Here is a 44,883-nt window from a genome sequence, read left to right as displayed (position 1 = left end):
GTCCGTGAACGCGTAGTAGGGCGCGGCGAGTTCCTCCAGCCAGAAGCCGGTCTTGCGGCCGGTGTCGCCGAGGCGGTCGTGCGAGGTCAGGACGATCAGGATCTTCATCGGGGGTCTCCGGGGTTGAAAGGGGTTGGCTCGGCCGGTCGCCGGGTTTCAGCGGTCTCGACCGGTCGACGATTGTGCGGGCTGGCGCGTCAGTTCCGATCCGACGACAGCCGGGCATCGGTGCGCTCGGCGGCCGCGGCGCGTGCCGGTGCGGCGTCGGCCCGCCAGGGCGCCGCATCCGCACGGCGGATCGTCTCCGGGCCGGCCATGCGGACGGCGCCGATCGCCTCCAGGGTGATGCGCTCCTCGGCCGAGGCGGCGGAGCCGCCGAACAGGGCCGCTCCAAGTTCGGCGAGTAGCAGGTAGGGGGCAACGGAATGTGCGGATCGTGGTGCCATGATCGGTCTCCTCAGGCTTTAAGTAGACTGGTCGTCTAGAGAGTCGCCCGGCCTGGACCGGGCAGCGCCGGTTGCCTGCGGGGTCAGGCGCGTCGTGGGTTCAGCATGCGCCGCGTCGTCGTCATCGCAGCCTCGAACGGCGCGTCGCTGCGCTCGATCTTGGCCATGAGGCTCGCGCCGAGCCAGAGTTGGTAGAGCGTCTCGGCGGTGGCCCGCGGCTCGCCTTCGACGGCCAGCGAGCCCTCGGCGAGGCCCGCCGCGATGGCGCCGGTCACACGGTCGAGGATCCCGGCGGTGCCCCGCTTCAGCGTCAGGCGCATGGGCTCGGACAGGTCCGAGACTTCTGCGGCCAGCTTCACGGCGAGGCATTTGCGCTGATAGTCGATGCTGCCCTGTGTGGCCTGCCACTTCCGCCAGTACGTCATCAGGCGCTCGGCATGGCTCAGCCCAGGCTCGGCCAGCGTGGCGTCGATGTCGGCGAGATACGCCTCGAAATAATCGGCCAGTAGCGCCTCGCCGAAAGCCTCCTTCGAGCCGAAATAGTGGTAGAACGATCCCTTCGGAACCCCGGCAGCGGCCAGGATCTCGTTGAGGCCGACGCCCGAGAACCCCTTGGCGCCCACGATGCGGTGGGCGGTGTCGAGGATGCCTTGCCGGGTGTCGGTGTTGCCGCTGACCTGTACCATGAGGTCGATATAGGCTGGATTAGACCGGTCGTCTAGCGGGTCGGCGGAAAAATGGCGGCGGTCGGTGGCCCCGGCTGCGGCGACCGTGTCCGAAGCCCTCCGCGCCGACCTGGGGCGCCGCTCCTCCTCGGATCGGATGCGCCCGACCACCCGCATCGGCCCGTGCCCTCGGGCCGCCTGCCGAGACCTTAAAAAATCGATGGGGTCGCTGGAACCTCCATGGGATCGCCGCGTTACGTGCGCGCGAGGCCCGGTCGGGCTCGCTGATGGGCATCGGTCCGGGTGTCCGGTGCTCCCCGTCATCACGTTGCTCCGAGGAGGATGTGGTCATGAGGACCTACGACTTCGCCCCGCTGTATCGGTCCACCGTCGGCTTCGATCGCCTGTTCTCGATGCTGGATCAGGCCGCGCGGATCGAGCCGTCGACACAGTGGCCGCCCTACGACATCGAGAAGGTCGCGGACGACGCCTACCGCATCACGATGGCGGTCGCCGGTTTTTCCCAGGACGAGATCGAGCTGACCCAGCACGACACCGCCCTCATCGTCACGGGTCAGAAGAAGGGCCAGGAGGGCGAGCGCGCCTACCTGCACCGCGGCATCGCGGGGCGGGCCTTCCGCCAGAGCTTCAACCTCGCCGACCACGTGCGAGTCATGGGCGCGAGCCTGCAGAACGGCCTGCTCTCCGTCGACCTCAGGCGCGAGGTGCCGGAGGCGATGAAGCCGCGCCGGATCGCCATCGGCGGCACGCAGGCCGCCCTCGGGCAGGACAACGCGCCGGCCCAGGTCGAGGACCGGGCCGCGGCCGCCTGATCCCGGCGAACGGGACCGGACCGACGGTGCCCCGGGGGCGCTGGCCCCCGGGGACGGCCCCTTTTCGTGCAACGCCCCGCACCATCTGGGAGGATGACCCATGTCGACGATGGAGACGCATCTCAACCATTCCGGCCCGGTGACCCCGGCCGCCGCCCCGCCCAGCGCGTTCTCGGCCTGGCAGGCGCTCGTCGCGCCCGGCGACGTGTTCCGGCACCCGCGGCAGGTCCTGGCGCACCCCCACCTGTCCCGCACGGAGAAGCGCGCGATCCTGGCCTCCTGGGCCTCGGATGCCTGCGCCCTCGAGAACGCGCCAGGCCTGCGCTGCCTCGTGGGCAGCAAGGCCGAACCGGTTTCGGTGGATTCCGTGCTCGATGCCCTGGCCCAGCTCGACCGCGACACCGGCGCGCCGCCGAGGCGGGAGCCTTTGCGCAAGCGGCTGCGCGGCCTTTCGGGCCTGCGCCGGTCCCTGCGCAGAGGCCGCCGGGACGACGACGACGATCCGCCGCCGTGCCCGGCCGCGGCGATGCCCCGGCCGCGGACGCCGGCGGGTGCCGCGGCCCTCGCCCTGCCCGCATAGGCGAGCGCCCGGATCGGGACGGCCGCCTCAAGCCGCGGCCCCTCAGGCGCTCAGCCGCGCGGCCGTCGAGGCCTCCTGGGGGGCGGCGTGGGCAAGGCGTCCGCCGTGGTCCGGAACAGTTCCGAGAGCCATTCGGCGTCGTCCCAGGCGTCGCCCGATATCCTGAGATGAGGCTTCGCGCCCGGATAGGGCGCGGCTTCGACGATTTCGCGAAGCAGGGCGCGTCCGGCGGCCGTCGGCTTCAGGAAGAGCTGCTCGTCGCACACGAGCGCGACGACCTTGCCGTCGCAATAGAGTGCGTACTCGCCGAACATCTTGCGCGCGGACACGCGTCCGGCGCCGCCGGCTTGCTCGAGAATCACGTCGACGGTGGTCTGCCGGGTCGCCACGGATGCCCTCCTTCCTCGCGGTTCGCGCGCCCTGCAACGCGCACCGACCGGCTCGAATCGGTCGGGGGTTCGGCGCCCGGCGGTCCGATGCGGCAGCCGATGGCGTCTGCCCTGTGCGCCGCCCGCGCGCCCGTCGCGGCCGCGATCGGCGGGGGCTCGCGCCGGGACGCGGCCTAGCCCATCGCGGTCGGCCGGGCCAGCGCGGCGCCTCGGCGCGAGACCGCATTCAGGACGGCCCGGTGCCCTCGCGCTGTCCCACCGGGCGGCGGATGCTCGGCACCGCGCAAGGATCCGGGACATGCCGAACGACGCCTTGATCGTGCAACTCCTCGAATGGATCGGAGACGGGCCGCGCGGCTACGTGGAGACGATGGAGGGATGGCGGACCTCCTGCCCGCGGCTGAGCATCTTCGAGGACGCGATGAGTGCGGGCCTGATCGAGCGCATCTCGGCCGGACGGCTGGCAGATACGCAGGTTCGCGTCACCGAATCTGGACGGCGGTTCCTGCGGTCGCCCGAGCTGATCGCCTGAGGCTCGCCGGCTGCGACAGGAGGGTGTCGTCGTCCGGTCCATCGTCGCGGGATGGATCGGTTACCGGTGGATCCGCCTCCCGGACCGAGGCCGACGCCCGCAGTGTTGGCATCGGGGCGCCCGGATCCGGCTTCGGAGCGCTCCCCTCCAGCCGGATCGTCCGCCGCCCTAGGCGACCCGGCGGCCGATGATGGCCTTGGGTCGGAAGCTGCCGCCGCTGAGGGCGCCGATCACGGCGCTTTCGACGCTGCCGTCCAGAACGTTCAGGTCGGCGAGGCCCCGCGCCAGCAGATGGGTCCGGTAAGCCGTGTGGTTCGCGATGTCGGCCAGAACCAGCACGCCGCCCGGCCGCAGGACGCGCAGCATCTCGTCCAGCGCGCGGGCGCGTTCGGACGGATCGGTCAGGTTGTGGACGACCCAGTGCGAGAGCACGGCGTCGAAGCTCGCATCGCCGAACGACAGGGCGCGGGCATCGGCGGTCGCGACGCGAACTCGGTCGGCCACGCCGTCGTGCCGCGCATTCGCCAAGGGTGCATCGGGCCTGTTCGCGGTCTGGTCCTCGGCCCGCAGAGGTCGACGCCCACGGCCACACCCGTCGTCAGCCTCCGGGCCGCGCCCACCAGCATGAGGCCCGGCCGCAGCCGACGTCGAGAATCGCCTCGCGCCCGGTCCACGCAGAGAGGCCCTCGGCCAAGTCGAGCAGGGGCTCGCGGTTGCGCCGTTTCCCGATCCGGCTGCCGTAGGTCATGTAGGCCGCCATGCCGAGGCCGTAGACGGAGGCCAGCGCGGCGACCGCCGCATCCCCATCCGGCGACCGCGGCTGCCGGGCCGGGGCTGGAGGCCGCCACGGCGGCCGCGCCGAGGGCCAGCGCGGCGCCGCCGATGCGAACCCGCAGCATGCCCCGCCGGACGCCGGGTGCATCGATGTAGTAATTGGGTCGGTCAGGCGTCGAAAGGCGCGTCATGAGGGAAAGGGGCCCCCGGTCAACCGGACACATGGCGCGGGACCGCGCGCGCCCGATCTTCCTGCGCTCCGCCGGCCTCCGGCATCCAGGGTTCGCACATGGCACACGTCCTCGTCATCGGCGCCAGCCAGGGCATCGGCTTGGAGACGCTCAAGGCGGCCCTCGCCGCGGGGCATCGCGTGCGAGCCTTCGCCCGCTCGGCCAGCACGATCGCGCTGTCCGCCCCGAATCTTGAGCGCTATCCCGGTGATGCGCTGAACGGACGGGATATTGAGTCGGCCCTTGACGGCGTCGACGCCGTGGTCCAGGCGCTCGGCGTGCCCGCCCGCGCCCTGCTCGGGCCGGTCCGCCTGTTCTCGGACGCGACGGGCATCCTCGTCCCCGCCATGGAGAAGGCCGGTGTCCGACGCCTCGTGGCGGTCACAGGGTTCGGTGCGGGCGACAGCCGCGACGCGATCAGCCCGTTGCAGCGGCTGCCGTTCCGTCTGGTCTTCGGACGCGCCTACGACGACAAGGACGCTCAGGAGATGCGCATCCGCCGGAGCAGCCTGGACTGGACGCTGGTCCGCCCCGGGGTGCTGACCGGCGGGACGGCGACCGGTCGCTACCGTGTTCTCGACACGCCCGCATCGTGGCGCAACGGCCTGATCGCGCGGGCGGACGTGGCCCACTTCATCGTCGCGCAGATCGCGGAGCCGGACCGGATCGGCCGGGCCGTCGTCCTGATCGACCGCGCGCTGCCGCTGTGATGCCGGGCCGCCCCGGCTTCGACGCGGCATCCCCTTCGGCGAACGGCAGTCTGGATTGAGGCCATGTCGAACCCCCTCGCCCTGACCCGCGCCGCCGGCCTCGAAGCCCTGGCCGCGTTCCTCGCCGGCCCCGGCGCGGATTACGCCGCCAACCGGAACACGGATCGCGGGCCCGGCGCCCATCCGACCACCTCGGCGCTGTCGCCCTATCTGCGCCGTCACCTGCTGACCGAGGAGGAGGTTGCCCGTGCCGCCCTGCACCGGTTCGGCGGGCAGGGCGCGGCGGCATTCGTCGCGGAGGTGTTCTGGCGGACCTATTTCAAGGGCCATCTCGAGACCCACCCGGAGGCCTGGAGCCTCTACCGAGCCGGGCTGGCCGCCGCGCAGGCGCGCCTCGCGGCCGAGCCGGGCCTGCGCCGAACCTACGAGGCCGCCGTCGCGGGGCGCACCGGCCTCGACGGCTTCGACCCCTGGGCGGCGCAGCTCGCCCAGGACGGCTGGCTGCACAACCATGCCCGGATGTGGTTCGCCTCGATCTGGATCTTCAGCCTGCGCCTGCCCTGGGAACTCGGCGCGGATCTCTTCCTGCGGTACCTCCTCGATGGCGATCCGGCGAGCAACACGCTGTCCTGGCGCTGGGTCGCCGGCCTGCATACCCTGGGCAAGCACTACCTTGCGCGGCGCGACAACATCCGGCGCTACACCGAGAACCGGCACGACCCGCAGGGCCTCGACGAGGGAGCCGGCCCGCTCGAGGAGGCGGTGCCGCCGCGGGAGGTGCCGCTGCCGCCCGCTGATGCCCCGCCGGACGGGCCGGTCGCTCTGCTCCTGCACCTCGACGACCTGCATCCCGAGAGCCTGCCGCTCGGGCAGGCCGCCGTGATTCGGGTCGGCGGCCTCATCGCGCACGCCGCGGATGCGAGCGAGCGCGTCCGCGGCGCCGACGCGGCGGCGATGGCGGACGCGCTGTCGCGGGCCGCATCGCATTTCGGGTGTCCGGCCGAGCCGGCCGGCGCGGGTTGGGCCGGGGACCTGCCGGTGGTGACCGCCTGGGCCCCGGTGGGGCCGTCCGCCGAGGCGCTGCCGCCAGGGTGCCTGCGCCTGCGGCGGGCCTGGGACGAGCGGGCATGGCCGCTCTCGACCCGCGGCTTCTTCCGGCTCCGGAAAGCGATACCGGAACTGCTCGAGGCCTGACGCGGTGCGCCGTCCGCGGGCGGCGGACCGCGCCCTGCAACCATCCCCCGTCTCGAACTGGTCGCGGCACCCATGGATAAGTTCATTTATTACCTGATCACGCTGATCGAGTCGGTGCTCGGGATCTTCGGTGTGCGGGCCCTCTACGAGCAGCCTCCCTACGCCATCGTCCAGCGCCTGGACCGCGGCGTCGAGATCCGATTCTACGAGCCGCGGCTGGCGGTGGAGACCGACGCGCGCGGACAGGGCGACGGAGAGACGTTCGGGCGGCTGTTCCGCTACATCACCGGCGCGAACCGGGCCGCCGGCCGCATCGCTATGACGGCGCCCGTCGAGACCGGCGGCCAGCGCGTGGCGATGACGGTTCCGGTCGAGCAGGGGGCCGGCGGGTCGATGCGCTTCTTCCTGCCGCGCACGGTCGCCGAGGCCGGGGCGCCCGAGCCCACCGAGGCCGGGGTCCGGCTCGTTCCCGTGCCGGCGGAGCGCATCGCGGCGCTTCGCTTCTCCGGCCGGGTCACGCCCGAGCTGCGGGCGGAGCAGGAGGCTATCCTCCTCCGGGTGCTGGCCGCGGCGGGGCTCACGGCGACCGAGGCGCCGGTGTTCCTGGGCTACGACCCGCCCTTCGCCATCCCGTTCCTGCGCCGGAACGAGGTCGCGGTCCGTCTCGGCCGGTGATGAACCGGGGCGCCCCGGCCTCGCTGCCGTCCGGTCTGCCCTGCCGCATCCTGTGATCACAGGCGGCTCTCGTCCGCGGTCGACCCTGCCCCGCGCGTCACGCGCGACGCGGACGGTCTGACGCTGTGCCGGGGCCGGGCCGACAGCGTGCCGGATCCCCGCGCCCTCGATAACCCGGAGGAGCGCCGGGACGGCGGCGTCCTCACTCCTCGCGGAGCGCGCCGGCGGACGCCGGTGTTCCGGCCCTGAGGCTGAGGATGTAGTCGACGACCGCGTCCCTCTCGTCGCGGTCGAGACGCAGGCTCGGCATCCGCTCGTGATGGCTCTGCAGGAAGACGGCGAGGGCGGGCCCCGTGGTCGAGGACATCTGCGCGACCCGCAGAAAGGGCGGGCCGGCGAATGCGCCGGGCTGCGCCGTAAGGCCGATGACGTGGCACTGGCTGCAGAGCTGCGAGGCGATGGTCCAGCCCCGGACGCGATGGTCCTCGGCGGGATCGCCGTTGGCGGGCACGTCGGCCGCGGCCGCAAGCAACCCGCTTAGCGCGATCATGCGCGCCCGCCGAAGGGAGAGGGTCATCATGATGTCCTCGCCGTCCCGAGATGGCCTCGGCCGGCTCGCACCCGCGCGGCATCGGGGACGGGCCATCGCTCCCGGGCGCCATCGGGCCGCAGCCCCGTGGTCCGGAGATCCTCGGTGACGGGGATGTCCGCCATCGCTGCCTCCCGGCGCTCCGGAGGGCCGATGCCGTCAGGGAACGGCAGGAGACCGGCGGCCGCGTTGATCTGGATCATGTCGGCAGGGCCTCGGGGCGTGGCGGGTGCCGCGAAGGCCTTGAGGCAGGTCAATGAGGCGTCCGCCGCGGGCGGGCACGATCCGTCGTGCCTCCCTTCGCGGACCGAAGCCATGCCCGTCGTCCTGGTCACCAGCGTCGTGCTCGTGGCCGGCACCATCCTGGTGCTCTACGAGACCCTGCGCCTCACCTCGGAGCATCTCGCCGAATTGCCGGTGCCGCCGCGGTGGCGCATCGTCGCCGTGGTGCTCGCCGCCTTCGTCGGGCACACGGTCGCGGTCTGGATCTACGCCGCCGCCTATTGGCTGCTCGTCTTGAAGCTGGGTCTCGGCGCCTTCTCGGGCGTACCGGTCGAAACCTTCGAGGATTGTCTCTTCGTCTCCGTGGTCGCCTATTCCTCGCTGGGCTACGGCGACCACGCGCCCCTCGGCCATGCCCGGCTGCTGACCGGCGTCGAGGCGCTGAACGGCCTGCTCCTGATCGGCTGGTCGGCCTCGTTCACCTACCTCGCCATGGAGCGGTACTGGCCGCTGCACGGCAAAGCCCACGCCCACCGCGCCGCGAAGGTCGCCGGCCCGGCGGACGGGGAGGCCGGCCGCGAACGCCTCTTCCCGCCGGCCACCGGCCCCTGAACGGGCCGACGCCCCTGCGCAGGCCCACCGTCGTCGCCCGCCTCAGGGGCGACACCGAGGCTGTCCCCGCGAGCCGACATGCCTCACGCCGAGGGACCGCGTCGCTATCCCCATCCTCGTCCCGGACAGGGCCGGCCACGACCGGCCTGCGCCGCAATGGCCGCTCGGCACTACCGGCCGCTCGGACGTGACCGCCTCCCGTTGCTGTCCGGGCCGCCCGCGGATCTGCCCGGTGCCGATCGCGGCCGGGGCGGACCTTGCGCTGGATCAATGCCAGATTGCCTGCCGCTCCTAGCGTCGGCGTCCATCGGGCAGGGCCTGGGCCTCATGAGGAGACCGACCATGGGCGACACGCTGATCCGCCAGAACATCATCGACGAACTCGACTTCGACCCGAGCATCGACGCCGCCCATATCGGCGTCGCCGTGGAGAACGGCATCGTCACGCTGACCGGTCATGCCGGCAGTTACGCGGAGCGCGTCGCCGCCGAGAAGGCGGCCCAGAAGGTGCGCGGCGTGCGCAGGGTTGTCGAGGCGATCCAAGTCCGCTTCGGCGGCGAGACGCCGCCGCGCGACGCGGACATCGCCCGGCGCGCGCTGCAGATGCTCGATTGGTCGGCAACCGTGCCGAGGAACGCCGTGCAGGTGACGGTCCGGAACGGCTGGGTGACGCTCTCCGGCACAGTGGACTGGCAGTACCAGAAGGAAGAGGCCTACCGGTCGATCCGGCGCCTCGCGGGCATTGCGGGCATCGAGAACACCATCGCGGTGACTCCGAAGGCGAGCGCCTCCGACGTGCGCGCGAAGATCATGGCGGCGCTCAAGCGCAACGCCGAGCTCGAGGCGGACGCCATCGCGGTGACGGTGAAGGATGCCAAGGTCGTCCTGGAGGGTAAGGTGAACGCTTGGTACGAGCGCGAGCTTGCCGAGAACGCCGCATGGTCGGCCCCGGGCGTGCGCGCCGTCGAGGATCGCCTCGCGCTGGGCTGAGCCCCACCGGATGGAAGCGGCAGCCGCGCCCATCCGGCTCATGGGCGCGGCTGCCGGACCCCTCCGCCGAGCCCCTCCACGTTCCGCTGCCCTCCGACCCGGAGACGTCCCGTGACCTTTGCCAGCATCATGGTGGCGATGGACCTGACGCCGGAAGCGCGCGAGCGCGTGCGCCTGGCCGGCCACCTCGCCGACGACTTCCGAGCCCGCCTGATCGGCGTGGCTGCGGAAACCCCGTCCTACGCCGTCCCCCCGACAGGGCCGACGCCGGCCAGCGCCTACGCGCTGAGCGCCGCGAACGAGACCGTCCTGACCGACCTCAGGCAGGCCCGTGCCGCCTTCGAGCAGGCGGCGGGCCATCGCAGTCGCGTCGCGTGGCGCTCGACCATCGAGCGTCCTCTGCCCTTCCTCGTCGCGCAGGCGGCCGCCGCCGACCTCCTGGTGGTCGGGCGCAGGACCGCGTCCGGGCCCATGATGGCCTCGGTCGATCCGGGAGATCTCGTCCTGCATCTCGGGCGGCCCGTCCTGGTCGTGCCGCCCGGGGTCGATCACCTCGACGGAAAGCGCGTCGGGATCGGATGGAAGAACACCCGCGAGGCGCGCCGTGCCGTGCGGGACGCGCTGCCGTTCCTGAAGCGGGCCTCCGAGGTCGTCGTGATCTCGGTCGACGACGGGGAGGGCGCGGTCGACCCGCGGGACGTCCTCGAGTTCCTGCAGGCCCACGACGTCGCCACCGCGTCCGTTCGGGTGGATGCCGGCGGCGCCGAGGCATCCGAGATCCTCGTAGAGGCCGTGTGCGAGCAGGCCGCCGACCTCATCGTCACGGGCGCCTACGGCCACGGCCGCCTGCGCGAGCGGGTCTTCGGCGGCGTCACCCGCGGCCTCCTGGCCCGCGCGCCCGTCTGCTGCCTGATGAGCCACTGATGCCGGGCGCCCACCGGAGCCTCCACCGGAGCGTCGCGGCACGCGCCGCACTCCTGACCGTCGCCGCATCGGCCGCGGGCGTGTCGGCGACCTGCGCGCAACCCGTGGCCGGCGCGCCCGACATGCGAGGAACCTTCGTCGAGCCGTCGCGGACGCCCCATCGGCACTGCTCGGGGGCCTGCCTGAAGAGCGGCACCCTGCGGTGGTTCTGCAGGCCACGCCAGACCTGCAGCTTGGACTGCGGCGTGGCGCCGCCACACGCGCATTGCCACGACCCGCGGCCCTGACGGCAGGCGGCGGCAAGGCGCGCCGCCAGGGCCGGCGCATCCCGGAAGGTCGCGCCGAGGTGCAGGCCGGCATGCGGGCCGCCGTGCAGGAACCAGGTCGGGCACCCGACGGCGAGGGGCCACGCGGGGATGGCGAGGGCCCTCGGGCTGTGGCAAGATGGAATTCCTGTCCCGTGCCGGTCCCGCGCAACGCTGGTCCCGTGGCGCTGCCCGTGAAGCGGCACCCTCGCTGGCCCGAGGCTCCCGCCCGTCAATGCGCCATGAGGACGGGGATGCGCGCGTGCTCGACCACGTGCCGCGTGACGCCGCCGAGCAGGAACTCGCGGACACGGCTGTGGGTGTAGGCGCCCAGCGCCAGCATCGAGGCGTTCCGTCGCTCGGCCTCGCTCACGACGGCCGCGCCGACCGAGGCCCCGTCCCCGACATCCAGGGTGGCTGCGTCCGCCACGATGCCGTGCCACCGGAGATACGCGCACAGGTCGGCCGCCCGCGCCTCCTCGAAGCGCTCGGTCCGGGCGTGCACGACGGTGACCCGGGCGGCCTCGTGCAGCAGCGTGATCGATTGACCGATCAGGCGCGTCGCCTCCAGGCTGCCGTTCCAGGCGACGACGACGTGGTCGAGCAGATCGTAGGGCACGCTCTCGCCGATCATCAGCGTCGGGCGACCGACCGAGAACAGGGCGGTGTCGAGCGCGCGGCCCGTGAAGGGCTCGGCGGCGGAGGGGCGGTCGACGATGATCAGGTCGTTGACCCGCCCGGCGAGCGTCAGGAGCGGTTCGACCTCTCCCGACAGCTCGGTCCAGGTCGCGAAGGTGGCGTCGAGTCGCCCGTTGCCCGCCATGAACGGAACCTCCTCGCGCTCGCACCAAGCCTGAAGAGCGGCCTTGCCCTCGGCCGCGGCCGCGCGCACGCCCTCCGCGATCGCCGCGATGGTCGCCCGATCCAGCGGGACCAGGCTCGCCACGCTGGCCAGGACGTGCTCGGGTCCCGGCGCCATGAAGGCGATTCCGATATGTGCGCGCAGGCGCCGTCCCAGCCGAAGGGCGGCGTCCAGCCGGCGCGTGGCGTCGAGGCCGGGCGCGGTCGGGATGAGAAGGCAGCGCAGGTACATCGGGACCCTCCTCGCTCAGCGCTCCAGGGATTTCAGGTAGGCGATCAGATCCTCGGCCTGGTCCGGGTCGAACCGGAACTCGGGCATGCTGGGGTGGCCGGTGCGGATGCCTTCGGTGAGCGCCTCGCCGAGATCCTCGACGGGGTAGCGCGTGTGCAATACGCGGAAGGGCGGCGCCTCCCGCAGCGGGCTCTCGCCGGCCCGGCCGACCGCATGGCACCGCGCGCAGGTGGTCCGGGCCAGGATCTCGCCCTGGCGCACATGCCGGTCCCAGGCCGCGGCAGGCGCGGCGAGGACGGTGGGCATCAGCGCGAGGGCGCCGACGAATGTGGTGACCGCGCTGCGCATCAGTGGCTCATGAGGCAGCAGACCGGCGTGGTCTGCAGGATGTCGCGGGTGGCGCCGCCGAAGATCCACTCGCGCACGCGGCTGTGGCCGTAGGCGCCCATCACGATGAGGTCGGCGTCCTCGCGCTGGGCGAAGCGCAGCACCTCGTCGGCCGGGCCGATGGTCGGGCTCGGCAGCAGGTGCGCGGTGGCCTTGATGCCGTGCCCAGCCAAGTACTCGGCCGCGCCTTCCGCGCCCTCGTGATGCGCATCCGGACCCACGGCGACGACGCAGGTGCGCTCGGGATGGCCCAGGAACGGCAGCGCATCGTGGAGGGCACGGCGCGCCTCGCGGGTGTCCTTCCAGGCCACCACGACGCGCTTGGCCGCGAGACGCTCGATGCCGGGCGGCACCACGAGCACGGGCCGGCCGATTTCCATCAGGAGCGCCCCCGTCGGCACCCCCATGAGGCCCGCATTGCCGTCCGCCGGACCCTGCCGGCCGACGACCACGAGGTCGGCGCCGCGCCCCTGCCTGACGAGGTGGGCCAGCGGGTCGATGAGCGCGGAGCGCCACGTCGTCCTCGGCGCCGCGGCGGCTTCGCGCGCGAAGAGGCCTTGCGCGGCCGCAAGTTGCTCCTCGGCCATGCGCGCCTCGGCCTCCCAGAAGCGCTCGACCTCCAGCATGTCGCCGACGGGCATCGGCGCCAGGACCGGGCGCGCGGCGACCCCGGTCAGCCTCGCCCGGAGCCGCTCGGCCAACCCGGCGGCAAGCTGGACGCGGTCCGCGGTCGCGGCCCCGAGATCGACCGTGACCATGAGGGTCGAGATCTTCATGTCCACCTCCCTCGGTCGGGACGATCGACCGGGGCGTATTCTCGCCCCAGCGCGCGGCCCGGACCTTGATCCATCGCAACAGCACTTGCTCGACAGCACTCGCGGATGCCGGATCTCGACCCGGCCGCGTCTCGGGCGCGGGCGGGGCGCCGCCCTGGCGCAGCCCTATCGCCAGCACCGGCGACGCTCGGCAGGCGACGCTCAGCACGCGAGGGTCAGGCGGTCCTCGACGGCGCGTACGCCCGGGGCCGACCACGCGGCCCGTTCGGCGAGCTCGCGCTCGCGCCAGACGTCGACGCAGCCGTCGAGGGTCACCGTATCGCCGGCCACCTGCACCCGGATGGTGTCCGGATCCTTCGCACTGCGCATCAGGGCCGCGCGGATGCGTGCCTCGACCTCGGCGGCCTGGACCGGCGGCTTCACGGCGATGAGGTTGACGATGTCGGTCACGCCCGCCAGCCGGCGCAGCGCCTTATCGACGGCCGCCTTCTGATGGTAGTACGGCACGCAGCCCTGGAGCGTGACGCAGCCCCTCTCGACCTTGAGCGAGACCGAGCGCTCCGGAATCTGGACGTGCCACTCCAGCACTCGGGCGCAGCGCTCGGCCAGCGCCGCGTCGCCGATGCGGGGAGTCTCAGGGTCGCGGACCTCGATCTGCTCGGCCACGGCGCGCACGCCGCGGACCCGGAGCGCCGCCCGTTCGGCAATCGCCTTCTCGGCGTAGCTCCGGACATGCCCTGTGAGCGTCACGACTCCGTTCTCGACCGTGACGCCGACCTGCGCCGCGTCGATCATCGGGGCGTATTCCAGCTCCTCGAGCACCTGCCGGCGCACGGTGATGTCGTCCATCGCCCGTCTCCTCGGTTCGGGTGGGGGGGCTCACACGGCCAGCCAGAGAAGCGCGGGTGTCACCAGGGCGGCGCCGACGGCCAGGGCGAGCGCCTGCAGGCTGCCGATGGTCCGGTAGCGCGCGCCATCCGTGACGAGCCGGGGGCCGGCGTCGTTCAATGGAGCCAATCCCACCGGAACCCGCGCGTAGAGGATCGTGGAGACGAAGGTGGATCGAAGTACCAGGACCATCGTGCGCTCCCGTCTTTGCTGACGGAGCCATCCTGCCGGCCCGTTTCGGGCACGCCTTGATCCACCTCAACGCCGCAGGCCGCGGCCACCGGCATCGTCGCTCCGGCTACCCGCTCCTCCTCCGAGGGTCCGACATGGATGCGACGCACGAGCCGAAGGGCTGCTCCGGTGAACACCCCGATGGCGGCCGGACCCTGGCCTTCGTGCCCGGACCGCTCGGACCCGACGGCCTCCGGCGGATCGACGCCTACTGGCGTGCGGCGAACTACCTGTCGGTCGGGCAGATCTACCTGATGGCCAATCCGCTGCTGCGCGAGCCGCTGCAACCCGAGCACGTGAAGCCGCGCCTCCTCGGCCACTGGGGCACGACGCCGGGGCTCAACTTCATCTACGCGCACCTCAACCGCGTCATTCGCGAGCGTGACCTCGACATGCTGGCGGTCTGGGGGCCGGGCCACGGCGCGCCCGGCCTCGTCGCCAACGCCTACTTGGAGGGCACCTACAGCGAGATCTACCCGGACGTGGCGCGGGACGTCGACGGCCTGGCCCGACTGTTCCGGCAATTCTCGTTCCCGGGCGGAATCCCGAGCCATGCCTCGCCCGAGCTGCCGGGCTCGATCCACGAGGGGGGCGAGCTCGGCTATTGCTTGGCGCACGCCTTCGGCGCGGCCCTCGACAATTCCGGCCTGACGGTCGCCTGCGTGGTGGGCGACGGCGAGGCCGAGACCGGACCGCTGGCCGCATCGTGGCACGCCAACAAGTTCCTCGACCCGAGGTCGGATGGCACGGTCCTGCCGATCCTGCACCTCAACGGCTACAAGATCGCCAACCCGACCGTTCTCGCCCGCATTCCCCGGGAGGAGTTGCGCAGCCTGCTCGTCGGCTACGGCTACGAGCCCACCTTCGTCGAGGGCGACGAGCCGGGTCCCATGCACCAGGCCATGGCGGCCGCGCTGGACGCGGCCTTCGACGCCATCGCGCAGATCCGCGCGAGCGCGCGTGGCGGCGAGGCCGGGCGACCGCGCTGGCCCATGCTCGTGCTGCGCACCCCGAAGGGCTGGACGGGACCCAAAAGCGTGGATGGCAGCGTGGTCGAGGGCACCTGGCGCTCGCATCAGGTGCCGGTCGCGGCGACGCGGGAGAACCCGGACCACCGCGCCATCCTCGAAGCCTGGATGCGGTCCTACCGCCCGGAGGATCTGTTCACGGAGAGCGGCGCGCTCGTGCCCGACCTCGCCGCGCTGCCGCCGAAGGGGCCGCGGCGCCTGTCGGCGAACCCGCACACCAACGCACATGCGAGCCACCCGCTGAGGCTGCCCGACGTTCGATCCCACGCCGTCGCGATGCCCGAACGCGGCCGGTCCAAGATGGAGGCCACCCGGGCGCTCGGGGCGTACCTGCGGGAGGTCCTCGCCCTCAACGCCGAGGCCCGCAACTTCCGGATCATGGGACCCGACGAGACGGCTTCGAACCGGCTGGACGCCGTCTTCGCGGTGACGAACCGGGCCTGGCAGGAGGCGATCCGGCCCGGTGACGACCATCTCGCGCGCGACGGCCGGGTCATGGAGGTGCTGAGCGAGCATCTCTGCGAGGGCTGGCTGGAGGGCTACGTGCTGACCGGGCGGCACGGCCTGTTCGCGACCTACGAGGCCTTCGCGCACGTGATCGACTCGATGGTGAACCAGCACGCCAAGTGGCTGAAATCCGCGCGCGCGCTCCCCTGGCGCCGACCGGTGCCCTCGCTCAACATCCTGCTGTCGTCCCATGTCTGGCGGCAGGACCACAACGGCTTCAGCCATCAGGATCCCGGCTTCATCGACTTCGTGGCCAACAAGCGCGGCGACACGGCGCGGATCTACCTGCCGCCGGACGCCAATACCTTGCTCTGCGTCACGGACCATTGCCTGCGCACCTACGACCGCATCAACGTGGTCGTGGCCGGCAAGCAGCCCGCCCTTCAGTGGCTCGGCCCGGACGAGGCGGCGCGGCACTGCGCGGCCGGCGCCGGCATCTGGGACTGGGCTTCGACCGAGGGCGAGGACGAGCCCGACGTGGTGATGGCCTGCGCCGGCGACGTGCCGACCCAGGAGACGCTCGCGGCGGTCGACTGGCTGCGCCGTCACGTCCCGGAGCTGCGTGTCCGGGTGGTCAACGTCGTCGACCTGATGACGCTGGCCCCGCGCGACACGCACCCGCACGGCCTGGACACCCCGACCTTCGACGGCCTCTTCACCCGCGACCGGCCGGTCGTGTTCGCCTATCACGGCTATCCCTGGCTCATCCACCGGCTGACCTACAGGCGGACCAACCACGCGAACCTCCACGTGCACGGCTTCATCGAGGAGGGCACGACGACGACGCCTTTCGACATGTGCGTGCTGAACCGGCTCGACCGCTTTCATCTCGCTCTGGCCGCCCTGCGAGCCGGTGACCGGCCGGGGCCTCGCGCCGAGCACGCCGAGCACGCTCTGCGCGACGCCCTGGCCCGCCATCGCGAGCATGTCTGCCAGACCGGCGACGACCTGCCCGAGGTGCGCGACTGGGCCTGGCCGGAGAGGCGGGAACACGACGGCCCCGGCCGCCGCATCGCGGGCGACGCCATGCCGTGCGGCCCGGCCGGTGCCGGCACGGAAGAGCCCCGACCCGAGGGGATCGTGGACGCCCGGACGATCCTCGCCTGAGGCCGAGCGATGATCCTCGTCCTCAACGCCGGCTCATCGAGCCTGCGCTGCGCCCTGTTCCGGCCCGGTGCGGACGCGCCGGGCTGGCGCGCCCACGTCGCCGGGATCGGCCAGGAGCCGCGTCTCTCGGTGGACGGCGTCGCCGTGGCGGGCGAGAGCCTGCCGCAAGGCGGCCACGTCGCCGTCGCCCGCTGGCTCCTCGGGCGATTTCCGGCGACGCCGATGGCGGCCGGTCACCGCATCGTCCACGGCGGCCTGCGCTACGCGGCGCCGCTCCTCCTCGATGACGAGGTCGTCGGGGTGTTGGACGGGCTCGCGACGCTCGCACCGGCGCACCAGCCGCAGGCGCTCGCCTGCATCCGGGCGGTCGGGGAGGTCTGGCCGGGCCTGCCGCAGGTCGGGTGCTTCGACACGGCCTTTCATCGGACGCAGGACAGGCTCGCCCAGCTCTACCCGCTACCGCGTGCCCTCATCGACGCGGGATTGGTGCGGTTCGGCTTCCACGGCCTGTCCTATGCCCATATCGCCCGGATCTGCCCGCAGGGCCGGGTGCTCGCGGCCCATCTCGGGCACGGGGCGAGCCTGTGCGCCATGCGTGACGGGCACAGCGTCGCCACCACGATGGGGTTCACCACCCTCGACGGCCTGATGATGGGCACGCGCAGCGGGGCAATCGACCCGGGCCTCGTGCTACACCTGATCCGCGAGCGCGGCCTCACCGCCGACGCGGTGGCCGAACTTCTGAACGCGCGTTCGGGACTGCTTGGCGTCTCGGGCCTCAGCGACGACGTGCGGGCTCTGGAGGCCCACGGGACGCCGGAGGCGCGCGAGGCCCTTGACCTGTTCGTCTATCGCGCCGTCCGCGAGGCCGGCTCGCTCGTCGCGGCGCTCGGCGGCCTCGACACCCTCGTCTTCACCGGCGGCATCGGCGAGCACGGCGCACGGATCCGGGCCGGCATCTGCCGCGGGCTCGCCTTCGCGGGCGTCGTCCTCGACGCCGCCGCGAACGCCCAGGGCCAAGCGAGAATTGGCGCGCCGACCTCCCGGGTATCGGTCCGCATCGTTCCCGCGAACGAGGAGCGGGAGATCGCGGTCTCGGTCGCCGGCCTCCTCGGCGAGGCCGGCGACACAGTCGATCGGGGTCGGTGACGCCGCCCGACCGCCGGCCGTGTCGACCCGGTCCCGGCGCCGAGGCGCCGACCGGAACGCGAGCGCCCTAGACGGGGCGGCCTCGATCCAGCGCGAGCCCGATGCGCTGCTCGGCCCGGGCGATAGCGGCACACCGCTCCATCTCCTCGCGCAGGGTGGGCAGCGTCTCTTCGATGCCCGCCGCGTCGAGGTTGGCCTGCAGTGTCGCGACGATCAGCTCGTCGGCCTCGCGCATGCCCCGGGCGGTGAAGGCCGCGACGAAGCGTGCACTCGCCGCCTTCCCCAATCCTATCCTCTCGCAGGCCCACATTGCCAGAAGCCGGTTGCGCCGATTGCGGGCACGGACGCGCAGCGCCTCGTCCTGCACGAAGCGGCGCTCGAAGGCCCGCTCGCGGTGGTCGACCGGCGTCAGATTCGGCTCCCCGTCATGTGGCCCGGGGCGATGCCCGATCCGACGGGCATTCCCGAATCGGCGGCGACCGAGACCGGGTGGCCGATCGACGACCGGACGGTCGCCCGGGCTCGCGCCCCCGGATCGGAGCACCCAGGGTTTCACGGCCTCGGTCGCCGCGAGGTAGGCGACTGTGATCAGCCCGATGCCGAGCAGGATCGACAGCGACGGCATCTGGAAGCCGAACCACGCGCCCCATGGAGCGAAGGGAAGGACCAGCGCGACGGCGAGAGCGGCCAGCGAGGAAGTGGCAAGCGCCGCACTCGGCCGGTCCACCCAGGCGCGCTGGTGCGTGCGGATGACGAAGATCACCAGGATCTGCGTCGCCATCGATTCGAGGAACCAGGCCGTGCGGAACGCCTCGGCCGAGGCACCGAAGCCGAGGATTAGCACCCCGAACGTCAGCAGGTCGAACAGCGAGGACAGTGGACCCATCACGCGCGCGAATCGGAGGATGCCGGCCATGTCCCAGATTTGCGGCCGGGACGTCGCGGACGGATCGACTCGATCGAAGGGGATGCCGATCTCCGAGAGGTCGTAGAGCAGGTTGTTGAGGAGGATCTGGGCCGGCAGCATCGGCAGGATCGGCAGCGCCATCGAGGCGACCGCCATCGACAGCATGTTGCCGAAGTTCGAACTCGCGCCCATGCGGACATATTTCAGGATGTTGGCAAAAGTCCTGCGCCCCTCCTCGACGCCGTCGGCGACGAAGTTGAGGTCGGAGGCGAGCAGGATCATGTCGGCGGCCGCCTGCGCCACCCCGGTCGCGCCCGCGACGGAGAGTCCGACATCGGCCTGCGCGAGGCCCGGCGCGTCGTTGATGCCGTCGCCCAGGAAGCCGACGACCGCACCCTCGGCCTGGAGCGCCCGGACGACGCGCGCTTTCTGGTCGGGCGTCAGCCGCCCGAAGGCATCGACCGTCCGAACCCGGACAGCCAGGGCCGCGTCGCTCAGGGCCGCGACCTCGGGGCCCGAGAGGACCGTGCGGGCGTGAAGCCCGACGAGCCCGGCGAGCCGGCGCACGACCACCGGGTCGTCGCCGGACAGGATCTTCAGGCGGACCCCGCCCCGTGCGAGCCGCGCGATGGCAGCCTCCGCCGTCGGCTTCGGCGGGTCGGCGAAGGCGCAGAAGCCCTCGAAGACGAGGTCGCCATCGTCCCCCGGCTCGAGGGGACGCAGGGGATCCACCCAGGCGCGCGAGGCCACCGCGATGCTGCGCAGGCCCTCCTCGGCCAGGGTCCGGACCTGCCGCAGGGCCTCGTCGCGGGAGGCCGGACCCATCGGTTCCGTGCGCCCGCCCATGCGTCGCGCGATGCACAGCGGCAGGACCGCCTCGGGCGCGCCCTTCAGGATCAGCATCGCCTCCTCCGGTCCCCGCGCGAGGACCGAACCGGTGCGGCGCCCGTAGTCGAACGCCCGCTGGCCGGCGAGGTCCCAGCCCCGCCCGGCCTCCGGATGGGCGTGTGCCAGGGCGGCGTCGAGCGAGCCGCGGTCGCCGCCGAGGTCGGCCGCGACCGCCGCGAGCCAAGCCGGCCGCTCGTCCTCCCGGCCCGCCGAGTCGAGGCTGCGCGCCAACACGATCTCCGCGGAGGTCAGCGTGCCGGTCTTGTCCGCGCAGAGCACGGTCATCGCGCCGAGATCGTGGATGGCGGCGAGCCGCTTCACGATCACCCTGCGCGCCGCCATGCGTAGCGCTCCGCGCGAGAGCGTCGCCGTGGTGACCATCGGCAGCAACTCCGGCGTCAGCCCGACCGCCAGCGCGACGGCGAACAGGAGCGAGTCGAGCAGCGGTCGGCCGAGGACCACGCGGATTGTCAGGACGGCGATCACCAGGCCGAGGGTGAGTCGTGCGACGATGAGGCCGAACGCGTGCAGGTCGCGCTGGAAGGGGGAGGGGGCCTGAGCCTCGGCGAGCGCCGAGGCCGCCGCGCCGAACATCGTGGCGGAACCCGTGGCCACGACGAGGGCGATTGCTTCGCCCGTCTGGGCGACCGCGCCGCGGAACAGTGCGTTCGAGGCCTCGGCCGGCTCGAGCGAGGCTACGCGGCCCGCCCGCTTCTCGACCGGATAGGGCTCGCCGGTGAGTGCTGCCTCTGCGGCAGTGAAGGCGGCGCTCTCGATGACGAGGGCGTCGGCTGGGACGATGTCGCCGGCCCGGACGCGCAGGATGTCGCCGGGAACGACCTGTTCGACCGGAACAGTGACGTAGCGGCCGTCCCGCCTGACCTCGGCCTTCAGCGCCACCGTGTGGCGCAGCGCCTCGGCCGCTCGCGTGGCGTGGCCCTCCTGCACGGTGTCGAGCCCGATCGACAGGCCGAGGATGGCGACGATGATGGCACCCCCGACCACGTCCCCGGTCATCGCCGAGACGAGCCCGGCCACGAGCAGAATCAGGGCGAGCGGTTCGAGCAGGCGGCGCAGCACGGCCCGCACGAGCCCGGCCGCAGCGGTCCCGGCATCGCCGTTGGGGCCGTAGCGTGCGAGCCGGCTGGCGGCGTCCGCCGATCGGAGGCCGTCGAGCCCGCATTCGAGCTCGGCGCGGAGCGCTTCGGTCCCGCGCGTCCAGAAAGCCTCGGCGGGCACGGGCGAACGCTCTGCCGGACGCGCCAGGGCGGCAGGTGCCGTTGGGGCCGAGGCCGCCGTCATATCCATGGGATGGGTTCGCCACAGCGCCGATCGTGGCGGCACGACACCACCGGTCGGGCCTTCGTTCGTTGCGTTGGATCAACCCGGCGGCCCTCTGGACTGCGCCCGGAATCGCAGCAGCCTGTGTCCCGCGCTCGGCCCCCGGAGCCGAAGGCCATGCGCTCCGCGGCAGGGACCGTCGAACCGAGGATCGACCGAACCGGCAACGCCGCGCTGGCCGGGATGGCCGAGCGCGGTTGTCAGCCTCGAATCGGCAGGGTTGATCTGGATCAAGGCCACCGGAGGCGCGGCGATCTTCGATGGCCGCCATGCCATGACAGGAATATCGCCATGCCGTCCGAGCACGCGAGGCCGCTCCCGGCCTCACCCCCCGCCGATTCCGCGGAGGCCATCACGTCCGCCATGGGCGCGTGGCGCGCCCTCGCCATCGACGTGCCCCTGCGCATCGCCACGGAGACGATGCGGTTCACAGGCCGCCGCTTCCAGGCCCAGGCGGACCACCTCGCGGCCCTGGCCGTTTGCGGCTCGCTGAAGGAGGCCGCCGAGATCCAGGCTGCCTTCCTGAGCAACGGCTTCGCCGATTACCGGACGGAGGCGGCGAGCTTGGCGCACGACGTTGCCGAGGTAGCCCTCGCCAAGGGAGCCTGACGCCTCGGCGCCGGGCTCATCCGTGGGTCCGGCGCCTCGGGTGCCCCAATCTCCGATACGAGCCACGCCAGGATGGGCCCGATGCCGGCCAATCGACCGTCGCCGACCATCTACCGGGTGTTCCAGCACCGGTTCGAACCCGGCGTCTGCTGCGCCGTACGCGACACCATGGTACTTCCGTCCTTCGTCCGACCCGGGTCATGGGACTTCGGCGCGAACCTGCGCGAGGGCGAGAGCCTGCCGTTCGGCTTCCAGCCCGCCCCGGCACGGCAGGCCACCGCTTCCCTCGGCTACTACCTCTTCCACCACCCCTGCGAGACGCTGGCGTCCAGACATTCCCGGCGCTGGTCCTGAACGGCTTCGTTCGACTTGAGCGAGATCAAGGCCGCGCGGCGGGTGGACCGCCAGATTCCTTCCCCAGCCGGACCGGGGAAAGCGCACGTCGTGCCCCTCACGAAGCGTCCTGGGCCGATCCGCGTGAGCCGCCGCGCCCGCGAAGTCCCGCGGCGGGCTATCCGTCGCGGCCGACGGGTGACGCCGCTGGCGGCCCGGAGGCCGGCGACCGTGACGGGCAGCGCATCGTTCGCGAGCGGCCTCTCGACCACGTGGGCACCCGCGGCGTGGATGCGCCGTCGGGTCGCCTGGAGCGGGATGAGCGGTGGTGGGGCCGATCGGATCGCGGGCTTGGATGTCTCGCGGCCCGGTGCGCAGCTCCGGGCCTTCCACCCCTAGCCTGAGAGGCGCGCGACAGGGCCGGGCCGGACATGGCCGCCGGGGCCTGTCCCTCGCGGAAGCCATGCGTTCGGTCGGTCCGACGCCGATGCCGTGCAGGCTGCACCGGCGCGTTTGCCTCGGCCTGCCTCCAACCCGCGTCACGCCATGCCGGCCAGCACAGACCAGCGCACGAGTTCCTGCAGGTTCGAAGCCTGCGTCTTGCTCATGAGCTTAGCCCGGTAGATCTCGACGGTGCGCGGGCTGATCTCGAGCGCGCGCCCGATCTCCTTGCTGCCGCCGCCATCGATCAGGCGGTCCAGCACCTGCCGCTCGCGCGGGCTCAGGGTGCCGACCCGGCGCACGAACTCACGCAGCGTCGGATCGGCCGCTCGCGCGTCTCCGCTGTCCAGCGCGGTGCGCAGCGCCCGGAGCAGGGCCTCGTCGTCGAACGGCTTCTCGATGAAGTCGCAGGCCCCGGATTTCATCGCTTCCACGGCCAGCGGCACGTCCCCGTGCCCGGTCATCATCACCACTGGCAGCGTCTGACCCACCTCCCGCAAGCGACGCAGCAGCGCCAAGCCGTCGATCCCGGGCATGCGGAGGTCGGTCAGGATGCAGCCCGCGATCGGCTTCGGGAGCCGGCCAAGCAGGTCGGCGCCGTCTTCGTAGAGTCGCGCCTCAAACCCGGCCGTGCCGAGGAGAAATGCGAGCGCGTCCCGCATGGCCGGGTCGTCATCCACCACGTGCACGAGGTCAGCCGTCATGGCGCAGGTCTCCTGCGGGCAGGGCCGGCAGCGTCGACCGCCCGGTTGCCCCGCCGGTCCCGTCGCGCTCGGCCCCTAAGCGGACGCCCCGCGCCTCGATGCTGCGGATCGAGGGCCCGACGCCCATACGGCTCCACTCGGGGAGGACGGAGGGCCTGCACAGCCGGTCCGCCACCGGCACGAAGACCGCCAAGCAGCCAGCGTGGTCAACGGATCACCTGGGGCGCCGACGAGGCGCGTGCAAGTCGGTCGGACCCTCCGGCGGCCGGTCGGAATGCCCGGCGACCGGATGCAGACGCCGACCCCGCCGCTGGTCTGTATGGGGCCGTGATGGCCGGCGCATCGTCGCGGTCGCGAAAGGTGCTCGCCCATGGGAAGAGCGTCGGTCCTCGTTCACCCACCTGGATGACCGATCCCATGCAGTCCTGCCACGGCCATTGTCGCGAGCGGCCCGTGAGGCCAGCGCGCCGGGGTCGGAATCCGTTCTCTCTGAAGCGGTTCTCCGATACGGCCTGGCATCCTGCCGTCCCGCCTGCGCAGCACCGTCAGCGATCCGGAGCGTGAACGGCCGTCGGCCTCCGCCCGCCCTTGAGGTGGATCAAGGTCGCTCCCGCGAAACGCGGCGAACTTCAGGGGCAGGAACCGGAGGGGCCCATGTCCAAGCTCACCTCATCCCCACTCGCAGGGATCCGCGACGTCCTGGTCGGCACCGCCCTCGAGAGCGAATGCGAGGACGCTTCGTCCGCCATCGGGTACGGCCTGACGCTGGCGAAGGCTGCGCGCGCCCACCTCACCGTGCAGTCGGCCTCCTGGCGCCTCTCGGGCGACGATGCGTGGCTCGGCGCCTTCGACTGCGAGGGCGTCGCCGTCGTCGACGACCGCCTCGACGTGCTCGCGCGCTCGATCGCGGAGAGCGCGGCGGGAGACGCGGCGCAGGCCGGCGTGATCTGCACGACGGAAGCGGCGAGCCTACCCTACCCGGACCTGGTGGCCCGGCTCGCCGACAGGGCACGGCTGCACGACCTGACGGTCCTGGACATCGGCCCGCGAACCCACGACCTCGACCGCGAGATGATCGAGATGGCACTCTTCGAGAGCGGTCGCCCGGTCATCGCCGTCCCGCGGGGACACGACGCCTTCGCCGCGCGGCGGATCGTGGTCGCCTGGGACGGGAGCGCTCAGGCGGCCCGGGCCGCCAACGACGCGCTGCCGTTCCTGCGCTCGGCCGAGGCGGTCGAGATCGTCGCCGTCGCCGACGAAGCGGAGATCCGCGCCGCGGTGCCCGGAGCCGAGTTCGCGCGCCATCTCGCCCGGCACGGGGTGACCGTCTGCGTGAACGACCTGCCGACGGGCGAGAGCGTCGCCGCCACCCTGCGCGCCGAGGCCGCGCTGTTCCGGGCCGACATGATCGTGATGGGAGCCTACCGGCACTCTCCCATTCGCGAATTCGTCCTCGGCGGTGTCACACGCTCCTTCCTGCGGGGCAGCCCGGCCCCGCTGTTTCTCGCCCACTGAGCCCGGGAGGCCGACGATGCGTAAGGACGACCCCATCCGAGACGGTCCGGCCAGCCCCGCCGCGCGGGCGCGGCAGCCCGCGCGACGGCGCGGCCGACCCAGGACGGCGGATCCCGCGGGCCAGGCGGCCCGGCCCGAGGCGCGGGCTCCGAACCGGCCGGAATGGCCCGATCCTCTGAACGACGAGGAGCTTCGCGCCCTGGAGGCCGGCTGGGGTTTCGTCGAGTGATGGGCCGGGGTTCGCCGTCATGGCCGGCTCCGCGCGAACTCCTCGATGGCCTGGATCAGGCGGCGCAGGTCGGCCGGCCGCGGCGGGGCGGCGCTTCGTTCGGCCAGGATCCCGATCAGCCCGTCGACGAACAGAGCGCCGCCGCAATAGGCCAGCGTCCAATCCGGAAACCGGCGCCGCTGGATGTCGGCGTACAGCAGCACCTGGATTCCGGCATGGCGCCGGTCACGCCGGATGCTGTCCATCAGCGCGTCCAACGCTGTGCGCGGTCCTTCCAGGATCTGCGCGAACCGGTCGCGCGATGCGACGAGCGCACCCGTGACCCGGAGCCCGGCGTTCCGGGCCCGCGACGCCTCGACGATGTCGCGGATGTCGGCATCGGTCGCCGACCTCCGGCTCACGTACAGAAGGGACGCGTCCATGGGCTCACCTCCTCGGGGCCGCCGGAACCCCGCAGCCCGTCACCGTCTCGGCGCCACGACGCCGATGGGAAGTCGGCGGCTTTCCCGGCCGGCCCGTGCGGGCCGCGTTGCGCGTCTCCCGCTCCGGGGCGTCGCAGAGGCGGCACACCAGGATGACCGGAGACGGCCCTTCGGGTGGCACCCCGAACGGCGACCGAGGCCCGCGACGAGCAGTTCGTGGTCGGGTGTGCTTCCCGAAATCGACGGACATGAGGATGTTCGCGCTGCCCATGGCCGCCTCCGTCGCTCCGATGTTCGACGCCGACGCGAGGAGCCTGCCCTCGGGCGCCTCGTCGCCCTTGACCCAACGCAAGCCCGTGGCCGTGCCGGCCGGCTTCATGCGGGGCGCAATGCGTCCTGCGCCCTCGGCGCCTTACGGGTCCGGGGGCTGCCGAGGGCGCGCATGGCGTTGAGAATCACGGCGACGTCGATGGCCTCCTGCAGCAGGGCGCCCTGCAGAGGGGAGAGGTAGCCCAGCGCCGCCGCGACCATGGCGGCCAGCGACAGCCCGAGCCCGACCACCACGCTCTGGAGCGCGATGGCACGCGTGCGCCTCGCAATGCGGATGGCCTCGGCCAGCGGCGCGAGGCTGTCGACGAGCAGGACCACGTCAGCGGCCTCGGCCGCAGCGGCCGCGCCTCGGGCGCCGAGCGCCACGCCGAGGTCGGCGGTCGCCAGCGCCGGGGCATCGTTGACCCCGTCGCCGACCATCATCACGGGGCCGTTCCGCCGCTCGACGGCGACGGTGGCGGTCTTCGCGGCGGGGTCGAGGTCGGCCGCGACGGCATCGATCGGCAGGCCGGCGACGAGGGTCTCCGCGATGCTGCGCCGGTCGCCGGTCGCGAGCACCACCCGTTCGATACCGCAGGCGCGCAAGTCCGACAGCGCCTGGCCGCCGTCGGTTCGCAGATGGTCGGCGAAGCGCAGGACGCAGGCGGGTTCGCCGTCGATGGCGACCAATACCGTCGCCGCCGCGGCGACGCCTTGGCCACTGTCCGCTTGCGGGAAGCGGACGTCGTGCAGTCCCATCAGGCGAGGACCGCCGACGAGGGTTTGTCGCCCGTCGACCCCGCCGCTCACGCCCTCGCCGGGGAACTCTTTGATGGTGCTGGGTTGCGACAGCGTCAGGCCGCGCCGGCGCGCCTCCTCGACCAGCGCACGCGCGATCGGGTGGCCGGAGGCTTGGTCGAGGGACGCGGCCAGCCTCAGCGCCTCGGTCTCCCCGAAGGCGCCGAGGACCAGCACCGAAGACAATCGGGCGCTGCCGCGCGTCAGGGTGCCGGTCTTGTCGATCACCAGGACGCGGACCTTGGTCAGCATCTCCAGGGCGCCCCCGCCCTTGATGAGGATGCCGCCGCCGGCCGCGCGCGAGAGGCCGGAGACGATGGCGACGGGAACGGCCAGTATCAGCGGGCAGGGCGTGGCGACGACCAGCACGGCCAGAGCCCGCCCAGGGTCGCCGGTTGCGGCCCAGGCGGCTCCTGCCAGCAGGAGTGTGAGGCCCAGGAAGGCGAGGCCGTATCGGTCGGCCATCCGCGCCATCGGCGCCTTGCTGGCCCGGGCTGCCTCGACGAGCCGGACGATGCCCGCATAGGTGCTCTCGGCGGCCCGGTGCTCGACCCGCAGCGAGAGCGGAGAGCCGAGGTTCAGCGAACCGCTGAGCGCGGGCTCGCCCGCCTCGATGACGACGGGCAGCGACTCGCCGGTGAGACTCGACAGGTCGAGCACGGCACGTCCCGCGATGACCCGGCCGTCGACCGGCAGGACGTCGCCGACCCGCACTAGGATGCGGTCCCCGGGAACGAGGGCTGCGAGGGGCACCTCCGTCAACGCACCGGCCTCGTCGCGCAGAGCCGTGCGGGGCTGGCGGGCAAGGAGCGCGGTCATCGCGCGGCCGGCACGGCCGGCGGCGTAGGCTTCGAGGGCTTGGCCGCCGGAATACATCAATGCGATGACGGCGGCGGCCAGGGACTGCGACAGGGCGAGGGCCCCGCCCATCGCGAGCAGGGCGACGAGGTCGAGGCCGACATCGCCGCGCGCCAAGCGCGTCACGACCTGAATCGCGAGGACGGCGAGGACCGCCAGGGTCGCGAGCGTCCAGGCAAGGGCGGCGAGGTCCGTCCGTTCGAGGGCCTGCGCCGCCAAGCCCGCGCACAGGCCGGCCAGCGGCACCACGACGACCCAGGCCCGCGGCAACCCGCCGGTTGTCTCCGGACCCGCCTCGGTCGAAGCCACGGACGCCGTCGTCATGGAGGTCGATTCCGATCGTTGTGCGCCACCGAGGTGCGCCCATCCCGCCTCCGGGGCCTTGCGATACGTCAAGGCGCGGCCGCGTCGTCTGCGAAGAGTGGTGCGAGCAGACCGCCCGGATCCCGCCCATGCCACGCCCATCCTCGCCCCCGCTCGCGGGCATTCGCGACATCCTGGTGGGGCTCACGGTGGAGGGCCGCGGCGCCGAGGCGGCGGCCTGCCTCGGCTACGGCCTGACGCTGGCGCGGGACGCGGGTGCCCACCTCACCGTGCAATCCTCCGCGCTCCGCCTGATGACCATCGGCCTGCCGCTGTGCCGGTTCGCCGACGCGATCATCTCCAAGGAGAACGGCCGCTTGGCGGCGCTCGCTCGGAACGCCGCAGAGAGGGCGGCGAGCGAGGCGGCCGGGACAGGCGTCACCTGCACGACCGAGGCGCCGTCCCTCATGCATCACGAACGTGTCGCCCAGCTCGCGGCGCGGGCCCGCCTGCACGACCTAACAATCCTCGAGGCCGAGCCGTTCGCGACCATGCCGGACCGCGAGCTGATGGAGGGCGTGCTCTTCGGGAGCGGGCGCCCGATCCTCGTCGTGCCGGCGGGGTGGGACGCCTTCCGGGCGCGCCGGATCGTCGTCGCCTGGGACGGCGGCCCGCAGGCGGCGCGGGCCGCCAACGACGCGATGCCGTTCCTGCGCTCGGCGGCGGCGGTCGCTCTGGTCTGCGTCGCGGGGGCCGAGCAGCCGTCCTCGGCGCTGCCCGGCTCGGAATTCGCTCCGCATCTCGCCCGCCACGGGGTCGCCGTCACGCTGGACGACCGCCCGCTAGAGGGCGATGTCGCCGAGACGCTGCGCCGGGCGGCCAAGCACTTTGCCGCCGACCTGATCGTGATGGGCGCCTACCGGCATTCGCGCCTGCGCGAGTGGTTCCTGGGCGGAACGACGCAAGCGTTGCTGGCCCGGAGCACCGTCCCCCTGTTCCTGGCCCATTGACGGGCGACCGAACGCATCCGTCCATCGTGGGTGACCGGTCCGAGCCGCGTCGAGGGTCCGCCCTTCCGGGGCGGACACCCCGAAACCGACGGCCCGCGACCGGCCGGAACCGGTGGGTGATCGCCTGCCCGTTCGGGCGCGGTGCCGGACAGCGGATGCCGGCCGGCGCCGGCCCACGTCTCCGGGACGAGGGCGAGCGGCGCGGCGGCCGGGATAGAGCATCGTCGGCAGCCCGGACATCCCACCGTGACAGGTCGGGCGACAGAGCGTTGGGTGTAATCCCTTTCCGTTCGCGCCGCCGGCCACGGTTTGTGAATAATGGCCCGAAGAAACGGCGCATCGGTTGGGTCGTGCGATGATTCGTGCCGGGGGCGCGGACGGTGTCGCTCGGGCATCGGCGCCTGTGCGCAGGGCTTCGGCCAGACCGCCGGCTATGCGCCGGCCAGGGCCGCGCCGATTCTCGTCATCTCGGCAGCAGAACGTGACGAACAGACCTGCTCAGGAAAGGATCTTCCACCGGAGAGGCGCCATGTCGGTATCTGTCATCATGTCGACCTACAACAGGGAGAAGTACATCGAAGAGGCAGTCGAGAGCGTTCTGCTGCAATCGCACGCGGATTTCGAGCTCATCATCGTTGACGACGCGTCGAGCGACGCGACGCCCGGTATCCTCGACCGGATCGCGTGCCGCGACGCGCGGGTCCGGGTCGTCCACCGGCCGGAGAACAAAGGCCCGGCAGCCGGACGGAACCTGGCACTGTCCCTGGCACGCAACGAACTCGTCGCCTGCACGGACGACGACGACATCATGCTGCCGGACAGGCTCGCGCTGCAATTCGGGTTCATGCGCGACCATCCCGAGGTCAGCGTGGTCACCTCGGCCGCCTATATCATCGACGCAAACGGCCAGACGATTGGGGTTAGCATACCGCGGGTGGACAGCGAGAGAGGCCGCCAGGAACGCGATCCGTCCCTGTTTCTGGAAGTGATTAACCCGACCGTGATGTACCGGAAAAGCCATATCCTCTCCGCTGGGGGATACCGCGATGTCCTGCTCGAGGATCGCGACCTGTGGGGCCGGGTCGTCACGTCGGGCTACCGGATTTCGGTCTATCCCGAATTCGTCATGAAGCACCGGCGCCATAGCAGCCTGATGACGTCGAATCTGCAAAACATGTTCGAGTATGCGGAATACATCGATTTCAATATCCTGCGGCGGATGCAGGGCCAGCGCGAGGTCTCCCTGGAGGAGTTCCGAGCCGTCATGGCCGCGCAGCCGACGATCCAGCGCCTCTCGCGACAGAGAAAGGTTCGCGCCGGGATCGCGTTTCGAAAATCGACCTTGTACTACAGCAAGCGCCATTGGGCGCCCTTTCTGTGCCATCTCGCGACCGCCATCACGCTCGATCCGGCGTATTACACGAGACGGATCTTGAGAAAGCGCGCCGGTGTCTGACGTGCCCGGTACGCGGATCGGACCGAGAGTGAGGAGGGTCACGGGGCTGCCGCACCGGGTTGCGATAGCGCTGGCTTGCCTGCTCGGCTCGGCCGGCGCCTCCGAATTCGAGGGCGGTCCCAACGCGGACGGGCGTCCGCCCTGCCCGGCGAACGCCATCCGGATCGCGCCCGGCGCCTCGATCCAGGATGCGGCGACGCGGGCCGGGCCCGGTGCCAGCTTCTGCCTCGGGGCCGGCATCCACCGCGGGCAACTCGTGCGGCCCCTCAACGGACAATCGTTCGTCGGTGAGCGCGGCGCGGTTCTCGACGGATCGCGCCGCATCACGGACTTCTCGCGCATCGGTCGCTTCTGGGTCGCGGGCGGCCAGCCCGCGCCGCTCCAGGTCACGGGCGACTGCCTCGTCGGCCGCCCCTGCACCCGGCGCGCCGGATTGTTCGTCGACGGGGAGCCGCTGCGGCAGGTCGCGACACCGGCCGAGATGGGGCCCGACACGTTCCTGTTCGACCCGCTCGCCGGCACCCTGTCGCTGGCCCGGGATCCGACAGGTCACGTCGTCGAGACGGCGCGGATGGCGGTCGCGTTCACCGGCACCGCCGAGAACGTGCGGATCGGCGGCCTCACCGTCGAGAAGTATAACAGCCTGCCGCAAAACGGGGTGATCCAGGGCGCGGCCGGGCGCAACTGGCAGGTCACGCATTGCGAGGTGCGCTACAACAGCGGCGGCGGCGTGGTCGTCAGCCCGGGGGGCGGGACCCTCTCGCACAGCGATATCCATCACAACGGCCAGCTCGGCGTCGGCGGGACCGGGGCTGACTTCTCGATCAGCGACAATCGGATCTGGGCCAACAACACCCACGGCTACAATCCCGACTGGGAGGCAGGCGGCGTGAAGCTCGCGCTCGCCCGCAACGTGGTGATGCGCGCCAACCACGTCTACGAGAACGGCGGGTCGGGCCTCTGGTGCGACATCGATTGCAACCGGATCCTGTTCGACGGCAACGTCGTCGAACGCAACACGCATTCGGGCATCGCCTTCGAGATCTCCCGCGGGGCGACGATCCGCAACAACGTCCTGCGCCGGAACGGCACCGGCCCGCGCAGCTGGATCTGGGGCGCGGAGATCACCGTGGCCGCCTCGGCGGAGGCCGAGGTCCTCGGCAACGACATCACGGTCGCGCCCGACGGCCACGGGATCATCCTGGTCGATCAGGGCCGGCCGACCGCGCGGGGCGACGGCTACTACGCGACCCGCGACAACACCGTGCACGACAACACGACGACCTTCGACGCCGGCGGGCGGGCGGGCGGCACGTCGGATGTCCCGCCGGGCAAGCCGATGGCGGGTATCATCCAGTCGGGCGGCAACCGCTTCGACCGCAACACCTACGTCTATCGGCCGGGTCACGAGCCCCGGTTCCTGTGGGGGCCGGAGATGTCGTTCGATGCCTTCCGGCAGGCCGGCCAGGAGGCGGACGGACGCCTCGTGCGGAGCGACCCCGGCACGAAGGCGGGCCCGTAGGCCGATGGCCGGCGCAGGCGGGGCACCGTCAGCGTCCCGCCCCCCATCGGCGCCGCGAACGCCCGTGCGGCTGGCGCAGGCCGGGGTCGAGCGCCGCCCGCCTCCCCAAGGGTGTCGGTCCGAAGGGCGTTATCCTTCGCCCAGGATCACGGCGTTCCTTCGGGAGCCGCTTCGGCCGCTCGACATCGGTCCGGCACGTCCAGATCGAGCAGCGCCGAGGCGAGGCCCTTGCCGTGTGCGTCGAGCGCCAGCGAGCGGGTGACCCCGCCGCCGAGGGCGCCCTGCATCACGAAGTTCAGCGCTCCGATCCTGGGCAGCGCGTAGCGGACGACCGGACCGGTGACGATCCCGCGGAAATGCGCCTGCACCAGCTCGGGCGTGACGTGCGCTGCAAGGTGCGCGTAATCCGCCCTGTCGTAGGCGATCAGCGAGATGTTCGACGTGTTGCCCTTGTCCCCGGTGCGGGAATGGGCGAGCGCGCGCAACTTCATGGTCCGGTCCCTCGCTCTCAGGCTTCGACGAACTGCACGCGCGGCCGGGCGAGCTCGGCCGGAACCAGGACCGATTGCACGGCCACCACCTCGCGGGCCGACTTCCAGGCGCCCCCGCCGCCGGCAGGCCCGTTGGTGTAGAGGGTCTCGACCTCGTTGCCGATCCGCACCGCCTCGGCCAGGGTGTCGGTCCGACCGGCCACGCGCAGCCGGACCTCGTAGGGCTCCGGCCCAGCCGACAGCGCCTCGCCATGCAGCGCATCGAGGCCGATCAGGTCGCAGCGCAATTCGGTCGTCGCCACGCCGGTGAGGACGAGGCGCTCGCGCACCACCTCCCGGGCAAGCCGGGCGCGGGCCAGAGCGCCGGGGCCGGCGTAGGAGATCTGCCCCTCGCCGATATAGGAATCCACGTACCCGACCGAGACCTTCAGGAGGCCCGTCGCCGGCGAGCCCGTCGCACCGGTTGCCCGCACGCGATCCGGACCGACCTGTTCCATCTCGACCTCGGAGAAGTCCCCGACCACGTCCGGCTGAATGTAGCGGGCCGGATCGTGCACCTCGTAGAGCATCTGCTCCTTGCAGGTGGCGAGACTGACCCGGCCGCCCGAACCGTCGACCTTGGTGATCTCGACCGTGCCGTCCTCCGCCACGATGCCGATCGGGAAGCCGAGGCGCGCGAGACCCGGAACATCCTTGAGGCCCGGATCGGCGAAATAGCCTCCGGTGATCTGGCCGGCGCATTCGAGCAGGTGGCCCGCGAGCGTACCGCAGCCCAGGCGCTGCCAATCGTCCATCGCCCAGCCGAATTCGTGCACCAGGGGGGCGAGGAAGAGGGCCGGATCGCCGACGCGTCCGGTGATGATCACCTCGGCCCCGGCGGCGAGCGCGGAGACGATCGGGGCGGCGCCCAGATAGGCGTTGGCCGAGACGATGCGGTTCCCGAGGCCGGCGACCGGCTCTCCGCTCTCCTCCAGGGTGAAGTCGCCGGCCCGGACCGCGTCGAGGAGATCGTCGCCGGTCACCGCGGCGATCCGCAGGCCGGTCAGACCGAGATCCCGCGCCAATCGCCCGGTCTTCTGCGCTGCGGCGAGCGGATTGGCCGCGCCCATGTTGGTGACGATGCGGATGCCGCGCGCCCGGCACGGCGTGAGCACCGCGCGCATGCGCGCCTCCAAGAGCGGGTCGTAGCCGCCCTCGGGATCGCGAAGCTTCGCCTGCTGCGCCAGAGCGATGGTGCGCTCGGCGAGGCACTCGAAGACGAGATAGTCGATCGCGCCCCGCTCGGCGAGTTCGACGGCGGGCTCGATGCGATCGCCGGCATAGCCTGCGCCGGCGCCGAGGCGGACGGTTCTCATGGATCGGGCTCCGCTGTCAGAGAGGGAAGACCCCGAGGACGACGCAGGCGAAGGTCATCACCACCGAGGCCGCGAGCAGGAACGGGAAGGTGAACTTCTGGTGGTCCGCGAGATCGATGCCGGTCAGGCCGCAGACCAGGAAGGTGGCGGGCGTCAGCGGGCTCACGGGGAAGCCGGTCGTCATCTGGCCGAGCAGCGCGCCCTGCGCGACCTGCACCGGCGGCACGCCGAGCTGGTGGGCGACCTCCGACACGACGGGCAGGACGCCGAAGTAGAACGAGTCCGGATCGAACAGCATCGACAGGGGCATCGACACCAGGCCCAGCGCGAACGGGATGTGGCGTCCCATCTCCGGCGGCACGAAGGTCACGGCGGTCTGCGCCATCGCCTTGAGCATGCCGGTCCCCTGCATGATCCCGGTGAACACGCCGGCCGCCAGGAGGATCGAGGCCATCAGGATCGCGGCCTTCGCGTGGGCGTCGATGCGTTGCCTCTGGGCGTCGACCTGCGGGTAGTTGAGGATCAGCGCCAGCGCGGTGCCGAGCATGAACATCAGAGCCGGCGGCACCTTCTCGGCCATGAACACCATCGTGCCGAGGACGGCGGCCGTCAGGACGATGTTGATCCAGAACCGCCCCGGACGGCGCAAGGCCCGCTCCGCATCGCTCAAGGTGCGGGCGGCCGCGCCCGGCGCGGGGGCGGTCCCCGCCCCGGCGGGGCGAGGCGCGAGCGCGAGACGGCGCTCCTCGCGAAGCCCGAGCCAGTACGAGGCCGCGAAGATGAAGGCGAGGCCGACCAGCTGCACCGGCACCAGCGGGGAGAAGATCTCGGGAATCGGCAGTTTGAGGGCGGCGGAAGCCCGGATCATCGGCCCGGTCCAGGGCAGGAAATTGACACCCGCCGCCATGGAGGCGGCGCAGGCCAGGATGCGCCGGTCGATCCCGACCCGGTCGTAGAGCGGCAGCATCGCCGGGATCGTGATCAGGAAGGTCACCGCGCCCGAGCCGTCGAGATGGATCAACAGGGCCAGCAGCGTGGTGCCGGGCACGATGCGGGTCGGGCGCGTGCCGACCGTGGCCAGGATGCGGTCGATGATCGGATCGAGCATCCCCGCATCGCTGACGATGCCGAAGAACAGGATCGCGAACACGAACATGCCCACGACGCCGGCGAGGTTCTGCAATCCGGTGAGGACGAACTTGCCCGTGTCGAGGCCGAACCCGCCGACCAGCGCGGCCGCGACCGGGATGACGATCAGCGCCACGAGCGGGGACATGCGCTTGGTCAGGATGACGGCGAGCAGCAGCACGATCGTGCACAGGCCGAGCAGAGCCAGCATGCAATCCTCCCGGTGAGCTGAGGCGCGTTGCGTCGTGCCTTCGGCCGCAGGAAAGGGCGAACGCAATCATCAGGCAATTGAAAAGATCGGATCGCAGCGATAGCCAGATATTATGGATCTCAACCTGCGCCATGTGCGAGCCTTCGTGGCGGTCGTCCAAGCCGGAAGCTTCACCCGCGCCGCCGCTCTGTTGAACCTGTCGCAGCCGGCGCTCACGGTGCAGATCCAGCGTCTGGAGGAGACGCTCGACGCACGGCTGCTCGACCGCACCAGCCGCACGCTCGCGCCGACGCGGCTCGGCCGCGAGTTGCTGCCGGTGTTCCAACGGGTCCTGCGCGACCTCGACGCGGTGGTGATCGATACCCGCGGCCTCGCGGCCCGCCGCCACGGCGTCGTGCGCGTCGCCACCCTGCCGTCCTTCGCGGCGAGCGCGCTGGCCGAGGCGATCGCGCTCTTCCGCAGAGACCATCCGCGCGTGACCTTCGTCATCAAGGACGCGATCGCCCAGCGAGTGCTCGATCTCGTGCGGAGCGAGGAGGTCGATCTGGGCATCGTCGGCGGCGACGTCCGCGATCCGGATCTCAGCGTCCTGCATCGAACGAGCGATGCCCTGCACGTCGTCTATCCCCGCGACCATCCGGTCGGCGCGCTGTCGAGGGTCACGATCCAGGTGCTCGCCGAGTATCCGCTGATCCTGATGGATCCGGCCACGAGTGTGCGGGCAGCGGTCGATCTGGCCTTCGTCGGCGCGGGGCGCCTGCCGACGATCGCCTGCGAGGCGACCTACATGATGACGGCAATCGGTATGGTTCGGGCCGGGCTGGGCCTCACGATCCTGCCGGGCTCGGCGCGCGAGATCCAGGCCGAGCCCGCCCTTCGGTCACGCCCGATCGACGATCCGCAATGCGTGCGACCGGTGTGCCTGATCAAGAAGGCCGGTCGGACGATGCCCATCGCGGCCGAGACGTTCTGCGGCTTGCTGACGAGTCTGGGCGTGTGTCCGGAGCCCGAGGCACCGCCCCGATAGGCGGAGAGACGCGTCATTCGCCCGGTCGCCCGGGCGCCCGGCAGGCTGCCGCCGCGATCATCGGGCAACGCGCCCTCGCGTCCGGGCGGGCGGTGGGAGGTCGCCCCGCTCGAGCGCATGCAGGACGTCGATGCCCGCGAGCCCGTGACCCGCACGGGCGATGGTCCGCGGATCGGCCCACTCGACCGTTCTCCGGCGTGAGGGGGGCTGCGTCTCCGGGTTCGCGGCGGCGGCCATCCCGGGACCTCATGAAATGAGCGGGTGTTCGGCCGGCTGCGCAGCGCGCGTCGATCCCGGGCCGGGCGCCGTACTTCATGTCGATCATGACTATGGAGACGCGGCGTCGATCTCCCATGGGCCAGGAACGACCGGCCGGATGGAGCCGGATCAGGGCGTGACGGCGTCCTGCGCCGCCTGGAGCAGTTCCTTCACCAGATCCTCGTCATCGACGGCCCGCGCCAGGACGACGGCCCCGACGAGAGTGGCCATCGTCGCCAGGGCCCGCCGGCGCCGGCGCTCCTTCGACGCCTTCGGCGTGAGTTCGGCGAGGAGATGGGCCAGCCGTTCCACACCGTGCGTGAACCGTGCCCGGACGAGGCTGCCCGACGCTTCGCGGGAGACGTCGTTGGCCAAAGCCGCCAGGGGACAGCCCTTCCCCGGCGTCTTCACATGCCCGGTCGACAGGTAGTTGGAGACCACGGTGTCCGTGGTCCCGCGGTAATCCTCCGCGAGCGCCGCGTCGAACGCCTCCGCCGCCAGAGCATCCTTGTTGGCGAACTGGCCGTAGAAGCCGCCATGGGTCAGTCCGGCGGCGCCCATGATGTCGACCACCCCGACGCCGTGGAGACCGCGCTCACGGAACAGAGCCGCGGCGACCTCGACCACGCGTTGCCGATTGATCCGGGCCTGCTCCTGCGAAACTCTCGGCATTGCTCGCTCCCTGGGCCGTCCTCGGACCAATATAGATGCATGGTGTCATCTTAAGAAGGCCGCGGATGCCGGTCTGGACCGGGCGCGGACATTGAGCCGCCATGCGCGCGCAGAGTGGGAGGAACAGGCCTTCCGCGGCGCGCTGGCCAAGGATCCCGGATGCGCGATCGCCGATCGGGGGACCGCCGCGCTGATGACGAACACTGCGCTGGCCGGCGTCGGCGCCCGGCCCGCCGACGCGGCCAAGGCGCAAGCGGCGCTCGATCACGCCCGCACGGTCGGTGCGTCCACATCGCAGCGCGCCAGCGACGACAGGGTCTATGCGGATCTGCAGCTGGCACGCGACGGGGCCGCCGAAGCCGCGATCGACCGTGCCATGGCGGTGGACATGCCGACGCCGCGCGCGCCCGTCGGTTCCTATGCGCGGAGCGCGATGCCCGCCCGCTCCGCCGTGGAGCGCGGGGACCGGCGCTCCGCCGCTTCGAAACCGTCGATGGAGACCGCGAAACCTCTGACACGCACCTTGCCCCTGGCCTTCAGACGTCCGTGTCGAGAACGGCGATCACCGCGTCGAGCTGGTCGAATTGCTCGCTCCACGCGCCCGTGCTTCCGGAGGCCACGGCGTCATCGAGCGTCTCTTTCGAGGGATAGAGCTCCCGCACGGCGACCCGTGTCGCCCGGCCCCTCGCTTCGAAGGTCACGGTGGTGACAGGCCCGTCCGCGCCGCTCTCCTCATTGGTCCAGACGAGGCGGGAGCGTGGCGTCACCGCGAGGTAGCGACCGAAGAACGCCATGGACCGCTCCGAGGAGGGATGGCCCATCACCAGCCGGTACGTGCCCCCCGTACGGATATCGGCCTCGAAGGAGATCACGGACATGCCGAACGATCGGGGCGCCCACCATCGCCGGAACAGGTCGGGCCGGGTCCAGGCCTCGAACACGGCGTGCACCGGGCCGTCGACGGTTCGCGTGACGACGAGTTCCCGATCGGAGGTCCGCTCCAGGATCGTGCGGGCCTGCCCGGTGAGGCGATCGCTCGGTTCGTCCGCGTGCATTTCGGTGTTCCCTGCGCGTCGATGCCCGGACGATCCGACGCGTCGAGACGACGGGTCGAACGCCGGCAGCCTGCCTCCATCCACCCTGTCTCGTGCGCCGGTCGCCCGTCCGCGTCGTGCCGGCGCCCGTCGCTCCTGGCGAACGCCGCCAGCGAGCGGGGACGCGATCAACGATCCTACGTGTCGAGATCCGCTCCGCGCGCGGCGGCCTCGATCCGGGCGATGTCGATCTTGCGCATGGTCATCATCGCCTCGAATGCCCGCCGGGCCGCGGCGCGGTCGGGATTGCTGTTGGCGACCAGGAGGGCGCGCGGCGTGATCTGCCAGGAGAAGCCCCAGCGGTCCGTGCACCAGCCGCACCGGCTCTCCGCCCCGCCGCTGCCCACGATGGCGTCCCAGTAACGATCGGTCTCCGCCTGATCCTCGGTCAGCACCATGAAGCTGACCGCCGGCGTGGCCTTGAAGGCGGGCCCGCCGTTCAGGCCGACGAAGGGGCGGCCCAGCACGGTGAAGGCCACGGTGAGTTCCGTGTCCGCGGGTCCGCCCGGGTATTCCGACGGGGCGTTCATGGGCGCTCCGACATGGCTGTCCGGAAAGGTCCTGGCATAGAATTCCGCGGCTTCGCGGGCTTGGCCATGCTCGAACCAAAGGCAGGTCGTCAGCTTATCGCTCGTCATCGCGTGGCTCCCGTCAGGACGTCAGGCGTGGGCCGGCAAGGCCAAGCCCGTTGCCCGCCGGGTCCGCGATCTTGGCCGAGTGGCTGCCGCCGGGGATCGGATCGGGCCCCTGGAGCACCGTGCCGCCTCTCTCGCGAACGCGCGCGAGCGCGGCATCGATATCGGCGACGTGGACGTACCAGTTCCACCCGGCCGGCGCGCCGGTGGCCGCGCTCGACATCACCGCCCCGGGGCGCAGGTCGCCCCGGCCGAGGAAGGCGTACTCGCCCATCCCGCCCATCGGCATGGCCCCGAGCTTCTCCCAGCCGAACAGCGCCCCGTAGAACGCGACGGCAGCCTCGGGATCGGGGGTTGCGAGCTCGATCCAGACGCCGTGCCCGAGGGTCCGCTCCGTCCCGAGGGGCACCGGCCCGAAGGCCGGACTCGCGCCGGGGCTTTCCGGGCTCATCAGGGCGAAGACCACATCCTGCGGATCGCTGACCATCGCGAAGCGGCCGACATGGGGGATGTCGACCGGTCCGAACCGGATCCGGCCGCCGAGATCGACCACCTGGGACGCCGTGGCGTCGACGTCGCGGGTCGCGAGATAGACGGCCCAGCCGGGGAAGCCGGGCGCTTCGGGCATCGCGCGCCGGATGCCGGCCACAGGCGTCCCGTCAGCCTCCGCGATCCGGTAGCCGCCATGCTCCGCCATCGGCGACGGCGCGACGCGCCAGCCGGCGACCGCCTCGTAGAAGGCTTGCGCCGCGTCCTGGTCGGCCGCGTTCAACTCGAACCAGATGGGTTTACCCTCGGCAATCGGCATATGGCGCGTTCCTCCGTGAGAGCCGGCGGCTCGGCCCCGTCGCGGCCCCCTGCGACCCGGCTTTGCCCAGGCTCGCATCCTCGGTTATACAAAGCAACCATGCAGTCAGAAAAAATAACTGTGGATGCCGCCGTGCCGAGAGAGCGTCGCTACGACGACGCCTGCGGGACGGCCCTGGCCCTCGAATTCATCGGCGAGCGCTGGTCGCTGCTGATCATGCGCGAACTCGTCTATGGCGCCCGACGCTTCGGCGAGATCCGGGCCAACCTTCCGGGTATCAGCGCCAACGTGCTGACGCAGCGTCTGGAGAGCCTGGAGGTGGCGGGGATCGTCCTGCGCTACCGCTTGCCGTCACCGGCCAACGTGCAGGTCTACGACCTGACGGAATGGGGTCGCGATGCCGCCCCGATGATGCGCGACCTGGGGCGTTGGGCGGCCCGCTCGCCGCGCCACGATCCGCGCCTGTTCATGTCGGCCGCGTCGGCCATGATGTCGCTTGAGGCCCTGATCGATCGCGACCGCGCCGCGGCGCTGTCCGTGTCGGTCGCCTTTCGCTTCCCCGGCGAGGACTTCATCGCGACGGTGTCGCGCGGTGCGATCACCGTGCGACGGGGCACGATCGAGGCACCCGATCTCGCCTTCGCCGGCGATACGATGGCGATGCGCCGCACGATCTACGGCAAGGCGCCGCTCACCCGAGACGGAGCGGGGGGCACGCTCACGTTCGAGGGCGAGGCCGATCTGGCGCGGTCCTTCATCGACGTGTTCGCCCTCCCGGCCAAGACGGCGTGAGGCGCATCCTTCGTCTCGAGTCGGAGGCCGGTTCGTCGAAAGACGGCGCATCGCCCCGAAGCCCGACAGACGCCGACCGGATGCAGTCGGGTCGGATGCGGCCCTAATCCCAGAGCCCGGAACCGTTGTTGCCGATCACCTTCTTCGTCCCACTCGGATCATAGCGGGTCAGCACGCCCTCGAAATCGTCGATGTTTCCGCTCCGGGTGAACGGAAGGCGCGCATACATCTCATAGCCCGCACTGACGTACTGCTCGACGTTCGCGGCAACGACGAACGTCCCTGCGGCCTTCGCGAGGGACGAGCAGAAATGCGGTCCATTGGCTTTGTAGGTCTTATACTGCGTGCCGCCCACCAAGCATGCCACGACCCAGATGCATCCGATGCTCTTGGCTTTCAGTGCGCCGAACAAGCCTACATTGCCCTGATCGATGCCCGTTCCCATGCCGATATACGCCGGGTATCCATGGCAATTCAGCACGACGTTGCTGAGGCGCATCTCGGGCGACCGGTCGACCGCGTAAGCGATCCACTCGACGACGGCCGGTACCGGGAGAGTCTTCGGCACTTCCCAGGTCGCCCACATCTTGTAGCGGTAGCCAGGAACGTCGGCAGCGTGCAGGGCAAGTGACGGCTGCTTCAGATCGATCATCGACGTGCGCCCTTTGCCGAAACCGAATCGATTTTCAACGCATCCTGGAAATGTGCCGAACTGGCTTCGATTGACAATAGTCAGGTCTCGAACGTTGACTTGGTGCCGCCGTGTCGTCGCCGGAAACAGAGTCGGATCGAGACCGCGCACTGATCCGCCGGTGATGCCGGAGATCGGCCGCGCTGCGGCCGGTGCGGAAGCGGATAGAGGGATTTTGGCCGAGACCGGTCGTTCGACCGACGGCGATGCTCACGGGCGGGCTGCCGGGGGGCAAGGCCATCCTATCGATCCGCCGGCCGGGTCCGATCGTCAGCCCATCGATCGGCCCGAGGCGGCTCCGGAGGCGCACGTCACAGCAGGTGGTCCGGCCGAAGGACGATCTTGGGCGCGGCCCGCTGCGCATCGATGTCACGAAAGGCGTGCGCGCCGTCGGAGAGGGGCCTCCGCTCCAGCCAATCCAGATCACCGAGCCGCCCATCCGCGAGCGCGCCGACGACGTCCCGGAACTCCCGCATCGTGTAGCAGTACGAGCCCGACACGACGATTTCCTGCAAGGTCATCTTGCGGATGTCGAATCCCTCCTCTCCCGGGAGCAGCCCGATATGCACGATCGCCGCGCCCGGCCGTGCCAAGCGACTCGCCGCGGCGCGGGTCGCCCGGCTGCCGACGGCGTCGAGGATCAGATCGGCGCTATCGGAATCCGGTTCGCCGGTCTCGCCCGGCGCGTAGACATGGATACGCGGGACTCCGCGGGCGACGACGGCACGCCGCTGCGCGTTCGGCTCGCCCAGCCAGATCTCGCCGGCGCCCTGCATCGCCAAGACGAGCGCGGCTCCGAAGCCGATGGCGCCCCCTCCGAGCACGATGCAGCGCAGGCCCGACAGGGGCTGGCCGAGCAGTCGCCCGCCCTGGTTGACGGCGTGATAGGAGACGGCGAGCGGTTCCGCCAGAGCCGCGTGCTCGATCGACAGGCCGTCCGGCACCCCCACGAGGTTGCCCTCCGGCACGCAGACATACTCCGCGAAGGCACCGGGGCGGGGCGGCATCGAGAGGATCTGCCGCGTCGGGCAGAGATGGCTGCGGCCTGCTTGGCAGGCCGTGCAATGGCCGCAGGTGACGAGCGGGTTCACCGTCACACGCTCGCCCGCCCGAGGGCCGTCCGCGATGATCCCGGCCGCCTCGTGCCCGAGGACGAGGGGTGCCGGCCGCCGGGCGTCATGCCCGTGGAACGCATGCATGTCGGAGCCGCAGATGCCGACCGCCTCGACGCGGACAAGCACCTCTCCGGGGCCGGGCGTCGGCCGCGGCAATTCCTGCAGCTCCAGAGCGTACGGGCCGGTGTAGACGAGCGCTTTCATCGCGGAAGCCGTCCCCTTACTTCGCCGTGTAGCCGCCATCGACCGCGAGCGTCTGCCCGGTGACGTAGGCGGAGGCATCGGAGGCGAGGAAGACCGCCGCACCGTGGAGGTCGGCAAGCGCGCCGTTGCGGCCGCAGGCCGTCTGGGCGGCATTGCGCGCAGCGCGCTCGGGATCGTCGAAGACCGCCCGCGTCAGCGGCGTCGGGAAGAAGCCGGGTGCGATCGCGTTGCAGGTGATTCCTCGCGCCGACCAAGCCTCGGCGATGGCGCGGGTGAGCTGCACCACCGCCCCCTTGGCCGCACCGTAGGGGGCCGAGTTCGGGAAGGCGCGGTAGGATTGGAGGGAGGCGATGTTCAGGATGCGGCCGAAGCCGCGCTCCGCCATCGCGGGGGCTAGGGCTTGCGTGAGGAGGAACGGGGCCCGCACGTGCAGCGCCATGTGCAGATCGAACGCCTCCGCCGTGACCGCGTCGAAGGGCTGGCGCAGGTTCACGCCCGCGGCGTTGACCAGAATGTCGATGCGTCGCCCGCCGAGCCCGCGCACCGCGTCCGCGATCGCCCCCGCCCCCGACAGGTCGACCGGCAAGCTCTCGCAGGCGATCGCGTCCGCGCGCAGCGCCGCGGCCGCCGCGGCGAGCTCGGCCTCCCGTCGGGCCGACAGGATCAGGTCGGCCCCGGCAAGGCCGAGGGCCCGGGCGAGGGCGAGCCCGATCCCGGAATTGCCCCCGGTCACCAGAGCCGTGCGACCGGTGAGATCGAACAGCGCGGCGAGGCGGAAGCTCATGCGCTCACCGCCACGCCGAGATCGAAGCCGTGGTCGGGGAAGTACTTGGCGAGCCTGTCGTCGGCCGTGCGGGCATGGGCTTCCATGCCCTCGAGACGCGAGATGCGGGCGGTCGCCTGGGCGATCGTCTTGCAGGCCTCCCGGTCCATCCGCTGCCACGTGAGCGGGCGGAGGAACTTGTGGACCGAGAGGCCGGCCGAGTAGCGGGCGGCGAACTTCGTCGGGAGGATGTGGTTCGGCCCCGAGGTCTTGTCGCCGAAGGCGACCGTCGTCTCCTCGCCGAGGAAGAGCGAGCCGTAGTTGCTCAGGGCGCCGAGCCACCAGTCGAGGTCCGCGGCGTGGATCTCCAGGTGCTCGCTGGCGTAGCGGTCGGAGACCGCGACGATCTCCTCGCGGCTGTCGCAGACGATCACCTCGCCGTAGTCGCGCCACGCCGCCCCCGCCGCGTCGCGGGCGGTCGGCGGCAGGGCCGCGATCAGCTGGGGCACCCGGTCCATCACAGCCTCGGCGAGCGCGCGCGAGGTGGTGAACAGCCAGGCGGGACTCTCGTGCCCGTGCTCGGCCTGGCCGACGAGGTCGGATGCGACGATCGCCGGGTCGGCGGTCGCGTCGGCGATCACCGCGACCTCGGAGGGGCCCGCGAACACGTCGATGCCGACGCGCCCGAACAGCATGCGCTTGGCCTCGGCCACGAACTTGTTGCCGGGACCCACGATGATGTCGGCCGGCTTGCCCGTGAACAGGCCGAAGGCCATCGCGGCGACCGCCTGAACCCCGCCGAGCGTCATGATCACGTCGGCGCCGGCCACCGTCATGGCGTAGAGGACGTAGGGGTGGATGCCCGCTCCGCGATACGGCGCCGAGCAGGCCACCACGGTCGGCACGCCCGCGGCCTTGGCGGTTGCCACGGACATGTAGGCCGAGGCGATGTGGGCGTAGCGCCCGGTCGGCACGTAGCAGCCGGCGACGTTGCAGGGCACGAGCTTCTGCCCCGTGGTCAGACCGGGCAGCAGCTCGACCGAGAAATCCCGGATGCTGTCGCGCTGGGCCTCGGCGAAGCGGCGCACCTGCCCCGCCGCGAAGGCGATGTCGCGCTTCACGCTCTCCGGCACGTCCCGGATGCGGCGCGCGATCTCCTCGGGGGAGACCACGATCGCGCCGGTCCACTTGTCGAGGCTGCGCGCGTAATCGCGCACCGCGTCCTCGCCGCGGGCTTCGATCGCGGCCAGCATCTCGGTCACGACCTTGCGCGCCGTATCGGTCTCCGTCTCCGGCGTCTTGGTCGCGCGCTTCACATGCTCGATGGTCATCTCGGGTTGGCTCCGGTGTCGGCTGACGGGCTTGCGCGCCCGTGAAGGGGGGCGCTCAGCGCTGGCGGGCGCCCGCGTCGAACTCGGTGGCGAAGGTCTTCAGCGTCGGGTCGTCGGCGACGCGCTTCAGGAAGGCGTCGTCGATGTAGCTCTTGGGATCGGGGGCCTGCGGGATGGTGCCGACCTCGGCCATGAAGCCGCCGATCCGCGTGAACCAGCCATCCATCTCGGACGGGCCGCCCGTCCGCGCCATGGCCTTGAGCTGCTGGTCGAGGGAGAAGGTCGGGCGCAGCGCGAATTCCTGCTCGATCGCCGCGTCGGAGACCTCGACGCCGCCCTCGGCGTAGAAGCGCTTGGCCATGGCCCGCGCCTCCGCGGGGTTCGCCTTCGCCCACCCCCAGCCCCGCAGGTAGACCGCGAGCGCCTTGGCGACCTGGTCGGGATGGGCCTTCGCGTAATCGGCGCGCGCCACGAGGGCGCCGGGAACGACCGCGCCGGCATCCGCCCCGCTGCACAGGACACGCGCCTTGGCCTTCTCTTCCAGCGTGTAGGTGTTGGGCGCCCAGACGCCGACCACTTCCCCGGCATCGGCGATCACCGCCGAGATGATCTGCGCCTGACCGAGATTGACGAAGCGCAGGTCGCGTGCCGACAGGCCCCATTTCTTCAGGCAGTTGCGGGCGGCGTAGTCGGCGGTCGAGTTTGTGGTGACGAGGAGCTTCTGGCCGGCGAGCTGCTTCGGGTCCTTGAGGATCGCATCGTAGCGGTCGCCCTTGACCATCAGGACGTTGGTCTTCGACTCGTCGTTGGTCAGACCGACCGTCAGG

The 44,883-nt window shown here is 71.6% G+C and carries 46 protein-coding genes and 3 pseudogenes (1 of these 49 running past the window's edge); 20 read left to right on the top strand and 29 right to left on the bottom strand.

The features are described 5' to 3' along the window. The 3 genes and pseudogenes from ACS5RC_RS18680 to ACS5RC_RS18670 form a co-directional block, all read right to left on the bottom strand. Nucleotides 1-108, bottom strand: a pseudogene (locus ACS5RC_RS18680) (type 1 glutamine amidotransferase domain-containing protein); the annotation flags it as partial. An 89-nt stretch (nucleotides 109-197) separates the two neighbouring features. Further along, nucleotides 198-446 carry a hypothetical protein gene (locus ACS5RC_RS18675; protein ID WP_478345394.1) on the bottom strand — a complete coding sequence of 83 codons (249 nt, stop codon included), beginning with the start codon at nucleotides 444-446 and terminating at the stop codon, nucleotides 198-200. An 83-nt stretch (nucleotides 447-529) separates the two neighbouring features. Beyond that, nucleotides 530-1,132 carry a TetR/AcrR family transcriptional regulator gene (locus ACS5RC_RS18670; RefSeq protein ID WP_478345393.1) on the bottom strand — a complete coding sequence of 201 codons (603 nt, stop codon included), beginning with the start codon at nucleotides 1,130-1,132 and terminating at the stop codon, nucleotides 530-532. Nucleotides 1,133-1,461: 329 nt separating this feature from the next. On the opposite strand from ACS5RC_RS18670, the gene ACS5RC_RS18665 reads away from it, so the two are divergent. Both ACS5RC_RS18665 and ACS5RC_RS18660 read left to right on the top strand, forming a co-directional pair. Then, on the top strand, nucleotides 1,462-1,944 hold the full coding sequence (locus ACS5RC_RS18665) for an Hsp20 family protein (RefSeq protein ID WP_478345392.1): 483 nt from the start codon (nucleotides 1,462-1,464) through the stop codon (nucleotides 1,942-1,944). Between the two features lie 100 nt (nucleotides 1,945-2,044). After that, nucleotides 2,045-2,524, top strand: a complete 480-nt coding sequence (locus ACS5RC_RS18660; protein ID WP_478345391.1) for a hypothetical protein — start codon at nucleotides 2,045-2,047, stop codon at nucleotides 2,522-2,524. A gap of 50 nt (nucleotides 2,525-2,574) precedes the next feature. Here the strand turns inward: ACS5RC_RS18660 and ACS5RC_RS18655 are convergent, their stop codons facing one another. Then, nucleotides 2,575-2,913: a TfoX/Sxy family protein gene (locus tag ACS5RC_RS18655; RefSeq protein WP_478345390.1), complete on the bottom strand. Its 339-nt coding sequence runs from the start codon at nucleotides 2,911-2,913 to the stop codon at nucleotides 2,575-2,577. 298 nt (nucleotides 2,914-3,211) lie between these two features. Between ACS5RC_RS18655 and ACS5RC_RS18650 the strand changes: the two genes are divergently transcribed. Next, nucleotides 3,212-3,445: a hypothetical protein gene (locus tag ACS5RC_RS18650; protein ID WP_478345389.1), complete on the top strand. Its 234-nt coding sequence runs from the start codon at nucleotides 3,212-3,214 to the stop codon at nucleotides 3,443-3,445. Nucleotides 3,446-3,613: 168 nt separating this feature from the next. Here ACS5RC_RS18650 and ACS5RC_RS18645 read toward each other — a convergent pair whose 3' ends face one another. Continuing rightward, on the bottom strand, nucleotides 3,614-3,973 hold the full coding sequence (locus ACS5RC_RS18645) for a class I SAM-dependent methyltransferase (RefSeq protein ID WP_478345388.1): 360 nt from the start codon (nucleotides 3,971-3,973) through the stop codon (nucleotides 3,614-3,616). 70 nt (nucleotides 3,974-4,043) lie between these two features. Then, entirely contained in the window at nucleotides 4,044-4,205 is a 162-nt protein-coding gene (locus ACS5RC_RS18640; protein ID WP_478345387.1) for a hypothetical protein, read from the bottom strand. A 303-nt stretch (nucleotides 4,206-4,508) separates the two neighbouring features. Between ACS5RC_RS18640 and ACS5RC_RS18635 the strand changes: the two genes are divergently transcribed. From ACS5RC_RS18635 to ACS5RC_RS18625, 3 genes are all read left to right on the top strand, one after another. Beyond that, complete coding sequence (locus ACS5RC_RS18635) at nucleotides 4,509-5,159, top strand: NAD(P)-dependent oxidoreductase (protein WP_478345386.1); 651 nt, start codon at nucleotides 4,509-4,511, stop codon at nucleotides 5,157-5,159. Nucleotides 5,160-5,222: 63 nt separating this feature from the next. Then, entirely contained in the window at nucleotides 5,223-6,353 is a 1,131-nt protein-coding gene (locus ACS5RC_RS18630; protein WP_478345385.1) for an FAD-binding domain-containing protein, read from the top strand. A 72-nt stretch (nucleotides 6,354-6,425) separates the two neighbouring features. Next, entirely contained in the window at nucleotides 6,426-7,028 is a 603-nt protein-coding gene (locus tag ACS5RC_RS18625; protein WP_478345384.1) for an SOUL family heme-binding protein, read from the top strand. Between the two features lie 202 nt (nucleotides 7,029-7,230). Here the strand turns inward: ACS5RC_RS18625 and ACS5RC_RS18620 are convergent, their stop codons facing one another. Beyond that, nucleotides 7,231-7,608: a c-type cytochrome gene (locus tag ACS5RC_RS18620; protein ID WP_478345383.1), complete on the bottom strand. Its 378-nt coding sequence runs from the start codon at nucleotides 7,606-7,608 to the stop codon at nucleotides 7,231-7,233. A gap of 324 nt (nucleotides 7,609-7,932) precedes the next feature. Between ACS5RC_RS18620 and ACS5RC_RS18615 the strand changes: the two genes are divergently transcribed. The 3 genes from ACS5RC_RS18615 to ACS5RC_RS18605 all read left to right on the top strand — a co-directional run bounded on the left by ACS5RC_RS18615 (nucleotide 7,933) and on the right by ACS5RC_RS18605 (nucleotide 10,365). After that, entirely contained in the window at nucleotides 7,933-8,451 is a 519-nt protein-coding gene (locus tag ACS5RC_RS18615) for an ion channel (protein WP_478345382.1), read from the top strand. A gap of 342 nt (nucleotides 8,452-8,793) precedes the next feature. Continuing rightward, entirely contained in the window at nucleotides 8,794-9,441 is a 648-nt protein-coding gene (locus tag ACS5RC_RS18610) for a BON domain-containing protein (RefSeq protein ID WP_478345381.1), read from the top strand. Between the two features lie 111 nt (nucleotides 9,442-9,552). Further along, nucleotides 9,553-10,365: a universal stress protein gene (locus ACS5RC_RS18605; RefSeq protein WP_478345380.1), complete on the top strand. Its 813-nt coding sequence runs from the start codon at nucleotides 9,553-9,555 to the stop codon at nucleotides 10,363-10,365. Nucleotides 10,366-10,902: 537 nt separating this feature from the next. Here the strand turns inward: ACS5RC_RS18605 and ACS5RC_RS18600 are convergent. From ACS5RC_RS18600 to ACS5RC_RS18580, 5 genes are all read right to left on the bottom strand, one after another. Next, nucleotides 10,903-11,763 carry a universal stress protein gene (locus tag ACS5RC_RS18600; RefSeq protein ID WP_478345379.1) on the bottom strand — a complete coding sequence of 287 codons (861 nt, stop codon included), beginning with the start codon at nucleotides 11,761-11,763 and terminating at the stop codon, nucleotides 10,903-10,905. Between the two features lie 15 nt (nucleotides 11,764-11,778). After that, nucleotides 11,779-12,111 carry a c-type cytochrome gene (locus ACS5RC_RS18595; RefSeq protein ID WP_478345378.1) on the bottom strand — a complete coding sequence of 111 codons (333 nt, stop codon included), beginning with the start codon at nucleotides 12,109-12,111 and terminating at the stop codon, nucleotides 11,779-11,781. Further along, nucleotides 12,111-12,926 (bottom strand): universal stress protein, encoded by an 816-nt coding sequence (locus ACS5RC_RS18590; protein WP_478345377.1) that lies wholly within the window; start codon nucleotides 12,924-12,926, stop codon nucleotides 12,111-12,113. The genes ACS5RC_RS18595 and ACS5RC_RS18590 overlap by 1 nt, the downstream gene beginning before the upstream one ends. Before the next feature lie 201 nt (nucleotides 12,927-13,127). Further along, a complete protein-coding gene (locus ACS5RC_RS18585; protein WP_478345376.1) occupies nucleotides 13,128-13,775 on the bottom strand; it encodes a BON domain-containing protein in 648 nt (215 codons plus the stop codon). 30 nt (nucleotides 13,776-13,805) lie between these two features. Beyond that, nucleotides 13,806-14,006, bottom strand: coding sequence for a hypothetical protein (locus tag ACS5RC_RS18580; protein WP_478345375.1), 201 nt, complete (start codon nucleotides 14,004-14,006; stop codon nucleotides 13,806-13,808). Between the two features lie 134 nt (nucleotides 14,007-14,140). Here ACS5RC_RS18580 and ACS5RC_RS18575 point away from each other — a divergent pair, with 134 nt between their 5' ends. Both ACS5RC_RS18575 and ACS5RC_RS18570 read left to right on the top strand, forming a co-directional pair. After that, nucleotides 14,141-16,687, top strand: a complete 2,547-nt coding sequence (locus tag ACS5RC_RS18575; protein WP_478345374.1) for a phosphoketolase family protein — start codon at nucleotides 14,141-14,143, stop codon at nucleotides 16,685-16,687. Between the two features lie 9 nt (nucleotides 16,688-16,696). Next, nucleotides 16,697-17,836, top strand: a complete 1,140-nt coding sequence (locus ACS5RC_RS18570) for an acetate/propionate family kinase (protein WP_478345373.1) — start codon at nucleotides 16,697-16,699, stop codon at nucleotides 17,834-17,836. 67 nt (nucleotides 17,837-17,903) lie between these two features. On the opposite strand, the pseudogene ACS5RC_RS18565 reads toward ACS5RC_RS18570, so the two are convergent. Beyond that, a pseudogene (locus ACS5RC_RS18565) lies at nucleotides 17,904-18,230 on the bottom strand (ATPase inhibitor subunit zeta); the annotation flags it as partial. A 123-nt stretch (nucleotides 18,231-18,353) separates the two neighbouring features. Beyond that, nucleotides 18,354-20,939: pseudogene (gene mgtA, locus ACS5RC_RS18560) on the bottom strand (magnesium-translocating P-type ATPase); the annotation flags it as partial. Between the two features lie 324 nt (nucleotides 20,940-21,263). Here mgtA and ACS5RC_RS18555 point away from each other — a divergent pair. Both ACS5RC_RS18555 and ACS5RC_RS18550 read left to right on the top strand, forming a co-directional pair. Beyond that, the gene (locus ACS5RC_RS18555) at nucleotides 21,264-21,581 is read left to right on the top strand and encodes a phasin family protein (RefSeq protein ID WP_478345372.1); all 318 of its coding nucleotides are present in this window, start codon (nucleotides 21,264-21,266) and stop codon (nucleotides 21,579-21,581) included. A gap of 81 nt (nucleotides 21,582-21,662) precedes the next feature. Next, nucleotides 21,663-21,935 (top strand): hypothetical protein, encoded by a 273-nt coding sequence (locus ACS5RC_RS18550; RefSeq protein ID WP_478345371.1) that lies wholly within the window; start codon nucleotides 21,663-21,665, stop codon nucleotides 21,933-21,935. Between the two features lie 518 nt (nucleotides 21,936-22,453). On the opposite strand, the gene fixJ is transcribed toward ACS5RC_RS18550, so the two are convergent. Next, nucleotides 22,454-23,059: a response regulator FixJ gene (gene fixJ / locus ACS5RC_RS18545; RefSeq protein ID WP_478345370.1), complete on the bottom strand. Its 606-nt coding sequence runs from the start codon at nucleotides 23,057-23,059 to the stop codon at nucleotides 22,454-22,456. A gap of 654 nt (nucleotides 23,060-23,713) precedes the next feature. On the opposite strand from fixJ, the gene ACS5RC_RS18540 reads away from it, so the two are divergent. Beyond that, entirely contained in the window at nucleotides 23,714-24,574 is an 861-nt protein-coding gene (locus tag ACS5RC_RS18540) for a universal stress protein (protein ID WP_478345369.1), read from the top strand. Nucleotides 24,575-24,590: 16 nt separating this feature from the next. Beyond that, nucleotides 24,591-24,803, top strand: coding sequence for a hypothetical protein (locus tag ACS5RC_RS18535; protein WP_478345368.1), 213 nt, complete (start codon nucleotides 24,591-24,593; stop codon nucleotides 24,801-24,803). A 17-nt stretch (nucleotides 24,804-24,820) separates the two neighbouring features. On the opposite strand, the gene ACS5RC_RS18530 is transcribed toward ACS5RC_RS18535, so the two are convergent. Together ACS5RC_RS18530 and ACS5RC_RS18525 are read right to left on the bottom strand one after the other, a co-directional pair. Then, complete coding sequence (locus ACS5RC_RS18530) at nucleotides 24,821-25,225, bottom strand: BLUF domain-containing protein (RefSeq protein ID WP_478345367.1); 405 nt, start codon at nucleotides 25,223-25,225, stop codon at nucleotides 24,821-24,823. A gap of 375 nt (nucleotides 25,226-25,600) precedes the next feature. Continuing rightward, nucleotides 25,601-27,514 (bottom strand): heavy metal translocating P-type ATPase, encoded by a 1,914-nt coding sequence (locus ACS5RC_RS18525; RefSeq protein ID WP_478345366.1) that lies wholly within the window; start codon nucleotides 27,512-27,514, stop codon nucleotides 25,601-25,603. Between the two features lie 128 nt (nucleotides 27,515-27,642). Here ACS5RC_RS18525 and ACS5RC_RS18520 point away from each other — a divergent pair, with 128 nt between their 5' ends. The 3 genes from ACS5RC_RS18520 to ACS5RC_RS18510 all read left to right on the top strand — a co-directional run bounded on the left by ACS5RC_RS18520 (nucleotide 27,643) and on the right by ACS5RC_RS18510 (nucleotide 31,481). Further along, on the top strand, nucleotides 27,643-28,503 hold the full coding sequence (locus ACS5RC_RS18520; RefSeq protein ID WP_478345365.1) for a universal stress protein: 861 nt from the start codon (nucleotides 27,643-27,645) through the stop codon (nucleotides 28,501-28,503). Between the two features lie 547 nt (nucleotides 28,504-29,050). After that, nucleotides 29,051-29,959: a glycosyltransferase family 2 protein gene (locus tag ACS5RC_RS18515; RefSeq protein WP_478345364.1), complete on the top strand. Its 909-nt coding sequence runs from the start codon at nucleotides 29,051-29,053 to the stop codon at nucleotides 29,957-29,959. A 28-nt stretch (nucleotides 29,960-29,987) separates the two neighbouring features. Next, nucleotides 29,988-31,481, top strand: a complete 1,494-nt coding sequence (locus tag ACS5RC_RS18510) for a right-handed parallel beta-helix repeat-containing protein (RefSeq protein ID WP_478345363.1) — start codon at nucleotides 29,988-29,990, stop codon at nucleotides 31,479-31,481. Nucleotides 31,482-31,627: 146 nt separating this feature from the next. Here the strand turns inward: ACS5RC_RS18510 and ACS5RC_RS18505 are convergent, their stop codons facing one another. The 3 genes from ACS5RC_RS18505 to ACS5RC_RS18495 are packed head-to-tail and all read right to left on the bottom strand — an operon-like array spanning nucleotide 31,628 to nucleotide 34,666. Continuing rightward, a complete protein-coding gene (locus ACS5RC_RS18505) occupies nucleotides 31,628-31,972 on the bottom strand; it encodes an AtuA-related protein (RefSeq protein WP_478345362.1) in 345 nt (114 codons plus the stop codon). A 17-nt stretch (nucleotides 31,973-31,989) separates the two neighbouring features. After that, nucleotides 31,990-33,327: an acyclic terpene utilization AtuA family protein gene (locus tag ACS5RC_RS18500; RefSeq protein ID WP_478345361.1), complete on the bottom strand. Its 1,338-nt coding sequence runs from the start codon at nucleotides 33,325-33,327 to the stop codon at nucleotides 31,990-31,992. A 16-nt stretch (nucleotides 33,328-33,343) separates the two neighbouring features. Next, on the bottom strand, nucleotides 33,344-34,666 hold the full coding sequence (locus ACS5RC_RS18495) for a CitMHS family transporter (RefSeq protein WP_478345360.1): 1,323 nt from the start codon (nucleotides 34,664-34,666) through the stop codon (nucleotides 33,344-33,346). A gap of 112 nt (nucleotides 34,667-34,778) precedes the next feature. On the opposite strand from ACS5RC_RS18495, the gene ACS5RC_RS18490 reads away from it, so the two are divergent. Then, nucleotides 34,779-35,693 (top strand): LysR family transcriptional regulator, encoded by a 915-nt coding sequence (locus tag ACS5RC_RS18490; RefSeq protein ID WP_478345359.1) that lies wholly within the window; start codon nucleotides 34,779-34,781, stop codon nucleotides 35,691-35,693. Between the two features lie 387 nt (nucleotides 35,694-36,080). Here ACS5RC_RS18490 and ACS5RC_RS18485 read toward each other — a convergent pair whose 3' ends face one another. The 4 genes from ACS5RC_RS18485 to ACS5RC_RS18470 all read right to left on the bottom strand — a co-directional run bounded on the left by ACS5RC_RS18485 (nucleotide 36,081) and on the right by ACS5RC_RS18470 (nucleotide 39,160). Beyond that, entirely contained in the window at nucleotides 36,081-36,623 is a 543-nt protein-coding gene (locus ACS5RC_RS18485; protein WP_478345358.1) for a TetR family transcriptional regulator, read from the bottom strand. A 536-nt stretch (nucleotides 36,624-37,159) separates the two neighbouring features. Then, on the bottom strand, nucleotides 37,160-37,678 hold the full coding sequence (locus tag ACS5RC_RS18480) for an SRPBCC domain-containing protein (RefSeq protein ID WP_478345357.1): 519 nt from the start codon (nucleotides 37,676-37,678) through the stop codon (nucleotides 37,160-37,162). A 176-nt stretch (nucleotides 37,679-37,854) separates the two neighbouring features. Continuing rightward, nucleotides 37,855-38,355 carry a VOC family protein gene (locus ACS5RC_RS18475; protein WP_478345356.1) on the bottom strand — a complete coding sequence of 167 codons (501 nt, stop codon included), beginning with the start codon at nucleotides 38,353-38,355 and terminating at the stop codon, nucleotides 37,855-37,857. Nucleotides 38,356-38,368: 13 nt separating this feature from the next. Then, nucleotides 38,369-39,160: a VOC family protein gene (locus ACS5RC_RS18470; protein WP_478345355.1), complete on the bottom strand. Its 792-nt coding sequence runs from the start codon at nucleotides 39,158-39,160 to the stop codon at nucleotides 38,369-38,371. Nucleotides 39,161-39,292: 132 nt separating this feature from the next. On the opposite strand from ACS5RC_RS18470, the gene ACS5RC_RS18465 reads away from it, so the two are divergent. Next, nucleotides 39,293-39,952 carry a winged helix-turn-helix transcriptional regulator gene (locus tag ACS5RC_RS18465; RefSeq protein ID WP_478345354.1) on the top strand — a complete coding sequence of 220 codons (660 nt, stop codon included), beginning with the start codon at nucleotides 39,293-39,295 and terminating at the stop codon, nucleotides 39,950-39,952. Between the two features lie 103 nt (nucleotides 39,953-40,055). Here the strand turns inward: ACS5RC_RS18465 and ACS5RC_RS18460 are convergent, their stop codons facing one another. The 5 genes from ACS5RC_RS18460 to ACS5RC_RS18440 form a co-directional block, all read right to left on the bottom strand. After that, nucleotides 40,056-40,754 (bottom strand): hypothetical protein, encoded by a 699-nt coding sequence (locus ACS5RC_RS18460; protein WP_478345353.1) that lies wholly within the window; start codon nucleotides 40,752-40,754, stop codon nucleotides 40,056-40,058. Nucleotides 40,755-40,954: 200 nt separating this feature from the next. After that, nucleotides 40,955-41,962, bottom strand: coding sequence for a zinc-dependent alcohol dehydrogenase (locus tag ACS5RC_RS18455; protein WP_478345352.1), 1,008 nt, complete (start codon nucleotides 41,960-41,962; stop codon nucleotides 40,955-40,957). A 16-nt stretch (nucleotides 41,963-41,978) separates the two neighbouring features. After that, nucleotides 41,979-42,746 carry an SDR family oxidoreductase gene (locus ACS5RC_RS18450; protein ID WP_478345351.1) on the bottom strand — a complete coding sequence of 256 codons (768 nt, stop codon included), beginning with the start codon at nucleotides 42,744-42,746 and terminating at the stop codon, nucleotides 41,979-41,981. Beyond that, nucleotides 42,743-44,056 (bottom strand): sulfopropanediol 3-dehydrogenase, encoded by a 1,314-nt coding sequence (gene hpsN / locus ACS5RC_RS18445; RefSeq protein WP_478345350.1) that lies wholly within the window; start codon nucleotides 44,054-44,056, stop codon nucleotides 42,743-42,745. Before hpsN ends, ACS5RC_RS18450 begins: the two co-directional genes overlap by 4 nt. Nucleotides 44,057-44,111: 55 nt before the next feature. Continuing rightward, nucleotides 44,112-44,883 carry the 3' portion of an ABC transporter substrate-binding protein gene (locus ACS5RC_RS18440; RefSeq protein ID WP_478345349.1) on the bottom strand. It continues 344 nt past the right edge of the window, so the window shows 772 of its 1,116 coding nt (coding positions 345-1,116); its start codon lies off the right edge, out of view; it ends in the stop codon at nucleotides 44,112-44,114.

The sequence above is a fragment of the Methylobacterium sp. HJ2 genome (assembly GCF_056431005.1).
The sequence above is the reverse complement of the archived record's forward strand: the minus strand, read 5'-3'. Positions and strand labels throughout refer to the sequence as shown.

What these genes read in the sequence shown, in the direction of transcription:
- ACS5RC_RS18675 (WP_478345394.1), bottom strand. Translation starts at nt 446, where the DNA reads ATGGCACCACGATCCGCACATTCCGTTGCCCCCTACCTGCTACTCGCC.
- ACS5RC_RS18670 (WP_478345393.1), bottom strand. Translation starts at nt 1,132, where the DNA reads ATGGTACAGGTCAGCGGCAACACCGACACCCGGCAAGGCATCCTCGAC.
- ACS5RC_RS18665 (WP_478345392.1), top strand. Translation starts at nt 1,462, where the DNA reads ATGAGGACCTACGACTTCGCCCCGCTGTATCGGTCCACCGTCGGCTTC.
- ACS5RC_RS18660 (WP_478345391.1), top strand. Translation starts at nt 2,045, where the DNA reads ATGTCGACGATGGAGACGCATCTCAACCATTCCGGCCCGGTGACCCCG.
- ACS5RC_RS18650 (WP_478345389.1), top strand. Translation starts at nt 3,212, where the DNA reads ATGCCGAACGACGCCTTGATCGTGCAACTCCTCGAATGGATCGGAGAC.
- ACS5RC_RS18640 (WP_478345387.1), bottom strand. Translation starts at nt 4,205, where the DNA reads ATGGCGGCCTACATGACCTACGGCAGCCGGATCGGGAAACGGCGCAAC.
- ACS5RC_RS18635 (WP_478345386.1), top strand. Translation starts at nt 4,509, where the DNA reads ATGGCACACGTCCTCGTCATCGGCGCCAGCCAGGGCATCGGCTTGGAG.
- ACS5RC_RS18630 (WP_478345385.1), top strand. Translation starts at nt 5,223, where the DNA reads ATGTCGAACCCCCTCGCCCTGACCCGCGCCGCCGGCCTCGAAGCCCTG.
- ACS5RC_RS18625 (WP_478345384.1), top strand. Translation starts at nt 6,426, where the DNA reads ATGGATAAGTTCATTTATTACCTGATCACGCTGATCGAGTCGGTGCTC.
- ACS5RC_RS18620 (WP_478345383.1), bottom strand. Translation starts at nt 7,608, where the DNA reads ATGATGACCCTCTCCCTTCGGCGGGCGCGCATGATCGCGCTAAGCGGG.
- ACS5RC_RS18615 (WP_478345382.1), top strand. Translation starts at nt 7,933, where the DNA reads ATGCCCGTCGTCCTGGTCACCAGCGTCGTGCTCGTGGCCGGCACCATC.
- ACS5RC_RS18610 (WP_478345381.1), top strand. Translation starts at nt 8,794, where the DNA reads ATGGGCGACACGCTGATCCGCCAGAACATCATCGACGAACTCGACTTC.
- ACS5RC_RS18600 (WP_478345379.1), bottom strand. Translation starts at nt 11,763, where the DNA reads ATGTACCTGCGCTGCCTTCTCATCCCGACCGCGCCCGGCCTCGACGCC.
- ACS5RC_RS18595 (WP_478345378.1), bottom strand. Translation starts at nt 12,111, where the DNA reads ATGCGCAGCGCGGTCACCACATTCGTCGGCGCCCTCGCGCTGATGCCC.
- ACS5RC_RS18590 (WP_478345377.1), bottom strand. Translation starts at nt 12,926, where the DNA reads ATGAAGATCTCGACCCTCATGGTCACGGTCGATCTCGGGGCCGCGACC.
- ACS5RC_RS18585 (WP_478345376.1), bottom strand. Translation starts at nt 13,775, where the DNA reads ATGGACGACATCACCGTGCGCCGGCAGGTGCTCGAGGAGCTGGAATAC.
- ACS5RC_RS18580 (WP_478345375.1), bottom strand. Translation starts at nt 14,006, where the DNA reads ATGGTCCTGGTACTTCGATCCACCTTCGTCTCCACGATCCTCTACGCG.
- ACS5RC_RS18575 (WP_478345374.1), top strand. Translation starts at nt 14,141, where the DNA reads ATGGATGCGACGCACGAGCCGAAGGGCTGCTCCGGTGAACACCCCGAT.
- ACS5RC_RS18570 (WP_478345373.1), top strand. Translation starts at nt 16,697, where the DNA reads ATGATCCTCGTCCTCAACGCCGGCTCATCGAGCCTGCGCTGCGCCCTG.
- ACS5RC_RS18555 (WP_478345372.1), top strand. Translation starts at nt 21,264, where the DNA reads ATGCCGTCCGAGCACGCGAGGCCGCTCCCGGCCTCACCCCCCGCCGAT.
- ACS5RC_RS18550 (WP_478345371.1), top strand. Translation starts at nt 21,663, where the DNA reads ATGCCGGCCAATCGACCGTCGCCGACCATCTACCGGGTGTTCCAGCAC.
- fixJ (WP_478345370.1), bottom strand. Translation starts at nt 23,059, where the DNA reads ATGACGGCTGACCTCGTGCACGTGGTGGATGACGACCCGGCCATGCGG.
- ACS5RC_RS18540 (WP_478345369.1), top strand. Translation starts at nt 23,714, where the DNA reads ATGTCCAAGCTCACCTCATCCCCACTCGCAGGGATCCGCGACGTCCTG.
- ACS5RC_RS18535 (WP_478345368.1), top strand. Translation starts at nt 24,591, where the DNA reads ATGCGTAAGGACGACCCCATCCGAGACGGTCCGGCCAGCCCCGCCGCG.
- ACS5RC_RS18530 (WP_478345367.1), bottom strand. Translation starts at nt 25,225, where the DNA reads ATGGACGCGTCCCTTCTGTACGTGAGCCGGAGGTCGGCGACCGATGCC.
- ACS5RC_RS18525 (WP_478345366.1), bottom strand. Translation starts at nt 27,514, where the DNA reads ATGACGACGGCGTCCGTGGCTTCGACCGAGGCGGGTCCGGAGACAACC.
- ACS5RC_RS18520 (WP_478345365.1), top strand. Translation starts at nt 27,643, where the DNA reads ATGCCACGCCCATCCTCGCCCCCGCTCGCGGGCATTCGCGACATCCTG.
- ACS5RC_RS18515 (WP_478345364.1), top strand. Translation starts at nt 29,051, where the DNA reads ATGTCGACCTACAACAGGGAGAAGTACATCGAAGAGGCAGTCGAGAGC.
- ACS5RC_RS18505 (WP_478345362.1), bottom strand. Translation starts at nt 31,972, where the DNA reads ATGAAGTTGCGCGCGCTCGCCCATTCCCGCACCGGGGACAAGGGCAAC.
- ACS5RC_RS18500 (WP_478345361.1), bottom strand. Translation starts at nt 33,327, where the DNA reads ATGAGAACCGTCCGCCTCGGCGCCGGCGCAGGCTATGCCGGCGATCGC.
- ACS5RC_RS18495 (WP_478345360.1), bottom strand. Translation starts at nt 34,666, where the DNA reads ATGCTGGCTCTGCTCGGCCTGTGCACGATCGTGCTGCTGCTCGCCGTC.
- ACS5RC_RS18490 (WP_478345359.1), top strand. Translation starts at nt 34,779, where the DNA reads ATGGATCTCAACCTGCGCCATGTGCGAGCCTTCGTGGCGGTCGTCCAA.
- ACS5RC_RS18485 (WP_478345358.1), bottom strand. Translation starts at nt 36,623, where the DNA reads ATGCCGAGAGTTTCGCAGGAGCAGGCCCGGATCAATCGGCAACGCGTG.
- ACS5RC_RS18480 (WP_478345357.1), bottom strand. Translation starts at nt 37,678, where the DNA reads ATGCACGCGGACGAACCGAGCGATCGCCTCACCGGGCAGGCCCGCACG.
- ACS5RC_RS18475 (WP_478345356.1), bottom strand. Translation starts at nt 38,355, where the DNA reads ATGACGAGCGATAAGCTGACGACCTGCCTTTGGTTCGAGCATGGCCAA.
- ACS5RC_RS18470 (WP_478345355.1), bottom strand. Translation starts at nt 39,160, where the DNA reads ATGCCGATTGCCGAGGGTAAACCCATCTGGTTCGAGTTGAACGCGGCC.
- ACS5RC_RS18455 (WP_478345352.1), bottom strand. Translation starts at nt 41,962, where the DNA reads ATGAAAGCGCTCGTCTACACCGGCCCGTACGCTCTGGAGCTGCAGGAA.
- ACS5RC_RS18450 (WP_478345351.1), bottom strand. Translation starts at nt 42,746, where the DNA reads ATGAGCTTCCGCCTCGCCGCGCTGTTCGATCTCACCGGTCGCACGGCT.
- hpsN (WP_478345350.1), bottom strand. Translation starts at nt 44,056, where the DNA reads ATGACCATCGAGCATGTGAAGCGCGCGACCAAGACGCCGGAGACGGAG.